The sequence below is a fragment of the Flagellimonas sp. MMG031 genome, assembly GCF_040112705.1.
Taxonomy (GTDB): Bacteria; Bacteroidota; Bacteroidia; order Flavobacteriales; family Flavobacteriaceae; genus Flagellimonas.
Genome location: NZ_CP157804.1, coordinates 2,306,716 through 2,364,386, shown reverse-complemented (window position 1 = coordinate 2,364,386; position 57,671 = coordinate 2,306,716). Strand labels below are relative to the sequence as shown.

Sequence of the window (57,671 nt, the reverse complement as noted above, 5' to 3'; positions counted from 1 at the left end):
CGCTGGGATACTTTAAAAGAAAACCCCCAGGAAATGGATTTTTCGACAACAGATATTTGACCGACTTAAGTGATTTTGACCGAATCATTGAAGACAGGGACATCAACCGCGATGATAATGGTTTGAGCCTGAACATTGGAATGGAGTATTTTTTAACCGAGAAGTCTTCCGTAACCGGTAGTTTTTTCTACCGATGGTCCGATGAGAACGATTTGACCGAAAACGACAACCAACGTTTTATGGACGGCGAATTGAGCAGCAGAACCTTTAGGACCGAAAATCAGCTTGAAAACGACAATAGTTATCAAGTATCCTTCAACTACACCAACCGTTTTAATGATGATGGGCACGAATTGACGGCAGACTTTCAATATTCGTATGATGATGAAGATGTACTGACAGAAATCCAAGAAAGCAATATCGTACCCAACACGGATTTGTTGGCACGGGAAAATATTTACGAAATCCAGACCCAAGATGATATTTTGGCCCAAATCGATTATGTGTTGCCTATGGGCGATGCACAATTTGAGGCAGGTTACCGCGGTACGTTTGAAAAAGAGGTGAGCGATTTTCAGTTGGACACCTTGAACATTGGAACAGGTGAATTTGCAACCAACAGGGATTTGACCAACATCTTTACCTATCGCGAAAACGTAAACGCCATTTACACCCAATACGGAAACAAGTATGGTAAAATTTCGATGTTGCTTGGTCTTCGTTTGGAAAACACAGAGCTTATTGGTAGCGTGGATTCCACTATTGATGGCGAGGCCCTGCAGGAAATTGTGGGCCAAGATGTTGATTTGAATTTTGATAAGAATTACTTAGGACTTTTTCCAACAGTGAACCTTATCTATGAAATTTCAAAAACTGAAAATATCTCGCTGGGTTACAACCGTAGGATCAATAGGCCAAGAGGTTGGTTTATCAATCCATTCCCTTCCCGTTCGAGTAGGACCAATGTTTTTCAGGGTAACCCAGACTTGGACCCAGCCTTTGCCAATGCATTTGATTTGGGATATTTGAAGCGTTGGAAAAAATTGACCCTTACCACATCGGTGTATTATCAGAGAGAAACCAATTCCTTTGAGCGTATACAGGAGGAGACCGGGGAAATCACTTCGGACGGTATCCAAATAATTCGTTCGGTTCCCATTAACCTTTCCACCAACGAACGTATTGGTGCCGAAGCGGGAGCTATTTACAACCCTGCTAAATGGTGGCGCATAAACGGAAGCTTTAACTTTTTCACGTTTAGTTCCGAAGGAACTTTTAATGGAGTGGATTTTGGGGCAGAGAACACCAGCTGGTTTGCAAGAATGAGCTCCAAATTTACTTTGCCCAAGAAAATAGACCTTCAGTTGAACTCTTTTTACATGGGTCCCACACAAAATGCCCAAACGGAGAACAAGGGTATGTTCTCCCTTAACTTGGCCATTAGTAAAGATTTGTTCAAGGATAACGCAACCGTTTCCTTAAATGTCAGCGATGTTTTTAACACCAGAAAGCGAATGTCGTTTACGCAGACCCCTACTTTTACCTCCGATAGTGAATTTCAATGGAGACAAAGGCAGGTGAACCTATCCTTTATTTACAGATTTAACCAACCAAAGGAACAACGTCGTCGCGGAGAGGACAGACAAGGTGGAGGTGATGATGATGAGGGACAATATTAAGAAACGGTAGAGTTCCCCCGAAACTTGAACAGGAAAAGCAGCCGAATGGCTGCTTTTTTATTTTGTCACTCCGTACATGAACCCAAACTATAGGGCAAAAAAATAGCCTTCGATCATACGAAAGCTAAATAGTGGATAAAAAAAAGGAGCCAATTGGCTCCTTAGATATATTTTATTCTTCGAGTTGGGCACGTTTGGCCTCTCGTCTTTCTTTGAACATTTCCCTAAGGTTTCCAATCAACCAGTAAGGAACCACAAAGGTCAATAGGAATATCATCAACCAAAAACCGATTGTCAAAATTGTTAGAAACGCTAAAAAACCTAAATACTGGTCAAATTCGAACATCTTTACTCCTTTTGTTTTAACAAAGATACTTTCTTCTTATCAAAAAAAGCAAATGCTAGGGCAAAAAAAGTGTATTTATTGCCATCAATTACCATATAAATACCCGATATCCTACCTTTGTGAAACAAAATTTTAAACTATGGGTTTTAGGATTGAAAAAGATACGATGGGCGAGGTAAAAGTACCCGCCGACAAATACTGGGGAGCCCAAACGGAGCGTTCCCGCAACAACTTTAAAATTGGCCCCCCTGCATCCATGCCCTTGGATGTGGTTTATGGTTTTGCCTATCTGAAGAAAGCGGCCGCTTTTACCAACCACGAATTGGGCGTGTTGAGCCAAGAAAAAAGGGATTTGATTGCGCAAGTATGCGACGAAATACTCGAAGGCAAACATGATGACCAGTTCCCATTGGTTATTTGGCAAACTGGTTCGGGTACCCAAAGCAACATGAACGTAAACGAAGTGATTGCCAATCGCGCTCATGAAATTGCGGGTAAGAAAATCGGGGAAGGCGAAAAAACCATCCAGCCCAATGATGATGTGAATAAAAGTCAGTCCTCCAATGATACCTTCCCTACGGGAATGCATATCGCAGCCTACAAAAAAATAGTGGACGTCACCATTCCCGGGGTAGAACAATTAAGAGATACGTTGCAGAAAAAATCCGAGGAATTCAAGGATGTGGTAAAGATTGGAAGGACCCATTTGATGGATGCCACTCCCCTAACCTTGGGACAAGAGTTTTCGGGCTATGTTTCCCAATTGAACCATGGCTTGAAAGCTTTGAAAAATACACTTCCCCATTTGAGCGAATTGGCTTTGGGCGGTACTGCGGTAGGTACGGGCCTAAACACCCCTAAAGGTTATGATGTTCTCGTTGCCAAATATATTGCCGAGTTTACTGGAAAACCATTCGTTACTGCTGGAAACAAATTTGAGGCGTTGGCCGCGCACGATGCCATCGTGGAAAGTCATGGTGCCTTAAAACAACTAGCGGTTTCTTTGAACAAAATTGCGAATGATATCCGTATGATGGCCTCTGGGCCTCGTTCCGGTATCGGGGAAATCATTATTCCTGCCAACGAACCCGGAAGTTCCATTATGCCCGGAAAGGTGAACCCTACCCAATGTGAGGCATTGACAATGGTCTGTGCACAGGTGATGGGGAACGATGTGGCCATTTCCGTTGGTGGTACGCAAGGACATTACGAACTGAATGTTTTTAAACCGATGATGGCTGCCAATATTTTGCAATCTGCCCAATTATTGGGCGATGCCTGCGTAAGTTTTGATGAAAACTGTGCCGCCGGTATTGAACCCAACCACGAGACCATTAAAACCTTATTGAACAACTCTTTGATGTTGGTAACTGCCCTTAACACCAAAATCGGGTACTATAAAGCGGCCGAAATTGCCAACACCGCCCATAAAAATGGCACTACCTTAAGGGAAGAGGCCGTTAACCTTGGATATGTGACCCCAGAGGAATATGATGAATGGGTGAAGCCCGAAGATATGGTAGGCAGTCTTAAATAGAGAAATGCCAATCTTAAAAATAGAAAAAAGGCCCGTCCAAAATTGGACGGGCCTTTTTATTTATGGTGATAGTGTGTTTACTATTTCAATTCGAAGCTAGATGTACCCAATAGTTTCAATTGGTTGTCATACACATTTACCATGTAGTTTCCTTCTTGGAAATCACCACTTGGCTTGTTAATGTAGTCACATACATCCAACGCATCGTTCTCGTAGTAGAAGTTGGTTCCTTTGCTGTAGGTTAAGGAGTTACCTTCTTCTGTAGTCTTGGTCAAACCTTCACCCAGTACATTACCTTGTGGCCCAAGAACTTCAATGTAGAATTCTCTGTCACCAGCCTCAGCGATTACGTTATCGGCAATGGTAAAGCAAACTTTAAATTTATCGGTAGCTCTGGCTCTTCTGGTAGAAACCAATTTACCGCTGTTTCTTTCTTTAATGGCATCAACGCTGATGGTGCTCAGGTTAAGCGCAGAACCTCTTTCCACGGCATCGGCCAATTGAGTGTTCTGGATGATCAAAGAATCGTTGAAAACGGTTTGTTGCTCCAATTCGGCAAAAGTACTGTCTCTTTGCATGGCCAACAAGCTGTTGGACTGTGTCAAGGAATCAACTTGCTTTAACAGCTTCTCTCTTTCAGCTTTAAGCACGCTCACTTGTCTTCTATATCTTGAAAGTGTAGCGATGTCTGCCTTCATGCTGCTTACAGAATCAATATACTTTGCGATGTTGTCCCTAGCGGCAACCAACTCTTCGTTGGTAGCGTTGCTCTCCAAAATTGCTTTGTCGTACTCAGACTTCAAATTGTTCAAATCCTCTACAACCAATTCCTTCTCTTGGGTAAGGGCTTGTGTAGTTTTCTTTTTATCTTGGTACAGACTTACCGTGTAAATAATAGTTCCCAAAAGAACTACACCCAACAGACCAGCAATTACTTTCAATCCGTTATTGTTATTTTTTGTTTCAGTCATAACTTTTTGTTTTAATTGATTTTGCGTTTAAGGTTTTTTAATCAATCATGTTCAGTTTATATACGCATAGTATTTTGGTTTGGACTATTTGGATGAAATATTCTTTGAAAAAAATTACAATTCTCTCCGTAATCCCTTATTTTTAAGGGTATCTAAAAAAATAAAGATGAAAAGAAAATTCTTGATTACAGCCACAGCATTGCTCCTTGTTCTGAATTCCTGTAAGGAGAAAACCGAAAAAAAGGACTCCTCCACCGAAATGGAAGAAACGGTCACTGAAATGACGACCACTACGGACCCTGCCAAAATCACGCCTATTGAACATGCCACTGCTGTAATCGAGTGGGACGGACATACCATATATATAGACCCTGTTGGTGGCGAAGCTGCTTTTGAAGGGCAACCATCACCAAATATGATATTTATTACGGATATACACGGTGACCACTTTAATCCCGAAACCCTTAACGCACTAAATCTGGAAGGGGTGCAAATTATTGCTCCCGAAGCTGTGAAAATGCAAATGGAGGAAAACCTCTCATCCAAAACCACTGTTATCAATAATGGTGAAACCAAGCAAATGGCAGGGTTCACAGTAAAGGCCATTCCCATGTACAACCTTCGTGAAGAAGCCAAAGACTTTCACGTGAAAGGCAGAGGAAATGGCTATGTCTTTACGTTCGGTGATGAACGCATCTACTTTTCGGGCGATACGGAAGATATTCCAGAAATGCGCGCATTGGAAAATATCGACAAAGCCTTTGTATGCATGAACCTTCCCTACACCATGACCGTGGAAAGCGCTGCGGATGCCGTGTTGGAGTTCAAGCCGGACCAAGTGTATCCGTATCACTTTAGGGGAAGACCGGAGGTGAGCGATGTGGAAAAATTTAAAACGCTGGTAAACCAGGGTGACTCCTCCATTGAAGTGGTGCAATTGGACTGGTACCCGAACGAAGATTACTAATCAAATGAAATAATGTCCTAACTTCACCGTTAGCATTACGAACTTAACAACCAAATCAAATACACTTTAATATGGTTCCCAAATCCCATGTTCTAGTAGTTTTTGTGCTGATTTTTGCGGCACAGGCTACCTACGCCCAATGTGATAATTTCTATTCAAAAGTTACCTATGCGCTGAGCCATGGCAAAAAAGCGATGGAAGCCACCAACTTTGAACATCAAATGTATTATGCCGAAAGAGCTTTGACAGCTTTGGAAAAATCAGAAGATTTTATGGCGGAATGCAATTGTAACAAAGCCAAGAACAAAACCTTGGATGCTATGGAAACTTTGGACAAGGCCGTTGAACCGATTGATTGGGAAGCTGGTCGATTCTTTACCAAAAAGGCCGTTGGCGAAATCAATGAATTGATTACCATCATCGATGAATGCACTCTCGGTACTTCCAGCACTGTTGAAGAAACCGTAAGTTTTTCGGATGAAACCGAAGATGGAGAGCCAACCACCGAAACAGCTTCCGTGGCCGCGATGGAAATGGAAATGATCAAAGTCTTTGAAAAACACGCCGATGACAAGCTCAAATCTGCGGAACAAGCCATTGACCAATTGATAGAACTTTCCAATTCCATTGGTCCGACTGCTGCTGGGGAAGACCCGAACAGTTTATCGGCGCATCAAAGAGCTTATCTTGAAAAAGCCAAAAGATTATTGGAGGAAGGCATCAAAAATCTCGGTAGAGCAGAATAATTCCTCCATTTTCATTTAACGAATCAATTTTTTGTACTTGATACGCTTGGGCATAATATCTGTTCCCAAGCGTTTCTTTTTGTTCTCCTCATAATCTGAGAACGAACCTTCAAAGAAATACACTTGCGAGTCGCCTTCAAAAGCAAGAATGTGGGTACAAATCCTATCCAAGAACCATCTGTCGTGGGAAATGATCACGGCACAACCCGCAAAATTTTCCAAACCTTCTTCCAAGGCACGTAATGTGTTTACATCCAAATCATTGGTGGGCTCATCCAACAGCAATACGTTCCCCTCCTCTTTTAGGGTCATCGCCAAATGCAAACGGTTACGTTCCCCTCCCGAAAGCATGTTTACTTTCTTGTTCTGTTCGCTTCCGGAAAAGTTAAAACGGCTTAGGTAGGCTCTTGAATTCACTTGCTTCCCTCCCATCATAATCAGTTCCTGACCATCGCTGAAGTTTTCCCAGATGGTTTTTTCAGGATCTATATTGGAATGGGACTGGTCTACGTAGGCCAACTTAGCGGTATCCCCAACAATAAATTCTCCTTTATCAGGAGTTTCTTCACCCATGATCATTCTAAAAATGGTAGTCTTTCCCGCTCCATTGGGCCCAATAATACCCACAATGCCCGCCTGTGGTAGTTTAAAATTGAGATTTTCGTACAGCAATTTATCGCCAAATGCCTTGCTGACATCCTTTGCCTCGATAACATTGGTACCTAAACGGGGGCCATTAGGAATGTAAATCTCCAACTTCTCCTCCATCTGTTTTTGGTCTTGGCTAAGGAGTTTGTCGTAATTGTTCAAACGGGCCTTTTGTTTGGCCTGTCTTCCCTTCGCTCCTTGGCGCACCCACTCTAGCTCTCGTTCCAAAGTTTTTTGACGCTTGCTTGCCTGTTTGCTCTCTTGCTCCAAGCGTTTGGCCTTTTGGTCCAACCAACTCGAGTAGTTTCCTTTCCATGGGATTCCTTCACCTCGGTCGAGTTCCAAAATCCATCCCGCTACGTTATCCAGGAAATAACGGTCGTGGGTCACGGCGATTACCGTTCCTTTATATTGTGCCAAGTGATGTTCCAACCAATGTACCGATTCGGCATCCAAGTGGTTGGTAGGCTCATCCAATAGCAAAACATCGGGTTCTTTCAACAGCAAACGGCAAAGGGCCACCCTTCTACGCTCACCACCAGAGAGTACACTGATTTTTTTATCTGATTCTGGGGTACGGAGCGCATCCATGGCGATCTCCAACTTCGTATCCAACTCCCATGCATTGGAGGCATCAATTTGGTCTTGCAGGGCCGCCTGCTTGTCCATCAACTTTTGCATCTTGTCCGGGTCCTCGTACACCTCTGGCAGACCGAACATATCGTTGATTTTGTTGTATTCGTCCAAAATGGCAACGGTTTCGGCAACGCCTTCCTTCACCACCTCGAGTACGGTCTTGTTTTCATCCAATTGTGGTTCCTGTTCCAAGTATCCGACGGAATACCCAGGAGAGAAGACCACATCGCCCTGATAGTTCTTATCTACCCCGGCAATGATTTTCAACAAGGTGGATTTACCCGAACCATTGAGACCCAAAATCCCGATCTTGGCCCCGTAGAAAAAACTTAGGTAAATATTTTTGAGTACAGGGGTGTTGGCCGATTTATAGGTCTTGGTTACCCCAGACATGGAAAAAATGACTTTCTTATCGTCTGACATCTACTTTAAATTAAATTGTTTGTGAAAAGAGGCTAAACTCGGCCTTTAAGGGCATTGAATACCCATGCTACGGCAAAAAAACCTATTCCTACGGCAGCGAAACCATATCCTGCCACTTCATCATACTTAAACGCTCCAAGTGCAATCATTCCCAAGCCGACCAAAATCATGATCCAAGTTGCGTAGGCCAGCACTGTATTCTTATTCATTCCCATTGTGTATATTTCTGAAGAGGTTCAAATATCGGAAAAATCGGGATAATGTAAAGTTATTATTAAGGATTATGTTTCAAAAGGAAAGCTTACTCCGCATTTATTCCGTACACTGTCCAACAACTCAGCCAAATCCAAGCTGTTTTGATGTGACCAAAGGTCACTTTCTATGGTATTCTTCCGCAAACATTGGTGCACTTCCAAGATCTCGTAGTAATACCCGATGCCTTTTAAAGGAAGGTCAACCTTGGAACTTTCATCATTTTGAATGAAGGTATATCCATCCGCCTCATGCCATCTGGGATTTAAGTGTACTTGTCCCTTTGTGCCCGAAATTTCTGCCTCCATTTTGGAATTGCTGGTAAAACCGCTGTAGAGGATGGATTGTGCATTTGGATAATCAAAAATCATACTGGTCTGGAGTTCGGTACCATTCTTATGAAACTTGGCCTTTGCCATAATTTCAGTGGGCATCCCCAACAACAGATAGGATAGGAAAATGGGATAAATTCCAATATCCAACAAAGTCCCTGAAGCAAGATTGGGATTGAGCAATCGTGAATCTTCATCCCTATCCAAAGCATAGAAAGCAAAATCGGCATGAATGTACTTAAGGTCTCCTATTTCGCCTGCATCCACCATTTGTTTCAATTTCTGAATGGATGGATTAAAACGTGACCACATGGCTTCCATCAAAAAAGCCCTATGTTTTTTTGAAGCTTCGACTTGCGCTTCCACCTCTGCCCTATTCACACCGAGCGGTTTTTCACATAGTACCCCAATACCGTGTTGCAATGCTTTTATAGATAATTCTTTATGGAAATTATGTGGGGTGGCCACGTACACCACATCAACCGTACCGGATTCAAACAGTTCGTCATAACTGCCAAAGCTATGCTTGGCGCCATATTCGTTAGCGAATTCTTGAGCCCGTTCCAGAGATCGGGAAGCCACGGCCGTAAGTTCGGCATCATCGACCAACAAAAGGTCCGAAACAAATTTTCTTGCAATTTTTCCTGGGCCTACAATGCCCCATCGTATTTTGGTATCCATATAGTTCAAAAGTAATGATTATAACTCCTTATCTTTAACCTGCTAAAAGAATTTGACAGAGAATGGATTTAAACTTCAATAAAAACGAAGACCAGAATAAGCTAAAATTGTCCGAGTTGAAACGTAGACTCGCCCAAATAAAACTCGGTGGCGGTAAAAGCCGTATCGAAAAACACCATGCCAAAGGCAAAATGACCGCTAGGGAGCGTATCGAATATCTGTTGGATGACGATGCCGAAGCCATAGAAATCGGTGCATTTGCTGGTGAAGATATGTACAAAGAGCACGGAGGATGCCCTTCTGGAGGCGTTGTGGTAAAAGTAGGTCATGTTCAAGGAAAGCAGTGTGTGGTAGTGGCCAATGATGCGACCGTTAAGGCCGGAGCATGGTTTCCCATTACCGGAAAAAAGAACCTGCGAGCCCAAGAAATTGCCATTGAGAACAAACTGCCCATTATTTATTTGGTGGACAGCGCTGGGGTTTATCTACCCATGCAAGACGAAATTTTTCCCGACAAGGAACATTTTGGACGCATTTTTAGGAACAATGCCGTTATGAGCAGCATGGGCATTACCCAAATTGCCGCGGTCATGGGAAGCTGTGTGGCCGGTGGAGCATACTTGCCCATTATGAGCGACGAAGCGTTGATTGTGGATAAAACGGGAAGCATCTTTTTGGCTGGCAGTTATCTGGTAAAGGCGGCCATTGGGGAGAGTATCGACAATGAAACCTTGGGTGGAGCCACTACGCATTCCGAAATTAGCGGTGTTACGGATTACAAGGCGAAAGATGACAAGGATGCCTTGGATAAAATCAAAAATATTGTGGATAAAATTGGCGATTTTGATAAGGCGGGATTCAACCGTTCCGAAGCCAAGCCTCCAGCAGAAAATCCTGATGATATTTTCGGAATCTTGCCCGCTTCACGAAGCGACCAGTACGATATGTTGGAAATCATTAAACGATTGGTGGACGATTCCGAATTTGAACAGTACAAAGAAGGCTACGGACAGACCATATTGACAGGTTACGCCCGAATCGACGGCTGGGCCGTGGGCATTGTGGCCAATCAGCGTAAAGTGGTGAAGACCAAAAAGGGTGAGATGCAATTTGGCGGGGTGATTTATTCCGATTCTGCCGACAAGGCCACTCGATTTATCGCCAATTGTAACCAAAAGAAAATCCCTTTGGTGTTTTTACAGGATGTGACCGGATTTATGGTGGGTAGCAAAAGCGAGCATGGCGGCATTATTAAAGATGGTGCCAAAATGGTGAATGCGGTGAGCAATTCGGTAGTGCCCAAATTTACCGTTGTGATTGGAAACAGCTACGGAGCTGGGAATTATGCCATGTGCGGAAAGGCCTACGACCCTCGTTTGATTGTAGCCTGGCCGAGCGCTGAATTGGCCGTAATGAGCGGAAACTCTGCCGCTAAAGTATTGCTCCAGATTGAAAAAGCGAGTTTGGAAAAAAGTGGCAAAGCAGTGGACGCCGAAAAAGAAAAGGAACTTTTTGACCAAATCAAACAGCGGTACGACGACCAAATATCGCCGTACTACGCTGCTGCTAGACTTTGGACGGATGCCATAATCGACCCCTTGGATACCCGTAAATGGATTTCGATGGGCATTGAGGCAGCAAACCATGCGTCAATCGAAAAAGCTTTTAATATGGGAGTGTTACAAGTATAATCTAATTTGAAACCACACTTGGTGCGTTGATCTTAAAGAGCTCCTGATACACATTCTTTAGGCCCAAACGGAAAACTTTGATGTCCATTTTTTGGTTTGGGGTGCCGTAATCGGTATAAATGGTCGCTTTTAAGTAAGATGGTGTCAAACTCTTGTTGCCTTTATAGTTGATGTTGACTTTCCAAAGTCCGGGGAGCGAACCATCTATGAGGTACTCCTTTATATTGTAGCCCAGATTTTTCTCGTTCATGATTTCCTCAGCATTATCGGCCAAGCTATGCTTCCAAGTGTAATATTGGTTCTCGGGATTAACGAACATCAAATCAAACTCTGCTTCCCCATCACTCCATTCAAATACCAAACGGGTCCCATTAAAATCTTCTTCGGCAACATACAAGGACTTTTCTCCTCCATCATTTAAAATGGCTTTTCTTTCCAAGGTCAATAGGTTATTGTACTCCCTTTGGAAGATGGTGGCAAAATCATTTTCTCCATCTGGTAAAAACTCTTCATCGACCAAATATTCGTAACGGGCGAAGATGGAAGCGGCTTGTTTTATTTGCCCAGCGGTCCTATAACTCTTGGCCATATCCAGATAGCTTTGCACATAATTTGGTCGTAAAATAAATACCTCCTTATAAATGTCATTGGCCTTGTCGAAACGCCCTTGCTCTTCATAGAAATACGCCAAGGTTTTTAGCAATACCGGGTTGGTTTCCATTCGTTTCCAATGTTCGTCCACAATGGCGTCTGCCATATCGTAGGCTTTCCATCTTTTTGAAAAGTGTTGAACGGCATCCAAAATAAAGTAAGATGAATTCGAATAGCTACCGGCATATCGTTCAAAGATTTCTCTTGATTCTGCCATAGATGAGCTATTGGCAAACTCCTTTAAATACTCTGGTGCATTTTGTCGGACCTGATTTTCGGTAAGCACGTCCCGTTGCAAATAATTATTGCGCAAACGTGCCTGGTCCACAACCTGAGTTGCGGCCGGAGTTCCTGTTTTGGTGTTGATGACCATCACCCCGCCAGCACCAACAAAACCATAAGGGACTGTTAAGGAAAGGCTTTGAATTAAAGCAATACGCTCAGCATTGTTGATATCGAACCAAAGCGGTGTATCCGTAAAAATCAATCCATCAATATCATAAATTACAGGTGCGGAGTTGTTTATTGACCCAAAACCTCTTGCGTAAATGTCACCTCCATAAGTACAGTCGCCAGTTACCACGATTCCAGGTATTCTGACTCTGGCGAAATCGAGCAAGCATACAAAAATGGCATTGATATCCTCTTTACGAACCACATTAACTCTTCCCGCTGCGGTTTCGGTGTCCAAATACCCATAGGCCGTTTTTACAATTCTTGGATTCGTCTTATATTCTGCGGCTAAGTCCTTTTGCGACTTTCTTCTACTGGCAGTTACCTCTACCTCGTCCAAGTCATTGATATCAGGGAACATTTCCAAATTCAAAATTTGGGTCACATCCTCCACTTTAATTTGAAGAGTTTTAAGACCTGTATAGGAATAGGTGAGAATGTCACCTGTTCTAGCCTCGATACTGTAGTTTCCCAGTTCATTTGAAAAGATGGTCTCGTGGCTTCCTTCAATGGAAATGGCCACATCTTCAATGGGACGGGTTCCATCGGTAATGGTACCTCGAATTGTTTTAAGTTCTGCGGTTTGTGAAAAAGCGCAAGTAGTAATCACCAAAAATAACACCCATAAATTTTTCATAGCAGTCGGATTTTGCTACTTAAATTATGAAAATAAATGGCTCAATGATACTTTACTTACAAAATTTTAACAACCCAACTAATTGCCTAAATGGGACTTAGGTCGCGGAATCAACAAGAATTCGGTTTGTCTTCCATTAACATATCGAAACCCATCTTCTCCAAAAAAACCGGCTTCTTCCAACATAATACGGATATCCCTGTTCCATTCTGGAATATTCACTGTTATATTTAGTTCGATGGCGTATGCCGTATTAGGATTCAAGGGGTAATTCGCTCCGTCATCCTTCATTACTCCGCCTTGTGCATCCCACATTCCTATGGTGGTTCCGGCAGAGTGTCCATAAGATCCCAAGGGATGCGTATAAATGGCAGGTCTGAGTCCTACATCCTTGGCATCTTGCAAGGCTTTGGCCAAAATATCGTTGCCCACGCGCCCTTTCACCATATTTTGAGTCAAAAAGTCCTGCACACGGTTACCATCATACAGGGCGTTCACCAAAAATGCTGGTGCTTCGGTTTCCTCTGGCTTTAAAACATAAGCCAATTCTTGGCAATCGGTATTGAGGCGCAAATAAGTGATTCCAAAATCGCAATGTAGCAAATCACCTCGCTGAATGACTTCATCGTCGGGCCTACCAGAAAATGAATACAGATGCCCCACCAGTTCCTCGCTGGTACGTTGCACATCTACCGTAGGGTGAAACCATGTTTCCAAGCCCAAATCGGTCACTTTTTGACGCATCCACCATTCCACCTCGGTAGTCGTGGTGACGCCAGGGGTGATGACCTTTTCGGAAAAAGCCTCTGCAATAATATCGTGGGTGATATCTACCAATTGATTAAAAATGGCCATTTCCCGTGGGGTACGGGTTTCTATCCAACGTACGGCCAATTGTTCTGCCGATACTACTTTTGAATGGTGTTTTTTAGGCAAATTGGCCATGAATTCATCGTGATCGGTCTTATCCAAACCGTCAGCAATATTGTGGTCTTTTGAAAAATTCAGTCCGATTTTATCGGGATTCCGTTCGGTAATCAACTGCATCAGTCGCTTCCACTGGTCCGGTTCCTTTTCCTTGTCCCAAGCCGACTTGATGCTCTTGCCAATATCATAACGGGCCACGGCCAACTTTTCTATGGTATTCTTTTGCTTGTCCCTGTAAAACAGAATAATGGTTCTACGTCTTGCGTTCAGCCAAGTGGCGGGCAGCATTGTTTTTAGTACGGGGTCTTCGTTGTATTCCCTAGAAATCAACACCCACATGTCCAATCCAGCCTGGTCCATCAACTGGGGCAACAAATTATTGAAACGTTCTTCCAGGATTTCATCCACGACCCTTGCGCGCTCCACTTCGGGAAGGATTTGTTGGGAAATGGCCATAAATGGCAAAAGCAGTACTACTAAAATGGTTTTTCGCATGGTTGATTTTTTGAATTTTTGAATGTACGAAACTTAGCTAAGTTGTTCCAATATTTTTTTACGGTCGATTTTTTGGGTCTTGGTTTCAGGGAACCGTTGTAGACCATAAATCTGTTTGGGAATTTCATATTTGGAGAGTCCTGACAATCGTTTCATTTGCTGAAACAGCTTGTCTTTGTCCAATGAATCTGCCTCTATGATCAATATGAGCTTTTGGCCAAGCGCTGCATCAGGCTGTCCAGCCACAAAGAATCGGGCGGCTATCAATGACGATAGCTTTTTCTCAATTTGCTCGGGAATCAATTTGATTCCTCCGGAATTGACAACGGAATCATACCTGCCCACCCATTTGAATCGATGTGCATCCAATATGTCCACCAAATCGTTGGTGACCACTTTTTCATCAGAAATTTTTGGTGCTTGAATCACCAAGCATTCTCGCTCGTCTTGGGTGACGGAAACATGGGGAAGGGTTTCAAAATAATCCATCGGTTCACCACTGATACGCTTTACGGCAATATGGGTAATGGTCTCCGTCATCCCATAGGTTTCATAGGCGTCCACGGATAAATCCAGAAGTTTTTCCCTCAAATTTGAATCGACCGCCGCTCCTCCGATAATGAGTTTTTTGACCTTGTGCAGTTGGTCCAATGAATTTTGCACCTGAAGCGGTACCATCGCCACAAAATCGTAGTCCTGTTCTTGTGCGGACAAGGGGGTTGATGAGGGTTCTACATAATCCAAGGAGAGTCCGAGCACCATGGCACGGACCAACATCATTTTTCCAGCAATTCCGGTGCAAGGTAAGCAGAGTAAAGCGCTGTGCTTAGAACGCAATTCAAAGTAGTGTCCCGTAGCCTGTGCGGAATTGACCATATGCTCCTTTTTGAGCTGAATGGTTTTTGATGCTCCTGTGGAACCCGACGTCTGAACGTTCAAGACAGATTCATCCGAAGTCCAGTCCTTTAAAAAATCGCCTATGGTTTGCTCGTAATGGGAAGTAGACATGGTAAGCTCGTTGGCTAACTTCCGTACACCATCTCGACTGTATGCGGTACCGTTCAGCTTAAAATCAGGATGAATGTTATGCCAAATCGGATTCCCCATCGGTCAACGCCATAAATTCTTCCTTGTACAATACGCGCCCAAATAATCTATCCTTCCAGTTTTTCCAGCCATATTTTTTGGAGAAGTACATCAATAATAATGGATATACCACAAATACAGGAATCAAGACATCCCAGCCCAAAGCAGGCTCGGATACATCCTTAAAAATGGAATTGGTCTGGAAAGCGGTCCAATCTGCCGTCACCAATAATGCCGTTATCAAATTATTGGCTGCGTGAAAACCGAGTGCCAGTTCCAACCCTTCGTCCATCAATGTCAAAATACCCAAAAAGAATCCTGTACCGATATAGTAGACCATTATACCCAAACCTAGCTTTTCAACTTCTGGATTGGCGATGTGCATTAAACCAAAAAGACTAGATGTTATGAATAAGGGCAACCATCTGTTTTTGGCCATCAACCCTATGCCCTGCATCATGTGGCCCCGAAACAGATATTCTTCAAAACTGGTCTGTAACGGAATCAGTAATATGGCAATTATGGCCAATGGAATGAATTTGACTAGATTAAAGTTTAACTCATATTTCTCAGGAGAAAAAAAGATGTCTACTCCAGTCAAAATAATGGTGACTCCTGCCCAAAGTCCAAAAGCGAACAAAATTCGTTTCCAATCAATTTTCTTACGTGATGTTGTCAACGAAGTAATGGATTGTTGATGCACTAAAAGTGTCCACCCAAGTACCACAAAAAAACCGACCACCAAAGGTGCCAACAATAAGATCAGAACTAGATTTCTCCCAAATTGGTCGATTATTTGTTGCATCGCGTCCTCAACACTTATTGGAGAATTTATAGTGGTGATATAGTTGAGCACCATAAATCCAATAAAACCAACAGGAAGCACCAAGTACTTCCACATACCGATATTTCCCTTATACCCTTGCTCTATATACATATTTGTTCTATTACATCCATATCCCAGGCATTATCCTGTCTATAAAAAAGTTGCCCTCCGGAAACCTCCAAAGGGCTATTGATATTATTGGTAAATAAACTGCCCGTTCCCAAACCTTGGGGCATGGTCGTTTTCAAGGTGTGGGTAAACTGTGCAATCGCATTTAGGCCAATATTGCTTTCCAACGCGCTGGTAATCCACCAGCCTATGTGTTGTTTGCCGGCCAAATCTATCCATTCCCTGCTACCCTTTATTCCGCCCACCAGACTTGGCTTGAGTATGACATACTGTGGTTGTATAGTTTGTAGCATTTTCTGCTTTTCCGTTACATCAAAAACGCCAATAAGCTCCTCATCCAAAGCGATGGGCAAGGGGGTTTTTTCGCAAAGTAGGGCCATATTATCCCATTGTCCCGCTTTTATGGGCTGTTCAATGGAATGTAGCTGAAATGAGGCTAATTGTTCCAATTTTCCCATGGCTTCGTTGGGAGAAAAGGCTCCGTTCGCATCAACACGCAACTCAATTTCATTCGGGGAAAAATTATCCCGGATTGACTTGAGGATAGCCAATTCCTTGTCAAAATCAATGGCTCCAATCTTCATCTTGATGCAGCCGAAACCATCTTTCAACTTTTGCTCCAATTGGTTCAGCATATATCCCTCATCCCCCATCCAGATCAGTCCGTTAATAGGTATGGGCGCTTCCTTTTTGGTAAAGTCCGAAGGAAACAACTCAAAAGGGTTTTGGGAAGCCAATGACAAAAAGGCCTGCTCCAATCCAAACTGAATCGAGGGAAATGCTTCTAATTCTGCCAATAGCTTATCCTTTCCCAGTTGTATGTTTTCACAGGTCCAAACTAATTTTTCTTCGTAATCAGGCCGATCGTCCGCGCTCAGCCCGCGGAGAATACCACACTCCCCAATTCCAAAAGAACCATTGTTTTTTAAGATCAGGAACCACGTCTCTTTTTGGGTCATCACACCACGTGAGGTTCCACTGGGGACTTTAAAATTGAGGGTATACTTTTTATAATTTGCTTTCATGAAGTAGCCCAAATTTAAGTATATTTTGTTTCTAAAACAGTAGGTATGGGAAGTATCCATGGAAAAACGATTTGGATAACCGGGGCTTCGTCCGGCATTGGGAAAAGTTTGGCTTTGGCCCTTAGTAAATATGATTGCAATTTGATTCTTTCATCCCGTAGGGAAGAAGAATTGCTCGAAGTAAAAGACCTCTGTGATACTTCAAGTACTATTTCCGTTCTTCCATTGGATCTGAAAGACCACAAAGGCATGCAGGCCATTGCAAACAAGGCAGTTGGTTTGTTCGGAAAGGTGGACATTTTGGTAAACAACGCTGGAATAAGTCAGCGGTCGCTGATCAAGGACACAACGCTCGACGTATATCAACAATTGATGGACATTAATTATTTGGGAACAGTAGCGCTTTCCAAAGCCATTCTGCCCCACTTTATGGCCAATCAAAGCGGACATTTTGTAACCGTTACCAGTTTGATGGGCAAGTTTGGTTCCCCTTATCGTTCTGGATACTGCGGGGCCAAGCATGCCTTGCACGGTTTTTTTGATGTGATGCGGATGGAACACGAAAAAGATGGAATCCACGTGACCATGGTTTGCCCGGGATTTGTACAGACCAATGTGGCCAAAAATGCCTTGACCGCCGATGGCTCTCCGCAAAAAGAAGATGATGTAGCCACGCAAAATGGCATATCCCCTGAGCTTGCAGCACAAAAAATAATTGCTGCCATCCAACGCAAAAAGTTCGAAGTCTATATCGGTGGCAAGGAAGTAAAGGGCATCTACCTCAAGCGATTTTTCCCAAAACTATTGCACAAAGTGGTACTGAAGAGTCAGGTGCGCTAGGGCTTAACTAAAGTTGAACCAGAAACGAACACCTTCTACCTGTCTGTCGATATTCAATTTGGACTGCAATTGGTTCACCAATCTATTGATCAAGCGAATACCCATGGAGGAATGCGCCCGCTCATCGGAATCCTCGGGAAGGCCTACGCCATTGTCGGTATATTCAAAATAGCCCTGATCTCCATTTTTGCGCAAATGAATGTAGATTTTGCCGTTCTCATCATTCTCTGGAAAGGCATATTTGAATGAATTGGACACCAATTCGTTTAAAATCAATCCAAAAGGAATGGCACGGTCAATATCCAGCTCGGTGCCCTCGGCATCAATGGTGATGCTAATATTGTGCCCTCCTTTTTTGTACACGGATTGCACGCTATTGATCAAACTTTCAATGTACCCCTGCATTTCTATCACCGAGAGGTCATCGTTCTGATACAGTTTTTGATGGATCAACGCCATGGCCTTCACCCTACTCTTTCCTTCTTCCAAGGCTTCGATGGCCGCCTTGCTTCGGGTGTTTTTGGTTTGAAGGCTCAAAAGGCTGCTCACCATCTGCAGGTTGTTCTTTACCCGGTGATGGATCTCTTTTAACAGGGAATCCTTCTCCACCAACGAATTCTCGATAATGTGCTTTTGTTCAGCGATCAATCGTTGGTTTTTGATACTCTTCAGATAGGCATACACCAGACCTGCGAACCCTAAGAGGGTGAATATTAAAGAAATGAACACCAGATTGATTCGCTCATCCTTGGCCTTCATTTCACTTCGGGCCAGTTCGTTGATGCGCTTTTGTTCATCGATCAACCGTTGGGAATTCTCCAAATCCTCATTGGCCACGATGGTGACCAGTTGTTGTTTGATCAAGGCCGACTGCTTTTTGGCCAAGGAGTCCTTTATGCGCTCGTTACGTTTGTAGTAGATGGACGCATTTTTGTAGTTTTCTACCTTATCATAGAACGCGGCCAATAAACTGTTCCTTTTAATGGTCTGCAAAACGGTAATATTGTCAAACTCCGTATCCAAATGCTTTTTGGCCTCCCTAAAACGCTCCAACTGAAGGTTGGCCTCCGCCAAGAATAGGGTGTTTTCAACCACTTCACTATGATCGTTGTTGTTGGGTGATTTTTTTAAAGTTTCGATGCTGGTCTCCAATAGCGGGATGGCTTCTTCAAACTCACCGAGCATCACATGGCACTTGGCAATATTCCCCTCGATTTCGGCCTGTAGCAACTGACTCTCAAAAATATCTGACTCACTTTTTTGGGTCGAAATATCGTTCATGTAGACTCCCAAGTACGAATTTGCCTTTTTCAGTTCGCTCAATGCCGTGGGTGCAGAATCGTCCAAGCGCAGGTAATTGCCCACTTTGCTATGGTATTTGGCCAGTCCGTACGAATCGTTGTCCGCAATGGTAGGCTTTACCTCCATAATGTATTGGTTCCTCGCCTTTCGGTACAGACCAAGGTTGCTATAAATGTCGTAAAAGGCTACATTGCTGGTAATGCCCAGCTCACGCTTTTGCTTTCGGATCTCAATCTGCTTGTCGAACAATTGCAAGTTGGCGTAATTGTCGTCCAGCACATCCAAAACCACTTTTTGGGAAGCATCGTCCAAAGAATCATTGATATCATAAAGTTCCTTGGCCAGGACGGTACTCTTGTCGTATTCCCCAAGATCGTTGTAGACTTGGGCTTGCATCACTTTGTATAAGCGGATAGCGGTGGTGTCCTCTGTTTTTTCTGCGTTGGTCAAGTATATTTTGATGGTATCCAACCAGTCGTAAGCGGAATTGACGTTGTATCGGTCCAACGAATTGAAAAAGACCTCGAACCGTTCTGAAGCTAGGCCGGTATCCTGGAATTCTTCAAGTACACTATCCTCGTTTTCCGCATTTGTTTGTGCGAAAGAAGTGAAAAGAAAAGCAAAGTATACTGAGGTAAATAAAAATCTTACGTAACGTCCCATTAATTAATTTGATACAGTGGCCCGGAACAGTACCGAAGCCCCTATATTATTATCGTGCCCTTTTTTCCTTTATTGCCCCGATAACCAAATCAACTGTAAAAATGGAATGCTATACCGATTTGCAAGCTATGGGGTATATAAAGAACGCTAGTTTGGTCGTAAAATTAAATGTCAGTGGAAAGAGATGACCATTTATGTTGTGAAAGTGTCCATTTCTGTTGTGAAAAGTTATCAACTGTATGTCAAATGGCATTTTGTCGATGTTTTCTGCTTTTCATGGAGAAAACACAGTATTACGAACCCCCTGAAATTGAAAAAGGCCCTGCTTTTTACAACAAGACCCTTTTACGAGAACACTATATGAAAATGAAAAAATTACTTTCTGATTTAATAACACTGCTAAAGTAGGCGCGAGATTCCATGTGGAGAAAATATTGTTGTGAACCTACCCAAAAGTGTGGTCTTGCCCCCAACAAGCTGTTGTTGGTCAAAAAAAACGCTCCCGTGGGGGAGCGCTAGGTATTTTAATAAAGGGAATCCTTTAGCTGTTCATGGAGGACAGGATAAATTCCTTAAAGTCTTTGGAAATCGGTATCAAGTTATTATTGATCATGATATCCTTGGAGTTGATGGCATCAATGTGGTCCACATTGACGATGTAGGATTTATGTGCCCTGTAAAATTTATTTTTGGGCAATTTTTCCAAATAGTCCTTCAGCGGAGAACGCACCAAGAATTTTTTATCTGCCGTATTGACTTCCAAATAAACGTTGTCTGCCTTAATGAACTGGATATCACTAAACTGTATACGATAATACAAATGTTGTTTTTTGACGAAAATGGAATCCTTCAAAATGGAATTGGAGGTGATTTCATCCGCTGCATCATCATCCGATACTTTCTCAACCCCTTTTTTGTTGTAGTTGAAATTGGATAATGCTATCTCAATGGATGTATACAGGTCCTGTTGTTCAAAAGGCTTTACCAAATACCCATCCGGCTTTACGGTTTTGGCATTCTCTACCGTGGCGCGGTCGGAGTTGGAGGTTACAAAGATGAATGGAATATTATACGTTTCACGGATGTGCTTGCCCAAATCGATTCCTGTCTTGTCCGAAGCCAAGATGATATCAATCAAAACAAGGTCTACATGATTATTTTTAAGGACATCTACGGCTTGTTCGTATACAATCACATTGTCCACGATCTCATAACCGATTTCCTCTAACATGGATTGCATATCATCAGCAATGATGACATTATCCTCTACGATCAAAATTTTTATCGGATGTTCCAAGTTCCTTTAAGTTTATTTGGTTGTATATCAAATTCACAAAAAAATATTAACTGAAATTAAGAATAATACCGCTAGCAAAAAGGTGCTCAAAGCGACTTTCTTCAGTTCGGGATCTAAATGACCTGGATTTTGGGTCTGCATCACTTTGAGCAGATGAATCAGCAATGGCACAAAGGCCAGCATGAAAAAGCTGGATTTCCAACTCCAACCTTCCAACCAAATAAAGACGGAAAAGCATATCAGGGCCGTAATAATCAAAAAACCATGATAAATTTTACCCCTATCAAAGCCCATTTTTACCACCAGCGTAATCTTGCCATGCTTTTTATCGGAAACCATATCCCGCAAGTTGTTCAAATTGAGAACGGCAACACAGAGCAGCCCAATGGCGATGGCAGGTAAAATGGCAACCGCATCCAACGATTTGGTGAACAGAAACATACTGCCCAAAACACCTAGCAGACCAAAGAACAGGAAGACAAAAAGGTCACCCATACCTCGATAGCCATAGGCTTTGGAGCCAATGGTATAGTTTATGGCGGCCCAGATACTCAGTAGCCCCAACACAAAAAATAAAACGATGTAGGGCAGGTTTTCCAAACCGAATGCCAAATAAATAAGCGCTAAAGCGATGAGCAGGGTCAGTATCGTGGAAACAATAATCCCATTTTTGAGCGACGCCCGAGTTATGGTACCGCTTTGCAGGGCGCGTGCCGGACCAATGCGGTCCTCGTTGTCGGTTCCCTTTACACCATCCCCATAATCATTGGCGAAGTTGGAGATTACCTGAAAACCAATGGTGGTCAACAGTGCCAAAACAAATATGGTCCCATCAAAATATCCTTTATAGGCAGCCAGTGCAGTGCCTACAATAATCCCTGATAAAGAAAGTGGGAGTGTACGAAGTCTAGCCGCTTGTATCCAAGCTTTTGTGTTTCCCAAGTTTAGTACGGATCTTCAATTTTGACACGTTGGCCATCAATATAAGAGGCTACAAACGCATCTTCAAAACCAATTTGAACCAAAAATTTTCTAAACTTTTGGGCCTCCTCTAACGTTTCGTAGTTGCCCAAGGAGTAGGCATAAAACGGATTGGTCTTTACAAAAAGTGTATTGGTCAGAGCTTCCGAGGCCAAGGTCACATTATTGTCCACAAAAGACTTCACTTGTACGGAGTAGATTTTTTCCTTGTTCAAAAATTCCTTGGCCAAGTAAAATTCCTTTACCAAGCTCAATTCTTGGTTTTGTTTCTTCAGATTGTCAATACGGGCCCTGATCACATCCAAGCTGTCCAACGAGAACAGGACATTGCTCTGATTCTCAAATTGTTGTTTGCTGCTCAATCCAGCAGTGAATGAGGTTATGGCAAGTGTACCGATAACGAACAGGCCAACAAATCCCAAAAGGATATTTCGCTGTAATTTGATTTTGCGCAAATCCTTATTCTTGAACTTGATCTGATCAAGAAGTCTTTCGTTTATAATCTGGGCCTTATCTATATCCTTATGAAGGTCCAACAAATCGCTTTCTTCAATAAAAGGCATAAGTGGAGGAAATTATTAAATTAAGCCATGCTAACCGCAAGGCAACCAATACGTTAATCTGAATCCCTACAAAAATAAAATTTTTGGGTTAAGAAAAAAACTTTACGGCGCTAAAGCTACCATAAATAGGGTCTTGGAGTTGTTTTTGGTCTAAAGTAAGCGGATACCGTCTTCCTGTATACTGATTTTACGTTGACGGTACAGAATACCCACCCCTTTTTTAAAGGCTTTTTTGCTCAAATGAAGGGTCTTTTGGATTGTTTCGGGCGACGATTTATCGTGCAAGGGCAAAAAGCCTCCACTTTGCACAAGTTTGTCCAAAATCATTTTGGCCGTGGGTTCCAACATTTTGGCTCCAATGGGCTGTAGTGAAATATCCAGTTTTTTGTCATCCCGAACATTTTTTACAAAACCATTCAGACGATCGCCCACAGAAACCGGTTTGAAGATATCACTGTCAAAAATGAGTCCTTTATGACGATTATCCACGATGACCTCCCACCCCAGCGGAGTTTTTCGATACACCAAAAGGTCCACTGGATCATTTTGTTCGTAATCCACACTGTCGTTGGACAAAAACTTATCTATCCTGCTCGAGCCCGTAAGACGCATACTTTCCTCGTCCATGTAGCAATGGACAATGTATTTTTGTCCATCCTCCATGCGTTGCGATTGCTCCCTAAATGGCACCAACAAATGCTTTTCCAATCCCCAATCCATAAAGGCGCCGTAGGCTCCCACTTCGACCACTTGCAAGTAGGCAAACCCATTACGGACAATTTTAGGCTTCAATGTTGTGGAGATGGGGCGTTCCGCATTATCCAAATAACAGAACACTTCCATTTCTTGGTCTATTTCAAAATCCTCGGGCACGTATTTATTGGGCAACAAAATTTCCGTTCCTTCCTCATCTCCCAAAAAAAGCCCAATGCTAGTGCTCCTGAGCACCTTAAGGGTATTGTAGTTTCCCAGTTCTATCATGCGGTAAAGGTAGTTGTAAAAAACGGGTATAAAAAAAGCTGTCCACAATCGAACAGCTCTTTTTTAATAGTGAACATCCTAGTTATATACCGATTCCTTACCAAAGTGCTTGGCCAAAATATAGTAGATAACGGCACGATGCTTGTTTTTTTCCGATCGTCCGTACGTATCAATAACGCTGTTGATGGACTCCATTAGTACTGGGGTATCAGCCAGCCCCAATTTTTTGATCAAGAAATTGTTCTTTACAGTTTCTAGCTCCTTTTCGTCGGAGCCGGATACTTTGGATGCATCCAAATTGTAAATGGCAGGGCCCAATCCAACCGCTACTTTGGTCAACAAATCCATATCGGGATTTTGTCCAAATTTGTTTTTGATGTCCGCAGCGTACTTTTCGATCAATTCGTCTCTTTTACTCATAATCTGTTAGTGTTCTAGTTTGATTTACAGTTAAGCTTCTAAGATATAAAATCGAAGTACCCAAGCAAAATTTTATTGTTCAAAACCCGTGGTGTTGCGACTTCCAAGATTTTTGGCCGTTCCGATTTCCCGTAAAAAACATGGAGCGAATCTTTCAGTTCAGCTTCATTGTTCGCTTTCAAATAATCGTAACCGTACATCTTCGCCAAATGTTCCGCTGATAAATTGTGGCTGGTCTCAAAAAAGGTCTCAAACTCCTCGGTCTCCTCCATTCCGGGTAAGATCCTAAAAATACCTCCTCCGGAATTATTGATGAGTACAATCCTAAAATCAGGACGGGTATAACTGTTCCAAAGGGCATTGCTATCGTAAAAAAAGCTCAAATCGCCTGTAAGCAGCACTGTTGGGGAATCGCTATAAATGGAACTGCCCAGGGCCGTGGATGTGCTTCCATCAATACCGCTTGTACCGCGATTGCAGTATACTTTTAAAGATTTATCCAACGCAAAGAGTTGGGCGTAGCGTACCGTGGAACTATTGGCCAAATGCACCTGATACCCTTTGGGTATTTTTTTGATGATTTGATGAAAAGCGGTAAAATCCGAGAACGGAATCTCATGGAGATAGTCTTCGCGCTTCTTTTCGTAAATGTCCTTTTTGGTTTCCCAAAACCGTTTGTAATGGCTTTCTCCGAAACTTTCTGTCGCAACCTCCCTAAAAAAACGGTTGGGGTCTGCTTTGATGTGTTTGGTCAGGCAATAGAAGGTATTGTTCGCCTTTTTTACATCTATATGCCAGTGTTGTTTGGGCTTGTATTTTCGTAGAAAGGCCTTTATTTTTTTGGATACGATCAATCCACCAAAGGTGACCAATAGGTCGGGTTGCAAAGCATTGAAAAGCTCTGTTGCATTTTTGGATTTTTCGATAGGCGCGATAATGCTATCTATACTTTCGAAGAATTCCGGATGATGCAAATTGGAAGTGGTTTCGGTAAACAAAACGGTATCCGGGTCCTTGGCCAAAAGCTGCAACACTTCCTCTTCCAAGGCGTTGGGATGGTTAACCCCTGCCAGGACCATTTTTCGTGGAAGACTCTTCCAAATAGCGGCCAGGGTCTCCCAATCTTTATGTTCCGTATCGGCCACATTTTCAGAAAGCTGGTAATTTTGAAGCTGCACCGAAGGTTCCTCTACCCTACCGTACAAGGGTTCCTCAAAAGGAATATTGATGTGCACTGGATATTTTTCATCAAAAGCAACCGAAAGTGCTTTGGCAATCTCCCTTTCGTTATAGTCCTTAACCTGTTCCTGATTATCATCCAATAAGTGCGGGCCATACTTTGAAATGGTTTCTGTGGCATGAGAAACATCCTGCTTCAAATTGGCCGAATAACCGATGTGCTTTTCCATCACATTTTCTTGCCGAATGGTCTGTCCGTCCCCGATATCGATACGGTAGCTTGGTCTGTCCGCAGAAATCACGATTAAGGGAATGTCGCTATAATAAGCCTCTGCAACTGCGGGATAAAAATTGAGCAATGCACTTCCCGAAGAGCAAATTACAGCCACCGGTTCCCGCAAATGCTGGGCCATGCCCATGGCAAAGAACGCGGCACAGCGTTCGTCCACAATACTAAAACACTTAAAAAACGGATTTTTTGTAAAACTGATGGTCAACGGGGCATTTCTGGACCCCGGTGAGATAACTATGTTCTTTACGCCCCTTGCTTTAAAGTACAGTATCAAGGTCTGCGCTGCCGGAATATCTGAATACGTCATGGACTACAAAAATACGCTTTCTTCAGATTAATTCCTTGCTACAAATGGCTCCATTTTACAAAATACCGAGCATGGTTTTGCTTTTGTTTTGGGTTTCAATCCATTCGCTTTCCGGGTCGGAGGCCTCCGTGATTCCGCCTCCCACAAAAATAAAAGCTTTGTTGCTTTTCAATTCCATGCAACGAAGATTTACAAAAAGTGATGTTTCCCCTTCTTGTGCGAGGTTGAGTTCCCCCAAAAAACCTGTGTAGTAGGTTCTTTGGTAGTTTTCGTTCGCCGCGATAAACAATTGGGCCTCGTTCGTTGGAATGCCACAAACTGCAGGGGTTGGGTGCAACGCCCTAATCACTTCCCTCACTTTTACATTGGGCAACATGGTACCTCGAACTTCGGAGCGAAGATGCCATAAATTGCCCGCCCTAACGGATTCCGCCTCATCAATCTCTAGAACTTCCATGGCATGGGCCAATTTGTCCCCAATATATTCGGACACCATTTGTTGTTCTTGAATTTCTTTTTCGCCCCATTGGGGTTCCTCATTTTCGATATGGGGAAGGGTTGCCGCCAAGGACATGGTCTGCAATTGTTTATTTTTTACCCGGACCAAGGTTTCTGGGGTGGCACCGCACCAAGTACCCACTTTAGGGTGATGGAACAAATATCCAAATGCATTGGTATAGGTGTTCAGAAGGGTCTTGAAAATTTGTATAGGGGATTTGGCAATGTCCAATGCAATCTGCCTTGACAAGACTACCTTTTGCAGTCTTCCTTTTTTTATTTCAGCAATTCCCCGTTCCACCAATTTTAAGTGATTCTCACGCCCCAATTCGTCCAAATCAACATTGGCAGGACCTTGTGTCTTTTCAGGGACATATTCGGCCGTCCAAAATGCATCGGGTTGAATGAGTATGGCCTTATCCGCCTTATCGAACGGTGCAAAAACAAAGCCGCTTTCCGTAAAATCCTTGGTCAGTTTTAAATCTGTGGAAGACTGAAAAACACCGTACATTTGGGTAGCATCAGGCTTTCTGTAAATGACAAAGGGCAAGCCTTTTTCCAGACTCTCCCCTGCCTTATCGAAGATGGTATCGAGGTCTTTATTTTCTAGGTAATGCAATGGTGGTCAATTTACAATTGGAGATAAGCTGGCCTTCTTCGTCGGTGATTTTTATTTCCCAAAGCTGCGTGGTCCTTCCCTTGTGCAAAATGGATGCCCGGGCATAGACAAAACCTTCCTTTATGGACTTTACGTGATTGGCCGCAATCTCGATTCCACGTACAAAGAACTTTTGACCGTCCAAAAAAATGTAGGAGGCAGCACTACCAACACTCTCGGCAAGGGCGACGGAAGCTCCTCCATGGAGCACACCATCGGGCTGATGCACCCTTGGCGTGACCGGCATTTTGGCCAAGAGAAAATTCTCCCCCACATCCACGTAGGTGATATCCAAGGTTTCCATCAAGGTGTTTTTGCAAATTTCGTTGCAAACGGACAAAATCTTCTCTTTGTGTTCGTTCATCGTTCTACTTTTTTGTAAAATTACACAAAGCTCAGGCAATAGCGAACAAAGTCATTCCAATCATGTCCAACCCAGAAAAAACGGTAACCTATTCCACCGAAAACACCTATCTGACCAAAAACGAACTCACCCCAAAAACCAAGAATGTTTGGCTGATTTTTCACGGTATTGGTTATCTAAGCCGCTATTTTGTCAAATATTTTGAGGGATTGGACATGGAGGAAAACTACCTCATTGTGCCGCAAGCACCCTCCAAATACTATTTGAAAAACGAGTACAAATACGTTGGTGCTAGTTGGTTGACCAAGGAAAACACGGCTATGGAGGTGAAAAACGTCCTAAACTATATTGATGCCGTGCTAGAAGCAGAGCATATTCCGGAAAAAGTCAATTTTATGGTCTTCGGATTCTCCCAAGGGGTTTCCATTGCGACCCGTTGGCTTGCGGGCAAAAAAGTACGTTGTAAACTCTTGGTCCTCTACGCTGGTGGTATTCCCAATGAGCTCACTGCTTCCGATTTTGATTTTCTGGATTACGATTCAACCGAAGTCAAAATCATCTATGGCGATCAAGATGAATTTCTTACCCCTGAACGATTGAAAGGTGAGAAAGTAAAAATTGATGAATTGTTTCAAGGCCAGGCCGAAATCATCACCTTTAAAGGAGGTCATGAAGTCAAGCCGGAAATCATAGCGAAATTATTGGAATAGTTAATTGGAGGTCTGTTCCTTGGGTTCTGCTTCCTTAAAGTATTCAATGGTACGGGTGGTGTAACTATTTCCTGGCGTCACGATTTTTTTTACCCAATTACGGGGGGTATGGTTATCAAACTGAAAAATATACTTATCCGTGGACTCGGTGTTTACCGTTTTGTGGACCACTTTGCTCAAGACTCCATCCGTATACTGATAAAAACGCTTTTCTTGGGAAACAAATTCCTTTTCGGCCATATCATATAAAAAGTCTTCGCTAGTGACCAATTTACCGGCTTCGTTAAAGACCTCCTCGTTAGCTGTATTGGGCTCTCCATCAATATATTCCTTGGTGAGTACTACTTTTTGAGTTTTGTTTCCCACCTTTTTGGTAGAGGTACGTACGGATTTTTGCAAAATTCCATTGGTAAAAGTACTGATCGTTTCCTCGTTTTTCACTGTGGAATAGTCGAAAGTGGTTTCGTCCACACCTTCCCCGTTGGAAGTGGTGATGCGCACCAACTTACCTTCCTCATCATAATAGTATTGCTGTTGCTCCAGGAATTGCTTATCGTACGAAATAATTTTTTCAATAATGGTCTTGGTTGGAACGGTATCTACTTCATAAAAATTGGCCATGGAAGTGGATTCGTCGAGAACATTGTTCTTGTAACTTTCCATCCGTTTCTCCAATAATTCCCCATGCTGATATTTGTAGTACGTAATATCTTGGTCCGTGTCGTTATATTGGGTCACGGTTTTGGTCAATACCCCCTCTTTATTGAATTCGAACAATTCTTTGCCATAATTGGTGGATACCAAACACGATTTCACCCTGCCATTAAGGTCAAAGTCCTTCAGGGTAAAAATCTGTACTTCTTGGGACCAAATCCCAAAAACGAAGAACAACGAGAGAAAAGATGCAATGGCGTAGTGTTTTTTCATGTTGTAAAATTAATCGTAAAAACAACAACCGAAAAATCTTAGGGCACATATCATGCCGCAATAGGAAAGAAATATCTTAAAATTTACGTTGGGGGTCAAAAGGGGCTATACCCATGGATAATTCTTGCCCGGAAATGATCTCGGTGACCAATTTACCTGTAGCAGGGCCCAAGCTCCATCCCATCATGGCATGACCGGTAGCAATGGTGAGGTTATCCATGTGCTTAACCCTCCCAATATAAGGAAGCCCATCCGGTGAAACTGGACGAAGTCCACATTTGGCCTCGGCCTTGGCCTTTTCGGGGATGCTCAAACCTTCATAGTAGCTTTCCACCCCTTTTGCTATGGCCTCTACCCGCTCCTTACGAATGGTATGGTTGATTCCCGAAAACTCCATAGTGCCGGCAAATCGGGTAAAACCTTCCATAGGGGTGACAGCAATCTTTTTTTCCATCAAAATGGCGGGGAACGTAATTCCCGTAGGCTCTTCCATGTTGATTCGATACCCCTTTCCTGCTTGTAGGGGCAGTTGTAATCGGATTTTCTTTGATAGGTCGGATGTCCACGAACCTGCAGCCAAAACTACTTCATCGGCCGAGTAGGTTGCTTTTTCCGTTCTAACATCGGTAACCCGGTTTCCTGAAACCGACAAGTCGGTTACACTTTCATTTTTATGGATCTCAACACCATTTGTTTCAAGGAACTCCAACATATTCCTCATGATCAACGGTGGTGTGGTATGCCTATCGCATTCCCAAAGTATGCCACCACTCGCATTGATGGTTAGGTTGGGCTCCAAATCCTGTAATTCCTGTTTGGTCAACAATCTACTGTTCAACCCCAAATCCTTCGCCTTTTCCACTACTTCCATTTCGTGGTCGCGGGCCTTATCGGTCTGGAACATCATCAACAACCCTTGGTTGCCAATTTCAAAGTGGCCCAAATCTCCAGAGGCTTGGATTCCTTCAAACAGTTCCCGGCTCAACAGGTTAATATCGCGAATTACCGGCATTGCCTTCTCTACCTTGGCTTTGGTGGAGGACTTTTTAAAGTACCATGCCCATTTGATGAAATCGATATCCCATCTGGGTTTCATATAAAAGGGGCTCGAGGAGTTGAACATATACTTGATTCCTTGGGTAATCATGCCAGGTGAGGCCAAGGATACGATATGGCTTGGCGTTAAATAGCCTGCATTTACAAAAGAAGCTCCGGCCGAAATATCCGATTTGTCCAATACGGTCACCTGATGTCCTTCCTTGTGCAAATAATATGCTGTGGAAAGACCAACGATTCCTCCTCCGATCACAATCACAGTTTTGCTCTTGCCCATAGTGCGCCATTTAAGGGTTTCCACAAATTCGAAGTGCCAAGATACATAAAGGACTTGATTCCGTTAAAATGGTCGATGTGATTTCTTTAACTAACTTTTGACTACTTTTGGGGGATTTTGAAAACCAACTCTAATGAAAAAATTACTTCTCTTGGTGCTGGGGTTATCCTTGGCATGCAATTCTTCCCAAAAAACCGTTTCCGAGGCAGCCAAACCTATGGCGGACCCTGTGCCGTATGCCGAAACAATTACCGAGGCAGACCTCAAGGAACATTTATACACCTACGCTTCGGATGAGTTTGAAGGAAGGGAAACCGGCACTCCGGGACAGAAGAAAGCCGTGGAATATATCAAGGCGCACTACCAATCCTTGGATGTTCCCCCTGCCAAATCCAATGGGGATTACTTTCAAAAAGTGCCTTTGGAAGTTTCAAAAGTTCCTGTGGGAAGCCTAAGTTTTAATGGTCAAGCCTTTGAACTGGGCAAAGAAGTGGTGACCTTTACCTCTGCCCAGGGCACTTATAACGAAATTGTGTACGCAGGATATGGTATCGAAGATGGGGACTATTCCGATTACAGCGGCATCGATGTATCAGGCAAATTGGTACTGATGAAGGCAGGCGAGCCTGTGGACAGTGATGGAAATTATGTGTTGTCCGGTACCTCAAAAAAATCGGAATGGAGCAATCTGTCCGAATCCATCAGCAAAAAAGCATCCATTGCCAACGACAAGGGAGCCAAAGGCGTTTTGTACCTCGATGTTCAAAACTTCCCAAGATTCCGAGGGTATTTTGATTTTATCAGAACCAATGACAGCGGAAGAATGCAACTTGCCGGGGATACCGACAACCCGATGCTGCTTATCTTGGACATGCCCGCTGCACAAGCCATTAAGTCTGACATTGAGGAAGACGACGTTCCTAAAGTTGTACAGGCCGATATTGATTTGAATTTGACCAGTGGCAATGACCAGATCGATTCCGAAAATGTGGTGGCCTTTATTAAAGGAAGTGAAAAACCAGAGGAATATGTGATCATTTCCTCCCACTTAGATCATATAGGGGTCACTGCCGATGGGCAAATCAACAATGGTGCGGACGACGATGGTTCGGGTACCGTGGCTTTGTTGGAAATCGCTCAAGCCTTTAAAAAAGCGGCCGATGAAGGTAACGGCCCCAAACGTTCGGTAGTTTTTCTACACGTGACTGGAGAAGAAAAAGGACTTTTGGGATCAAGGTATTATACTGACGTTGACCCAGTCTTTCCTTTGGAAAATACCGTGGTGGACCTCAACATTGATATGATCGGGCGTATTGACCCCAACTACGCTGGGGCGAGAAATTACCTCTACATAATCGGTTCGGACAAGTTGAGTACGGAACTGCACAACCTATCCGAAGCGGTGAATAAAAAATACACCAACATCGAGTTTGATTATACCTATAATGATGAGAACGACCCCAATCGTTTTTACTACCGTAGCGATCATTACAATTTTGCCAAGAACAATATTCCAATCATCTTTTATTTTAATGGTACCCATGCAGACTATCACCGCCCTGGTGACACTCCCGATAAAATCAACTACGATTTGTTGGAAAACCGAACCCGTCTTATTTTTTACACGGCTTGGGAAATTGCCAACAGACCTGGAAGATTGGTGGTTGACAAGGCTGCGGATTAAGAGATTGACCTTTTGTAGATAGAAAAGCCCTCCGATGTGGGGGCTTTTTCTATGCATAAAAAAGAATATGAGATTTTAAACTTGAACAAAAGTATATCCAAAATTCAAGCTAAAAACAAAAATCCCGAACCAATTCAGGTACGGGATTTTTTTATACTCAAGGGTGGAAGACCGGGTTCGAACCGGCGACCTCTGGAACCACAATCCAGCGCTCTAACCAACTGAGCTACAACCACCATTTAAAGCGGATGCAAAAATACTTTTTTGTAATGATTCGACCAAAATATTTTTCAAATTCCAACAATTTATTATTCCCGCCCCATTCAAGGGCTTCACCAACCAATTGATTTTCTGTTACCCTGCATTCAAACGCCAAACCGTATAATTTATCGATAAAATGCACGTTTTTAAGACCAAACACACATTTTTGGGCATTTCACAACATTTAATTCCCATCGTGTCGTTTTAAAATTAGTTTTACAGCAAATATTTTCAACTTGGTGTTGTCAGAAAAAAACTTCATACCAAAGCATGCCACGACCATGTTGCGCATTTTACTTTGCGCCTTCATGGTCGCCGTATCGCTACCGGTTCTGGCACAATCCTCCAACGAAAGGGATAGCTTGGCCTACCGTCTTCAGCGCTTGGAGTCCACCAACCGTTTTAACCCTAAGGACACCACACATATCAAACTATTGGTGGAACTTGCCTTTTCGTACCGCTATTTGGAAATGGATAGCCTTTATTCCATAGGAAAGAGAGCTTTGGAGTATAGCGAACAAATAGATTACACCTACGGTAAAGTAAAGGGGTTGGATGCACTGGGCAATTACTATTACAACAAAGGGGAGCGAGAAAAATCCATGCCCTTGTTCCAAGAAGCCCTTAGATTGGCAACAGAAGCCAAGGACATTCCCTCCGAACTTTCCATTATAAATGCCATGGCCCAAAACTATAGTTTTGAGGGCAATTATGCCGAGGCATTAAACCTCAACCTGAAGGGCATAGATTTGGCCAGAGAGATTGACAACCAACCGATGCTGTCCGTATTGAACGAGAATATTGCAGGATTGTATGCGGACCAAAAAGATTTTAAAAATGCCCTGATGTTCTATGACACTGTTCAAAAAATAAACAGGAGATTAGGCGATGAGGTAATTGACGCGGAAACACAAAGCAACATGGCATCGCTCTACAAGGACGCGAAGGATTACAAAAATGCCATGTTCAATATCAACAGGAGCATCAGTACTTTTGAAAAGCATAAAGTATATGATTGGCTGGCCTATGCCTACGAAGTAAAAGGCGATATTTATCTTGATCAAGAAAAATACAAGTGGGCGTTATACTGGTACGATCAGAGCAATATATTGTTCAAACATCAGATTGAAGATGACCGGATCAAGATTCAATTGATGAACGGGATGGCCAAAGTATATTTTGGTTTGGAGCAGGACAGTCTTGCTTTAGTATATGCCAAAAAAGGCCTTGCATTGTCCGATAAAATCAAATCCTTGCAAGGAAAAATAGATTGCTCCGAAACTTTGTACAAATTGCACAAGAAAAATGGCAATACTCCTGAGGCATTGGCCTATCTGGAAAGTTTTAAAATATTGTCCGACTCCCTCTTCAAGGATAAGAACAAACAAAGTCTTTCCCTTTTGGAGACCAAATTGCAATACGAACAGGAAAAACAGGAACTTATCGAGGCCAATGAGACAGCCTTGGCCAAACAAAGGAACTACATCTATTTTTCGGTTATTATCCTTATGATTCTCAGCATCATCACCTTTGTGATCCGCAGAAGTGAGAACATCCAAAGAAAACTGAACAGGGAGCTCAAGGAAAAGTCCACTGCCGTAACACAACGGGAAGCGCAATTGCACGAAATCAATAAGACCAATACCAAGCTGTTCTCCATCATCGGCCATGACCTTCGGGGCCCAATCGGTGGGCTACAAAGCATGCTAAAGCTATTTACGGATGGTGAAATAAGCACCAAGGAATTCGTATCCTTCATCCCAAAGCTAAAAACCGATGTGGATAATATCTCTTTTACGCTGAACAACTTGTTGTCTTGGGGTATGAACCAACTCAACGGAGTGGTGACCAAACCTAAACGGGTCTCCCTTTCAAATTTGGTGAACAACAATATTCAATTACTATCGGAGGTTGCCAACAGCAAGTCCATTAAGATTATCAACCAACTACCTGAAAATCCAAGGATATGGGCCGATAGCCATCAAATGGATATTGTTGTCCGAAATATTTTGAGCAACGCCATCAAATTCACGCCCGAAAATGGATTGATTACCATAAACGCCGTGGAAAAAGCTGGCATGTGGCAGGTATCCATTCGTGACACAGGTATTGGAATGACAGCGGAAATGCAACGTTCCATTTTCAAGGACTCTTCCAACATCACCACTTACGGTACCAATAATGAGAAAGGCACTGGTCTCGGACTTTCGTTGTGCAAAGAAATGGTGCTTAAAAACAATGGCGAAATTTGGGTGGACAGTGTTCCACGCAAAGGGACTACCTTTTACTTTACCGTGCCCAAAGCGGTCAACCGCTACCAAAAAGCTTCCTAGATCAAGTCGTAAAGGCTGTCAACACCCACAAAGCGCTCTACGGTAAAGCCTTCGGCATATTCCACCCCGATCATACGACCTAAATCCCGTGCGCGGTAATTCACGCTATCCGTAAAGTTTTTACTGCTGATGGGAGTTTCAGGCTCTTTACTGTTGGGATCATAAAACTGCGAAGCATACGCCATGATGGCTTCCGTTTTCTTATCGATAAAACCAGTGACATCGACCACAAAATCGGGTTCAAGGTTTTTCCACTGTATAAAGTGATACACCACTTTGGGTCTCCAGGCGTCCTGCCATTGGTCGTCCCCGTCCATTTTGGTATCAATTTTTCTGAGTCCGCTCAAAAAACAGGAGTCGCTCACGAGCTTGCTTCCTTTGGCATGATCAATATGACGGTCCTCCACCGCATTGCATATCACAATATCCGGCCTATATTTTCTGATGATTTTGATGAGTTCTAATTGGTGTTCCTTATCGTTCACAAAGAAACCATCGGCAAATTCCATGTTTTCCCGAACGGCAACGCCCAAGATTTCGGCTGCCTTGGCCGCTTCTTGGTCCCTGATTTCGGCTGAGCCCCGTGTGCCCAATTCCCCGCGGGTCAAATCAACGATGCCTACTCTTTTTCCTTTGGAAACTTCCTTTGCAATGGTGGCACCGGCCCCCAATTCGGCATCATCGGGATGCGCTCCAAATACTAAAATATCTAACTTCATAGGTGTTAAGCCGTAACGGTCATGGATTTTACTTTGGCAATGGCCTGTTCTATATCAGCAATCAAATCTTCTATTTCCTCTATTCCCAAAGAAAAGCGAATCAATGAATCCTTTATTCCTTGTTTGGCCCTATCTTCTGGACTCATAAGGGAATGTGAGGTTTGCGTTGGTGAAAGCATAGTGCTCTCTATCCCCGCCAAACTCATGGATGGTTTGATTAGCTTCAATTCCTTGAAAAAGAGCGATGCATCAATTTCTGGATTTAACTCAAACGAAAGCATTCCACCAAATCCTGTCATTTGCGATTTCGCCACTTCATGGCCTGGATGACCCTTCAAACCGGGATAATAGACGTTGTCCACATTCGTATTTTGACTGAGGTATGTGGCCATTTGCATCGCATTTTCATTTTGTGCCTTCAGCCGAATGGCCATGGTTTTTAAACTGCGCTCCAACAACCAAACCGTGTATTCGCTCAAGCTACCTCCAAAACAGATGCCTGTTTGCCATACCATATCCATATGCTCTTTTGATGCCGCTACCACACCTGCCGTAATATCCGAATGTCCGCCCATATATTTGGTTGCACTGTGCACCACCACATCAATACCAAAATCAGCTGGGGTTTGATTTATGGGACTGGCAAATGTATTGTCGATCATGGACAGGATTCCTTTCTTCTTGGCCAAATCGGCTACGCCCTTGATATCTGTAATGGTCAATAAGGGATTGGAGGGCGTTTCTAGGTACAACACCTTGGTATTGGGTTTGATTTCTCGTTCAAAATCGGATACCTCCCAACCTTCGGTGAAAGAATACTCGATTCCAAAGCGCTCCAACTGACTTACCGCAAAATGATAAGTACCCCCATAAATTGTCTGTTGCAATACCACATGGTCACCCTGCTGTAAAAAGGTCATTAAAGCTGTGCTGATGGCCGCCATGCCACTGCCAAATATCAAAGCAGCTTCGGTATGCTCCAATGCTGCCAATTTTTTGCACAACGCTTCCTGGTTGGGCGTGTTGTAATATCTGGGATACCGCTTCACATCCACATCCTCAAATTGGTAAGAGGTGCTCATATACAAGGGAGATACTGCCCCTTTGAATTCTTTATCCTCCAATTCCCCGACGTGGGTGCAGATGGTGTTCACTCCTTTTTTATTGTTATTCATATTGAGCCAGTCTTTTTAGTTATAGTTTGAGTTTGCTTGGGTTTTGCCTGTTGGAAAATAATGAAAGAATCTCTACGGTGTTTGAGCCCATTCGATAGTACAAGTTCGTATATATGCCAATTACGGCTCTTCTTACATCCTTTTTTGCGCTGGATGCTTGGAACAATTCGGGATTCTTAGAAATCAACTCCATAACATGGTCCAATTCACGAGAAAAGTTTTTTAACTCTCTCTCCGTCCAATGTTCATCCAAATAGGCAATGATACCTTCCAGTTCCAAAATGGCGTTTTGTGTCCATAAAATTTTATAACCACTTGCCATATATTTTCTTCACACTTGAATGTGGTTGGGTATTCCCAGAATCTGCATCTTTTATCCCCTTTGAAATGGAATCCTTTTCTTTTTGAGAAAGCCCTTCCCACCAATCGGCCCTTTCACTGTCCCTAAGCTTGATTATTTTTTCAATTGTGGATTCATCATCCAAAGTGGAAAGCCATTGGATCAATTCAATCTTTTTATTTTGAAAATTTATGTCCATGTCCTCTAAATTAAGGTTTTCAAATGGATTATATCAAAGATACGAAACCCATCATACTTGGACTTGCTTCCATTTTCCTTTTTTGAACCATACCATGGCCAATACCGCCAACAGTACTTCGGCCAAGGTAATGGCCAAGAAAACACCAATGGCACCCCACCCCAAAACCAAAGCGGAAACATAGGCCAATGGCAATTGGAAGAACCAAAATGAGATCAAATTGATCTTGGTAGGGGTTCTGGTATCCCCTGCCCCATTGAAGGCTTGAGTAACCACCATGCCGTAAGCGTAAAAAATGTAACCGAGGGCAATTATCTGCAAGCAAAGCGCTCCACTCTTTACCACCTCTGGGGTAGCGTTGAACCAAGAAATGATGGTTTTGGCAAAAATGAGGTAGCCCAAAGATACCGTTCCCATAAAAATAGCATTGTATTTCCCTGTTTTCCAAACGGAACGCTCGGCACGTTCGGGCTGTTTGGCACCCAAGTTTTGGCCTACCAAGGTCGCCGCGGCATTGCTCATACCCCAAGAAGGCATCAAGGTGAACATCATTACCCGAATGGCAATGGTGTATCCTGCCAATACTTCGCTACCGAACTCCGACATAATGCGCATCAAAAAAATCCAGCTGGAAGTACCTATCAAAAACTGGGCAATGCCCCCTAAGGATACCTTGATAAGATTCAACATAACCTTAAAGTTCAGAACCAAATCCTTGGCCAGTAACTTTATCTTGCCCCAACCAAAGAACAAAATGCCCAATTGAAAAAGCACCGCGGTTCCCCTGCCAATGTTGGTGGCCACTGCTGCACCTTTTACGCCCATTTCGGGAATAGGTCCAAAACCAAAGATGAACATGGGGTCCAAGATAATGTTGAGTCCGTTGGAAAGTACCAAGGCCCACATGGCAATGGAAGCATTCCCCGCACCACGGAAAATGGCATTGATCAAAAACAAAAGTGTAATAGTAATATTGCCACCAATCAACCATTGGGTATAACCGTAGCCCTCGGCGATCAATTCAGGTTCCCCGCCCATCAAGGCCAAAATATCCTTGGCATATATGATACCGATAATGCCTATCAATATAGAAATCAAAACGCCCAAACTGATGGCTTGTACCGCCGCAATCCGTGCGCCTTGCACATCTTTTTCTCCGATTCTACGGGCCACAACAGCGGTTGCAGCCATACTGAGCCCAATGGCCAAGGCATACACCAAAGTGATGACCGACTCTGTAAGCCCTATGGTAGCCACCGCATTGACGCTTACTTTGGAAACATAGGCAATATCCACCAATGCAAAAATGGATTCCATGAGCATTTCCAAGATCATGGGAATAGAAAGCATAAAGATGGCCTTACGGATGCTTCCAGAGGTAAATTCGGTTTCCTTGCCTGAAATCGCTATCCAGAAATAATGGATGAATTTTTTAAATGAATGTGTATGAAGATGTGTCATTATCTAAGAATTATGTGTGAAAAAAGAAAGTAAATGTCAGATTCACCTAAGGAGTTTCGGTTACTGGTTTGGCCTAAGGCCAATGGTGACATCTATCGCGTACATAATTCTTATAACTTCATGATGGGGCAAAGATGCAAAAAAAACGGTTACATTTTCTATAATTTTTTCGTTTTGCTGAATTTCAAGTCATTATTTTCGTAGCAGAACCAACCAAAACTATTGAAGACCATGCACATTAAACGTTCAATCCTTATCGGAATACTAGCTTCCACAACATTGATATGCTCCTGTAAAAAAAATACCTCAACTGCTGAAACCGAAGAAAAAACAGGTTACCAAGGACAAGGCAAAAGTCCCGTGGTGCCCACGGTGGACAAACCAGTTCAAAAACAATGGAGAGGTGTTTGGGCTTTTAATGACAGTACCGTGTATTTTTCCAACCAATTTGATGGTGCCCGATTAAATGGCGTAGCCTACGATGGCAATGATCACTACACCATTTGGGTGACGGCAGAAAATACACCCATCAACGTAAGTCCGTGGTATGCTTTTCAGGTTTGGTCCAAGGAGCCGCGTGAAATAACCGTTCAGTTAAACTATCAGGACTCCAGAAGCCGATATTACCCAAAAATAAGTACGGATGGAAGGAATTTTGCCCCACTGGATAGCACACGGTTCAAGGCTATCAACCCGGGTGAAGGTGAATTTGGGATACAGGCAGCACCCGAGTCTACCGAAATAACGCTCAATATTAACGAATCCCCAACCTGGGTTAGCGCCCAGGAACTGTATACCTCTGCTGTGGTACAGGAATGGGTAGATTCATTAAGTCAAAAAGCGTTTGTTGAGAATTACCCTATCGGTCTTTCCAAAGAGAAACGAACGATGCACCTCATGGAAATCAACGAAAATTCGGAAACGCAAAAGGCATTAATGATCATTTCCCGACAGCATCCACCTGAAGTGACCGGGTTTTTGGCGATGAAATCGTTTATCGAAACCATTGCTGGCGATTCTGAACTTGCCCAAACATTCCGGAAGGAGCACACGGTTTTCGTGGTTCCGCTCATGAATCCAGATGGAGCCGATAACGGACACTGGAGACATAATATGGGTGGTATTGACCTAAACAGGGATTGGCAAAACTTCAACCAGCCTGAAACGAGAAATGTTCGGGACTTTCTGGTGGAGAAAGACAAAACCTATGATTTCGTTTTCGGAGCTGATTTTCATTCTACCTGGGATGATATCTACTACCCAATCGATACAACGGTGACGGGTGCAGAAGGAAAAATCATCTTTGATTGGATAGCAAACATCAGTGAGCGTTTACCTCAAAAGAAAACCAATATCAGTGCTTCGGATGAGTTGGACCCCACTATGGTATCCAGTAAGTATTTCTACGTAAACCATGGCATGCCCGCCATCGTATTTGAGCTTGGGGACAATACATCCAGACCTTTCCTAAAGGAAAAAGGCAAGGTTGCCGCAGAGGAAATTATGAAGCTTTTGATGGAACAATAGGCTATTTTTTGGCGTAATGTACTTTGTAACGCCAGAAACTGATACCGCCTAGAATGAATACCCCGAGCACGGTGTACCACACAAAGCTTGGGGTTATTACTTGGTCACCGCTTGCGTAACTATGCAACCCTACCAAGTAGAAATTCACCCCAAAATAGGTCATCATAATACTGGCAAAGGCCACGATACTGGCAAAATTATAGGCCCAAGTACCTCGTAGTCCGGGTACCAAGCGCATGTGCAACACAAAAGCATAGACCATAATTGAAATCAAGGCCCAAGTTTCTTTGGGATCCCATCCCCAATAGCGTCCCCAGCTCTCGTTGGCCCATTGTCCGCCCAAGAAATTACCGATGGTGAGCATGACCAGTCCGGCAGTGAGTGCCAATTCATTGATGACAGTAAGCTCCTTGATGTTGATATCCATGCGCTTTTTATTCTTCTCGGTGGTCAGGACAATCAACAATAGTGCAACCACTCCCAAAATCATACCTACCGTCAATGGCCCATAGCTACCTACAATGACGGCTACGTGAATCATCAGCCAATAGCTATCCAATACCGGTTGTAAATTGGCAATGGCCGGATCTACCCAGCTTTGGTGGGCTATCCACAACAACATAGATGTTACGAACGCACTCGATGCGATGGTAAGTTCGCTTTTTCTACCGAATGCCAATCCCATACCCATGGTGGCCCAAGATACATATAAGATACTCTCGTAGGCATCACTCCAAGGAGCATGCCCAGAGATGTACCAACGTAAAATCAATCCGATGGTATGCCAAACAAAGAACAGTATTATGGTTCCTTTCAACAAATAGGCCGTGGCGTCCAAAAATTTGCGCTCCTTAAAAATTTTGGCGATCAATACAAAGAACAACAACACCCCAACCAAGGCGTAGTACTTGTACAAACGGTTGAAAAGGTCCAGCTTGTTGTAGATGATTTCCGTCTTAATCTTGTTATCCGAGGGCAAAACCTCTTCGCCGTGGTTTTTCTGGTTTTGCTTGAACGCTTCCAGCAAACGGTCGGGTTGGGAATAATCGCCACTGGCAATCGACTGTTGCAACGAGTTGAGATAGTACGGCATCGCATTCCTAACAAAATTGGAATAGAGCGAATCCTGAAGTTGGTATTGTCCAGAACGATATTCCACTGCCGAAATCCATTTGTTGTTCTCGTCGTTCAACAAAGGGAATATTTTCACAATTTGCCCGCTCAGGGCCATATCGAGCAGGCTCAAACGCTCCCCTACTTTCTTAAAATCCTTTTCAAAGTTGGATGGATTATTGGTAGAGGTGGCCTTTTCTAGATAAGGGCGAAGCTTGTACGATCCTTTGGCATCGAAAAAATCGGTTGCTTTTACAAACTCGGTTCCTTCGGGCACCCCAATTACTTTTCGGATACTATCATTTTCCTTTTTGCCCAATGCAATAATATCAGCGGTATACCAAACCCCTGGGTTCAGCATCATGGAAAGGAAAACCTGATTGGCAGAAAGGTCTTTGTACGAATCATCACCGCTCAATTTTCGCAATAGTTCCGATGCGTAGGTATTGATGGGCTTCATCCGTCCGCCCTCATCCTGAACCACCAAAGCTCCAAACTTTTCGGCATGCTCCTTGGCCACCGTGGTCGCTTGAATCACCGAATCAATCTGGGCCTGAGTGGGCATGGAGCTATGCTCATGACCATCGTCTTCTTGTGCCTGTGCAAAACCAAAGGCAAGCAACAAGGTCAAGGTAGTCAATGCCGCCTTTTTGGCTTTTAGCTTTTCCAATCGCTCCTGTAAATCCTTAAAGCGGGTCTTTCCAAAGAACATAATGCCCATCAAGCCGATATAGAGCAAGAAATAGCCTATATAGGTTATCCAAGTTCCCCACCAGTCATGGTTTACAGAGAGTACCGTACCCCGCTCATCGGGATCAAAACTCGACTGAAAAAACCGATAGCCTTCGTGGTCGAGTACGTGGTTCATATAAATGTCATAATCAAAAGGTCGTTCGTCGTGAACAGTGACCTTGCTCATAAAGGAAGCGTAACCTGCTTCCGTACCGGGATATTTTTCTGCAATAAAGTCGTTCAACTCAACAGAAAATGGCAATTGATAGACTTTGGAACCGTAGCTCAGCGTAAAGTCCAAACCACCTACATTGAACTTATCCGAAAAATTGGAAGTTCCCTTGCTTCCCAAGAGTTTAACCTCCTTGGTCTCCCCATTGGCTGAAATGGAAACCACGAGTGCATCTTGGGTGACCTTTGTGATCTCTTCATCCGGTACTTTTACAATACCATATTTCCCCTTCACGATGGGTTCAGGAACCACAAACTGCATTCCACCCATGTTGTATAGCGAACGTAACTGTAGCGGTTGAATGCTATCGGTAACCACATCGCCCTGAAACTGGTCAGCCATCCGCATAAAGTTTCCTTCAAATGGAGTTTTGATACGGTACCCATTTTCCTCATCATAAAAAATATTGATGGCGCCTTCCGTTTCATTGTTCAGCGCAAAAAGAATATTATGTACACTGGCAATTTTACCATTCTCCAAATAATGTTCATGCCGCTGACCATTGCCCGCTTCTACGATTTGTAATAACTCGGTCCCATTTTCATCGGGAATCAACCCTTTTTTGGCTCCTCTGATAAAATCTACATAGCTTATGGTGAAAGGTTGACCGTTGAAGTCGGACTTCCAAGGCAAGCTGGAACGTTTGCCTTCGGGAGTAACCAAAATATCGTCCTCCAAGACTCTTCTCTTTGTTTCTCCGTTGATATCCCCATCCACGTAAGCGGTCAGATACGTTTTGTCGGAATAAAAAACATTCTCGGTGGCCCCTTCCCTAATGGGCATCATCCCTTCATAACTGATATATCGGGTGACAAACGCACCAACGATGATCAATATCCAAGAAAGGTGGAGTACTAAGACGGGCCATTTTTTCCAATCCAACAATCGATATCTGTAAATATTTCCCAAAAAGTTGATCACAAAAAAGACCATGATAACCTCGAACCAAGTGGCATTGTAAATGTAAATTCTTGCGGTTTCTGTGCTGTACCAGCTTTCCACAAATGTTCCTATGGCCATTGCCGCGGCAAAAACCAGAAAAAGAACAGCCATAAGTCTAGTGGAAAAAAGCGTTTTCTTAAGAATATCGATCATGGAAATTCAATCTACTTTTGGCTTGCAAAAATACGGCCTTTTGATAACTTTTTTGTTTACGATGGGCATAAAAATCTAATAGAATTGTTAATTCTTTGGATTCTTCATCAGTCTTTAATTTGTAGTTTTGCGCATGCTTTCTATCGTGATTTTAGGAACGGGAAACCTAGCAAAACATTTGTTTTATGCTTTTTTGAAGGCTGAAGATATCCATGTGGCCCAAGTGGCGGGAAGAAACAAGGAGGCCTTGTCCCAATTTTCGGAACAGTGCAGCGTTTCCAATGATTTTGGAACCATCGCTGATGCCGACGTCTATTTGATAGCCGTAAAAGATGATGCGATTGCCGAGGTCGCCAGTCACTTATTGACTAAAAAGGGAGTGGTAGCCCACACGTCGGGAGCTATCGGACTTGAAGTCATTCAAACGGACAACAAAGGTGTTTTCTATCCTTTACAGACCTTTACCAAAGGTATACCCGTCTCGTTCCAATCCATTCCTATCTGCTTAGAAGCCGAATCCAAGCAATCCTTGGAACTATTAAGGAACTTGGCCAATTCCATTTCGGAAAACGTGCACCATATCGACTCGGAACAGCGAAAAAAATTGCATCTTGCAGCCGTTTTTGTAAACAATTTTACCAATTACCTGTACGGTATTGGTGAATCGATTTGTTTGGATGAGGGGCTGACTTTTGACCTGTTAAAGCCCTTGATTTTGGAAACGGCAGAAAAAGTTCAGCATCTAACCCCAAAGAAGGCACAAACCGGTCCTGCACGCAGAAATGATTCAGAAAGTATGGAAGCGCATTTGGAACTGTTGAAGGATGAGGAACATATAACACTGTATAAATTATTGAGTCAAGCCATAAAAAAGAGGCATGAAGAAGAATTATAAAGAGCTGTTGAGCAGCATTACCACTTTTGTTTTTGATGTGGACGGGGTGTTTACCGATGGAACCGTTTTGATTACCACCGAAGGTGAATTGCTCAGAAAAATGAGCGTAAAGGACGGTTTTGCCTTAAAGACCGCTATATCCAAAGGCTATAACGTCTGCATCATCACAGGCGGAACCAACCAAGGAGTAAAAGAGCGCTTGAAAGGATTGGGCGTGACCGATTTTTATATGGGTGCACATTTTAAACAGGAAGCGCTGGAAGAATATCTGGACATTCACGGAATCGACCCCGCTTTGGTAGTGTACATGGGTGATGACCTTCCGGATATTCCTCCAATGAAAATGGTGGCCTTGGCCACTTCACCACAAAATGCCGTTCCGGAAGTCAAAGCCATTTCCGACTATGTTTCCCACAAGAATGGTGGCGAAGGCTGTGTTCGCGACATCATTGAACAGGTACTGAAAGTACGTGGGGACTGGAACGATAATTTCAGTGCGAAGAATGACTAATAATCCACTCAAAGAAAAACTCAAGGACAAAAAGATCATACTCGGTTCCGGTTCTCCAAGACGGAAAATGTTTCTGGAAGAATTGGGACTTGATTTTGAGGTCAGGCCCAAATCGGTGGAAGAAGTCTATCCCACCGAATTGCAAGGTCAGGAGATTTCGGAATATTTGGCCCAACTCAAGGCCTCCCCTTTTTTGGAGGAATTGGAACCCGATGAAATCGTCATCACCTCGGATACCGTGGTGTGGCACAATAACACATCCCTGGCCAAAGCCGCCGACCATGCAGAGGCTTTTGAAATGTTGCGAACCTTATCTGGAGACTGGCATGAGGTGATTACCTCGGTTTGTTTTACTACAAAAAAGGAACAGCAAACGGTGAGCGGCATCACCAAGGTGAAGTTGAAGGAGTTCTCCGATGATGAAATCAACTATTACATTGAGACCTGCCAACCTTTTGATAAAGCGGGCGCCTACGGCATCCAAGAATGGATAGGGATGATTGGCATTACGGAAATCCAAGGCTCGTACACCAATGTGGTAGGCTTGCCCACCGATTTGGTCTATGCAACCCTCATGCAACTGTAGCCCATTATTGATTAGAAAGGGCAAGTTCAAGGAACCTGCTACTTTCTAGCTAATTGTACCATCACCGCGCATTTAAAGGGAAGCTGCCATAAATTAGAAAAAGTTAAGTATCTTGAAAGAAACTGACTTTACTAGTAACTTCGAAAAAAATGCGTTTATGAAATCTGTCCTCCCGACCTTCACCACTACGTTTCTATCCTTACTATTGGTATTTGTTTTTGGATGTAAACAAGAAAACAACACGGAAACATCGGCCGAATTGCCTTCAAAAAAAGAGATGGAGCCAGAAGCTCCCAAACGCCCTATTTCCGACAACTTTAAAGAGTATTGGTATACAGGCGAGGCAGAAATCACTTCGTACCAATTGAAACAGGCCAGATATGGTGAGCTACGCGATGGCAATGCAGTCATGATCTATGTTACCGAACCTTTTTTGGCCAAAGAACAAGTAAAGGCAAATAACAGTAATCCAGATAATGTATCGGTCCTCAAATTGAACGCGACCAAAAACTTTATAACTGGAATCTACCCCTACTCCATCATGAGCAGTACCTTTTATCCGGTGTACGACAATCAACATGCCCTAAAAACAAGTTTGTCCGTGCAGGAATGGTGCGGTCATGTGTATTCCCAACTGAACAATCGGGAAATGTTTGAATTTATGTCCCATTCTTATTTTGAAGGGGAGGCAGACCAAAATTTTACCATGGACAAAGCAGCTCTCGAGAATGAAATTTGGACCAAAATCCGGATTGCCCCTGAAAACTTGCCCGTTGGGGATATCACTATGATTCCCTCCTTGGAGTTTCTTCGGTTAAGACATCAGGAAATCAAAGCGTACCAAGCCACGGCTGAAATAGCCTCAAAAGATGGCATCACCACCTATTCTATTTCCTATCCCGAATTGGAACGAAATTTGATGATACACTTTACGTCCGAATTCCCGTTTTCCATTGAAGGTTGGACGGAAGAATTTAAGAGTGGTTTCGGGGCCAACGCAAAAACATTGACCAGTACGGCATCGAAAATAAAGACCCTCAAAACGGCCTATTGGCAGCAAAATGGGAACAACGATTTGGTCTTGCGGGACAGTTTAGGTTTGTAACACCGTGTCACAGCTATGTTAAAACTCCTCTAAATTGACCCCTAACTAATGGTTTACTGTCTATATTTGAAGCAACCACTAAACAACCAACTATGAAGCATTTTTGGATTATCCTTTCCATGGGCGTGATGTGTTTTACGAACATTTTTGCCCAAAAACCGGATAAGCTAACTTCGGCAGAACTTTTCCACGAAATCCAAAAACTGAATTTTTTGGGGACCGCGCTCTACGTTGCGGCCCACCCAGATGACGAAAACACAAGCCTAATCTCTTATTTGGCCAACCATGATAAAGCCCGGACGGTGTATATATCCCTGACCCGAGGGGATGGTGGGCAAAACCTTATTGGACCCGAACTCAGTGAACTTTTGGGCGTTTTGCGTACACAAGAGCTTCTGGCGGCGAGACATATTGATGGTGGGGAGCAGCGTTTTTCCCGCGCCAATGATTTTGGTTTTTCCAAACATCCGAACGAAACCCTTAAAATTTGGGACAAGGATATGGTTTTGGCCGATGTGGTTTGGGCCATTCGGAATATCAAGCCCGATGTGATCATCAACCGTTTTGACCATAGAACCCCTGGCTCCACTCACGGTCATCATACCTCCTCCGCGATATTGAGTATGGAAGCATTTGATTTGGCCAATGACCCTAACGCATATACCGAGCAGTTGGATTTGACCTCCCCTTGGCAGCCAAGACGTATTTTCTACAACACCTCGTGGTGGCAATACGGCAGTCAAGAAGCCTTTGAAAAAGTGGACAAATCAGGTATGGTCAAACTGGATGTGGGCACCTACTACGCCGAACTAGGGCTCTCCAATAACGAAATCGCCGCAATGTCCCGTAGCCAGCACCTGTGCCAAGGATTTGGCCGGCTGACCGATAGAGGTTCGGACAATGAGTATATTGAACTTCTTAAGGGAGATATGCCCAAGAACAACAATGTGTTCGAGGGTATCAACACTACGTGGTCCCGTGTTGAAGGCGGTGAAGCCGTAGGCAACATTTTGTATGAGGTAGAGGCCAATTTTGATTTTCAAAATCCATCAAAGCATATTCCACAATTGGTAGAGGCCTATCAGCTATTGCAACAAGTAAAAGATGAGCATTGGAGAACCTTAAAGTCTCAAGAGCTCAAAAATATCATATTGGCCGCTTCAGGATTATATCTGGAAGCCAGTTCGGCAAGCGCTTCTGCCACACCTGGCAGCAAAGTCACGGTCAACATCGAAACCATTAACCGGTCATCCCCAAGCGTTGTGCTCAAAGAAATCCAAATGATTGGGGTTGATGCCCAATTGTCTCCCAACAAGACGTTGAACGACAATCAACGGGAGAATTTTGAAATCAATTTTACCGTACCCGAAAACACCTCATACACCAGTCCCTACTGGCTCAAGGAGCCTGGCACTCTGGGCACTTACACGGTGAACGACCAAAATTTGATCGGCCAGCCCGAAACCCCAAGTGCATTTAAAGCTGTTTTTAAAGTGCTGGTCGCGGGGGTTGAAATTCCATTTGAAAAAGAAGTAGTACACCGCTACTCTCGTCCAGACAAAGGGGAATTGTACGAGCCTTTTGCCATTTTACCGGAGGTGACTTCAAAAATTGATGAAAAAGTATTGATTTTCGCAGAGGCCGATTCCAAAGAAGTACAGGTAAAGATTAGAGCTGGAAAAAATGATGTTTCAGGTAGCGTTAGCTTGAGTCATCCTTCGGGCTGGGTGGTTACACCAAGTAGCATCCCTTTTTCCATTGCTCAAAAAGGAGAGGAAATTTCCGTTGCTTTTCAGGTTACTCCACCAAATACCGAAAGTGAGGGTAAAATTGCCCCAAAAGTTACGGTCGCCAACAAGGTTTATGATAGGGAGTTAATAGAGATCAATTACGATCATATTCCAAAACAGTCCGTTCTGCTTCCTTCTGAGGCCAAAGTGGTCCGCATGGATATAAAAAAATCCGGAGAACATATCGCCTACATCATGGGCGCTGGGGACAAGGTACCCGAGAGCTTGGAACAGATTGGTTACCAAGTCCATTTGGTCGACCCGAACGACATCCAGAACGGGGACTTGGATAAATATGATGCCGTAGTAGTGGGCATACGCGCCTACAATGTGGTGGAAGCCCTAAAGTTCAAACAGCCCGTTTTGTTCGACTATGTACAAAATGGAGGCACCATGATCGTTCAGTACAACACCGCTGGACGATGGGCCAGTCAATTTGAAAACATCGCACCTTACGATGTTACGCTTTCTAGGGATAGGGTAACCGACGAAAATGCCAAAGTGGATATTTTAGCGCCAGAACACCCCTTGGTCAATTTCCCAAATACCATTGCAGAAAAGGATTTTGATGGCTGGGTACAGGAACGCGGACTTTATTTTCCAAGTCAGTGGAGTTCCGAATTCACCCCTATACTTTCCATGAAAGATGAAGGCGAATCGGAAAAACAAGGAAGCCTTATTGTAGCACCTTATGGAGAAGGTCACTATATTTACACGGGACTAAGCTTTTTCAGGGAACTGCCTGTTGGGGTTTCTGGAGCATATAAACTCTTTGCGAATATGCTTTCCATAGGAAAGAGTGAGGTAAAAAAACAAAGCAATGTCAAAGGATAATATGCACACCAAATTTGAATGGAAAAAGGAATACAGCATTGTGATCCTTTTAAATGCCATTTACATATTGGCCTTTTACCTCATTATGATTTTAAACAATTAACTCCCTGAATGGCATTACTCGACTGGATTATTCTTGGTAGTACCCTACTCTTCATCGTTGCCTACGGTGTTTGGAAAACGCGCGGCAACAAAAATGTGGACGACTATGTTCGTGGTGGCGACGATGTGAAATGGTGGACCATTGGATTGTCCGTTATGGCAACCCAGGCGAGTGCTATCACCTTTTTGTCCACGCCAGGTCAAGCATTCCACGATGGTATGGGCTTTGTGCAGTTCTATTTTGGACTCCCCTTGGCCATGATTGTTATCTGCTTGGTATTCATCCCCATCTACAAAAAACTTAAAGTATTTACCGCGTACGAAATGTTGGAAGGTCGCTTTGACCTAAAAACACGGACACTCACGGCCCTATTGTTTTTGGTACAACGTGGACTTGCAGCGGGAATCACCATATTTGCCCCTTCCATTATTCTTTCTGCGGTATTGGGATGGGACTTGCGTACGCTTAACGTGATCATCGGGATATTGGTAATCATTTATACCGTTTCTGGGGGTACCAAAGCGGTGAGCGTTACCCAAAAACAACAGATGTTCATTATTATGTTGGGGATGTTCTTTGCATTTTTCTTTATCATGGGAGCATTACCAACGGATATTTCCTTCGGAAAAGCGTTAAAGATCGCTGGTGCCAACAACAAACTCAATATTCTTGATTTTTCTTTTGATACCAATAACCGTTACACCTTTTGGAGCGGCATTACCGGTGGCTTTTTCTTGGCCTTGGCCTACTTTGGCACCGACCAAAGTCAGGTGCAACGCTATCTATCCGGTAGGTCGGTTCGGGAAAGCCAGTTGGCCCTGATTTTCAACGGTATTTTTAAAATCCCGATGCAGTTTTTTATCCTTTTGGTGGGTGCCATGGTCTTTGTGTTCTATCAATACAATTCCTCCCCCCTAAATTTTAATCCGGCTGCCACCGAAGCTGTCATGCAATCGGAATATGCCAACAATTATAAGGCACTTGAGGAGGATCATAAAGTACTGGAAAAGGAAAAAAGAATGGCGCAACATTCCTTTTCGTCAGCCTTGGAACTGAAAGAGTACAACGCTATTGAACAGGCCAAGCAAGACATCATAAAAATCAACGAAAAAGAGAATGCAAGCCGGGAAACCGCCAAAGATTTGATTGCCAAAGCAGATGGCAAGGTAGAGACGAATGACAAGGATTATGTGTTCATTCACTTTATCCTGAACAATTTGCCCATGGGACTAATCGGCCTACTCTTGGCCGTCATCCTGTCCGCAGCCATGTCCTCTACCGCATCGGAGTTGAACGCTTTGGGGACCATTACAGCTTTAGATCTTTACAAAAGAAGCATCGGAAAAAATCACTCTCAAGAACATTATCTCAAAGCGACGAAAGCCTTTACATTGCTTTGGGGTATCATTGCTATTATCATCGCAAACGTAGCCAATCTTTTTGACAACCTGATACAACTGGTAAATATTATCGGTTCTATTTTTTACGGGAATGTTTTGGGAATATTCCTATTGGCCTTCTTCTTTAAGTTTGTGAAAGGCAACGCAGTGTTTGTAGCTGCCATTGTCACCCAAATTATTGTAATCATTGGGTGGTATCTGGATTGGATGTCCTATTTGTGGTTGAATGCATTTGGCTGCTTGCTCGTAATCATTTTGGCCACCATTACACAGGTGTTCGATAATTTCCTGGGCAATTCATCGGCTATTGAGGAATAAAAAAACCCACTTAAAAAAGTGGGTCTTTATATCAACTTGAATGAGCTTGATTACATTTTAGCCCACTCTTGCAATGAATCCTTGTTCATTTTTACATAATCTTGGTTTCCTGCGGCTTGGGCAGCGGCCAATGAACGTTTGGCAGCCTCGATGGCAGCTTCCTTATCCCCCATCTTTGCATAGATAAGCGATTGTGTTCTCATCATCCAATACGCACTTCCATCGCCCATTTCAACGGCCTTGTCCACCCACTCTTTGGCTTGCTGCATGTTCATACCCTCAGCAAAATAGTAGGAACCGGCTGCGAAATAATCGTTTGCGGTCAAATCCTCTTTGTTGGCCATGGTTTCCTCAATGTTCTTTGTGGCCTTGCTTACGGTAGGAACAGTGAAATCCACCCCAACATAGGTGTTCTCCCACATAATGCCCAAAGTAGCACCGTTGTTGTGCAAATCATCAATAGTGATGGTAAAGGACTCGATGGGCATTGGGATATCCATAGTCTCCACCTTTACGGTAGCAGCGACTTTGGAAGCATCCCACTCTTGGGGAGTACCCCAGTTATCGGTAGCAGTGTAAAAGAAAACTTCCCAAACAGCTTCGTTGGGTCTGGTAAAAATAGCGTAAGTCCCTGCTTTCAATTCTTTTCCTTCTACGGTGACATCATCGCTAAAGGAAACGGTCGTGTTCTGGTTGGCACCAGTTCTCCAAATGGCATCAAAAGGAACCAAATCACCAAATACTTTCCTTCCCTTCATCGCAGGGCGGGAATACTTAACGGTTACGTCGGTCAATCCCACTTTTTGTTCCAATGTGGAAAATGGGCTCGGAGCCGGGGTCTGTATCTGCGCTTTCATAAAAAAGCCGATAGACATCATACATAGTAAGAGTGTAAATTTTTTCATAGTTATTGTCTGTATTATTTGTTCAGCAAAGCAAAATTAATACAAAGCCTTGCTCCATTTGTTAATTAAACCTTAAAACAAAAGTAGGTAATAAATAGGTAGGTTTTAATTTTTGTTTAACTATTTATAGTTTTAATTAAACATTTTACTCCTATCTTTGTGTAAATTCTAACGAATGCAACTGTATCAACTACGATCTAAGCAAGTTTTTCCCATTAGTCAACAAGAAGCATGGGAATTCCTATCAGACCCTAAAAATTTAGCTGTCATTACACCTCCTCACATGGGGTTTCATATTTTGGCGGGAGCCGATAGGCCCATGTTCCAAGGGCAAGTCATCCAATATATAGTGAAACCCTTTCCCATGGTTTCTACCAAATGGGTAACGGAAATCACCCATGTAAAAGAAGGGGAATATTTTGTGGATGAGCAGCGTTTTGGGCCCTATGCCCTCTGGCACCACAAACACTTTTTGAAAGAAGTTCCCGAAGGTGTGGAAATGGAAGATATTATCGATTACAAATTACCTTTTGGTATTTTGGGGCAGTTGACCCATCCCCTACTGGTAAAAGGTCAGCTCCAAAAAATATTTGAGTTTAGGGAGAAGAAACTTGCCGACCTATTTGGTACGGTTGAAGGAAAAGAAAATTATTTAAGCATCAGAAAAATATAATATGGAAAAGAATATACTATTGATTGGCGGATCGCACGGAATTGGATTGGAAATGGCAAAAACACTATCCAAAGACCATAAGGTGTATGTTGCCAGCCGAAGCAATGATGAACTCAGCAATCTCGACGTCACCCATATTCCTTTTGATGCCTTGACGGATGACCTTTCGGAAAAGCAAATTCCAGAACAACTGGACGGCTTTGTATATTGTCCGGGAAGCATCAATCTAAAACCCTTTAAAACGATGGGAATGGACACCATCCAAAAGGATATGGAAATCAATTTTTTTGGACTGGTCCGAACCGTGAAAACGATTATGAACCGGATGAACGAAGGCTCCAGCATGGTGTTTTTCAGTACTGTGGCCGTGGGGACTGGAATGCCCTTCCACACCAGTGTATCTGCAGCCAAAGGAGCTATCGAAGGTTTTGCACGTGCTCTGGCAGCAGAATATGCCCCAAAGGTAAGGGTGAACGTCATTGCGCCATCTTTGGTAGATACCCCACTATCCGAACGTTTGTTGAGCAATGACAAGAAAAAAGAAATGATGTCCGAGAGACACCCATTAAAACGAGTGGGCACGGCACACGATATTGCCAACATGGCCACTTTTCTGCTGGATTCCAACAATTCATGGATAACGGGCCAGGTAATCGGGGTAGATGGCGGAATGTCTAGCTTAAATGTGAATTCATGAAAGACAGCATCATCGTATTTTGGTTTAGACGCGATTTACGGTTGGATGACAATGTAGGTCTGTACCAAGCCCTTCAAAATGATGCCCCTGTGCTTCCTATCTTTATTTTTGATAAGGAAATTTTGGAAAGTCTGCCCAAAAAAGATGCAAGGGTTACCTTTATACACGATCAAATCCAAAAAATAAGCAAGCAACTCCGCACCAATTACGACAGCGGCGTAGCGCAATATCACGACAAACCCATCAAAGTGTTTGAACAGCTTATCAAGGATTATGACGTCGAAGCTGTTTACACCAATCATGATTATGAACCTTATGCCAAAGAACGCGATAAAGAAATCGCCGATTTTTTAAAGGAAAACGATATACAGTTCAACACCTACAAAGATCAAGTCATTTTTGAAAAGGAGGAAGTGGTAAAGGACGATGGAGACCCCTATGTCGTTTATACACCTTATATGCGCAAGTGGAAGGAAAATTTTAATCCCTCCATTCATGTAGTGGAGTACGATACGCTGAAAGATTTGGGCAAAAATTTGTATCAGTCTAAATCCATGCCCAAACTCTCCTTGGAAGCTATGGGCTTTGAAGAGTCCGACATTAAAGTTCCCGATTTTACCATTACCTCCAATTTGATTCAAAATTATGAGGACACACGCGATTACCCGGCCAAGGAAAAAGGAACCTCCCGTTTAGGTCCCCACTTGCGTTTTGGTACCGTTTCCGTTCGGAAAATGGTGAAAAAGGCCATCGATGAAAAGAACGAAACCTTTTGGAACGAATTGATTTGGAGGGAATTTTTTATGCAGATCCTATGGCATTTTCCCCATACCGTGGATAATGCGTTTCGTTCCAAATACGATAGAATCGAATGGCGCAACAACGAAGAGGAGTTTGAAAAGTGGAAAAAGGGCAAAACTGGATACCCTTTAGTTGATGCAGGTATGCGCGAACTCAATGAAACGGGCTACATGCACAACAGGGTTCGTATGTTGGTGGCCAGTTTTTTGTGCAAGCATTTGCTGATCGATTGGAGATGGGGCGAAGCCTATTTTGCTGAAAAATTATTGGATTATGAAATGGCGAGCAATGTGGGCAACTGGCAATGGGCCGCAGGCAGTGGTGTGGATGCCGCACCTTATTTTAGAATCTTTAACCCGACCACGCAGATAAAAAAATTCGATAAGGACAAAAAATACATCAACAAATGGGTTCCCGAACTTCAAGAACTCAACTACCCAGACCCTATGGTCGACCACAAAATGGCTCGGGAACGCTGCTTAAAAACCTACAAGGAAGCGGTAAGTTGACGCATTTTCTTTAAATTTAGGAGCTGTTGTAATTTTGTGTGACGTCTTGTTGACAGCACATGAAACAGCGGTAAATAACTAACTCAAAACCTAAATGATGAAGAAATTTTCAACCTTACTCCTTTTGGGACTGGTCTCATTGAACCTATCCGCCCAAAAAATGTCAAAGGACAAAAAAGCGGTCGTCGCTTCCGTGGAAAAGCACAAGGAAAACCTTATTCAAATCAGTGATTCTATCTGGGCACTGGCCGAAACAGCATTCGAGGAATCGATTTCCTCAGAAATGTTGGCCGATTATGCCGAGAAGAACGGGATGACCGTGACACGTGGTGTAGCCGATATCCCAACCGCCTTTGTTGCTACCTACGGTTCAGGAAAACCCGTAATCAGTGTCTTGGGCGAGTTTGATGCCCTACCGGGCCTTTCACAGAACACGGTTCCCACCAAAGATCCACGAATTGATGGTGCTCCCGGCCACGGATGTGGGCACAATATGTTCGGGGCAGCCAGTTTAGGTGCTGCCATAGCTATCAAAGAACAAATTGAGGCAGGAAACATTAAAGGAACCGTCAAATTCTTTGGGACACCTGCCGAAGAGAAATTTTTTGGAAAAGTTTGGATGGTAGAAGCCGGACTTTGGGACGATGTTGATGTAAACGTAAGCTGGCACCCATCTGCCGAAATTGAAGCCGACGTACAAAGTGGATTGGCCCTGGTCGATTTCATGATTGAATTTTACGGTCAAGCTGCCCACGCATCTTCCGACCCATGGAACGGACGCAGTGCCTCTGACGCCTTGGAACTGTATACCACGGGGATTAACTATTATCGCGAGCATATAAAACCCACTTCGCGTATTCACTACCATATTCAAGATGGAGGCCAAGTAGTAAATGTTGTTCCTGACTATGCCCGCCTGTGGGTGCGTGTGCGTGACCCCAAAAGAGATGTGATGCTTCCCACCTTTGAACGGGTTAAGGCCATGGCCGAAGGCGCCGCAATCATGGCCAATGTGGACTATAAATACTCCTTGATTTCAGGAATTTATGAAACCCTGGTCAACCGTGAGGGAGGCCAAATCATGCAAAACAATCTGGAGCTTTTGGGACCCATTACCTATACCGATGAGGAAATTACCTATGGTAAAGCCATTCAAGAGGCCACCGGAAAACCCCAAGTGGGCATGGATGGTGAAGTACATCCTTTGAAAGAAACCGAGGAACTGCCAGGAGGAGGCTCTACCGATGTTGGTGATGTAAGTTGGAACGTACCCAACATCAACCTAGGCGTAACGGTTGCTCCAAAAGGAACACCTTGGCACTCTTGGGCCGTTGTGGCCTGTGGGGGTATGAGCATTGGCCATAAGGGAATGATTTACGCATCCAAAGCTATGGGCATGACAATGTTCGATCTTTTTGATGACCCAAAATTGGTAGAAAAAGTAAAAGAAGAATTTAAAACGAGAAAAGGTGATGTTAAATACGAGGCCATGATCGATGGTCCGCCACCAATTCCCGGTAAATAGATGGATTATAATAAAGAGGCTGACTAAAAGGTGGTTAATTGTCAGTTCGAGCGGAGTCGAGAACTTAAAATAGGTTGACATTCAACGATTAGGTCTCGACTGTGCCTAACCTGACATAGACAAAAAGTCACCATTTTTTGGTCGGTCTCTTATCTTTTAAAAAATTGCATGATGAAAACTCCTGTTCTACAAACTTTTCCATTAAGCACCCCTTGGCAAACCTTGGACCCTTTTCTTTTTAGTGTATATCATTTAGATCATTTCCCAAAGGGAAATGGGGAAATGGGACCCGACCCATCCCTTTTGAAAGGACGGAACTTAGGAAGTGATTTTGACCCGACCCAAAAGTGGCGCATGTATCACGGGCAGTCCATTCCAGGATTTCCGTACCATCCACACCGTGGTTTCGAAACCATTACCATTGTAAACAAAGGATTTTGTGACCACTCGGATTCTTTGGGTGCCGCAGGCCGATTTGGTGAAGGTGATGTACAGTGGATGACCGCTGGAAGGGGGGTTCAACATTCCGAGATGTTCCCCCTGCTCAAAGATGATGAAGAAAATCCCTTGGAACTCTTTCAAATATGGTTAAACCTGCCCAAATCGGGAAAATTTGTCGACCCGCACTTTAAGATGCTTTGGCACGAGGATATTCCCATTGTGGAGGAAGAAAATGCAAAAATCAAGGTGATAGCCGGTCCCTACAAAAATGTTGCCCCACCGACCCCTGCCCCGGATTCTTGGGCGGCCGACCCGGAAAATGAAGTGGCCGTTTGGAATATTCATGTAGAGCCTGAAGCCGAATATGTGCTGCCGAGTACAAGTGAATCGGTAAACCGCGTACTTTACTTTTATGATGGTGATGAAATACATATTGGGGATAAAAAAATAAATCCCAGTTTTGGGATTGTTTTGGACCCCACCACCGATGTGAATATCAAAGTTGGTTCCGAAACCGCCCATTTTATGTTACTGCAAGGAAAGCCTATCGGCGAGCCCGTCGCCAAATATGGTCCCTTTGTGATGAACACCCAAGAGGAAATCCAAAAAGCGATGGAAGAATACCGCCTTACCCAGTTTGGGGGGTGGCCATGGCCCCACCCGGACCATGTTCATGATAAAGACAAGGGGCGCTTTGCATTGTACCCCGATGGGAAAATGGTCGATAAAAATTAAAATTTTTCTGACAAACCCTTATTTTTTAGGGGTTACAGCGATTTTTTTGTTTTCGATAATAAGAATTATTTCTATTTTAATTCCTGACAATCAAAGTTTTGGAACAAGCTTGCTTATCTCGTCAGACAAATGGAAATCAATTCATTGCGGTTTTTTCATATTAAGTTCTTTCTACTATTTCTTTTGATGGGAAATATGGGTTTTTCCCAAACCAAGGAAATGGATAGCCTTCAAAACCTGCTTAAAACTGCTGACGATACCACACAGGTGAATCTGTTAAGGACATTGGGCATCAAATCCAGATTCATCGACAAGGAACAGGCGGTTGCCTACGGGTTACAGAGCTTGGAAAAATCAAAAGAAATCGGTTTTAAGGTAGGTGAGGCCAAAGCACTCTACTCCTTGGGGCTAACGCATGGTATGACCGATAGCTATGCTAATTCTTTGGAATATTTAAACAAGTGTCTCGTGGTGGCTAATCAAAACAAGGACTACAGTATGGTCTGTGATGTTTATAAT

At 43.4% G+C, this 57,671-nt stretch carries 50 protein-coding genes and 1 tRNA gene (2 of these 51 only partly in view); 22 read left to right on the top strand and 29 right to left on the bottom strand.

Annotated elements, in window-relative coordinates; all coding sequences use genetic code 11:
- Window positions 1-1,679 carry the 3' portion of a TonB-dependent receptor gene (locus ABNE31_RS10620; protein WP_293284994.1) on the top strand. Its footprint begins 805 nt before the window's first position, so only the last 1,679 of its 2,484 coding nucleotides appear in the window; the start codon falls outside the window, past its left edge; it ends in the stop codon at window positions 1,677-1,679.
- Window positions 1,680-1,851: 172 nt separating this feature from the next.
- Here ABNE31_RS10620 and ABNE31_RS10615 read toward each other — a convergent pair whose 3' ends face one another.
- Window positions 1,852-2,025, bottom strand: a complete 174-nt coding sequence (locus ABNE31_RS10615; protein WP_293284996.1) for a hypothetical protein — start codon at window positions 2,023-2,025, stop codon at window positions 1,852-1,854.
- 139 nt (window positions 2,026-2,164) lie between these two features.
- Here ABNE31_RS10615 and fumC point away from each other — a divergent pair, with 139 nt between their 5' ends.
- Window positions 2,165-3,562, top strand: coding sequence for a class II fumarate hydratase (gene fumC / locus ABNE31_RS10610; RefSeq protein ID WP_349351107.1), 1,398 nt, complete (start codon window positions 2,165-2,167; stop codon window positions 3,560-3,562).
- Between the two features lie 80 nt (window positions 3,563-3,642).
- Here the strand turns inward: fumC and ABNE31_RS10605 are convergent, their stop codons facing one another.
- Window positions 3,643-4,533 carry a hypothetical protein gene (locus ABNE31_RS10605; RefSeq protein WP_179385602.1) on the bottom strand — a complete coding sequence of 297 codons (891 nt, stop codon included), beginning with the start codon at window positions 4,531-4,533 and terminating at the stop codon, window positions 3,643-3,645.
- A gap of 166 nt (window positions 4,534-4,699) precedes the next feature.
- On the opposite strand from ABNE31_RS10605, the gene ABNE31_RS10600 reads away from it, so the two are divergent.
- Window positions 4,700-5,500: an MBL fold metallo-hydrolase gene (locus ABNE31_RS10600; protein ID WP_349351106.1), complete on the top strand. Its 801-nt coding sequence runs from the start codon at window positions 4,700-4,702 to the stop codon at window positions 5,498-5,500.
- A 71-nt stretch (window positions 5,501-5,571) separates the two neighbouring features.
- Window positions 5,572-6,246, top strand: coding sequence for a hypothetical protein (locus ABNE31_RS10595; RefSeq protein ID WP_349351105.1), 675 nt, complete (start codon window positions 5,572-5,574; stop codon window positions 6,244-6,246).
- A gap of 15 nt (window positions 6,247-6,261) precedes the next feature.
- On the opposite strand, the gene ettA is transcribed toward ABNE31_RS10595, so the two are convergent.
- The 3 genes from ettA to ABNE31_RS10580 all read right to left on the bottom strand — a co-directional run bounded on the left by ettA (window position 6,262) and on the right by ABNE31_RS10580 (window position 9,218).
- Window positions 6,262-7,953, bottom strand: a complete 1,692-nt coding sequence (gene ettA / locus ABNE31_RS10590; RefSeq protein ID WP_179385605.1) for an energy-dependent translational throttle protein EttA — start codon at window positions 7,951-7,953, stop codon at window positions 6,262-6,264.
- 32 nt (window positions 7,954-7,985) lie between these two features.
- Entirely contained in the window at window positions 7,986-8,168 is a 183-nt protein-coding gene (locus ABNE31_RS10585; RefSeq protein ID WP_090297015.1) for a CAL67264 family membrane protein, read from the bottom strand.
- A 66-nt stretch (window positions 8,169-8,234) separates the two neighbouring features.
- On the bottom strand, window positions 8,235-9,218 hold the full coding sequence (locus ABNE31_RS10580) for a Gfo/Idh/MocA family oxidoreductase (RefSeq protein WP_349353044.1): 984 nt from the start codon (window positions 9,216-9,218) through the stop codon (window positions 8,235-8,237).
- Window positions 9,219-9,280: 62 nt separating this feature from the next.
- On the opposite strand from ABNE31_RS10580, the gene ABNE31_RS10575 reads away from it, so the two are divergent.
- Window positions 9,281-10,909 carry an acyl-CoA carboxylase subunit beta gene (locus tag ABNE31_RS10575; RefSeq protein WP_349351104.1) on the top strand — a complete coding sequence of 543 codons (1,629 nt, stop codon included), beginning with the start codon at window positions 9,281-9,283 and terminating at the stop codon, window positions 10,907-10,909.
- Between the two features lies 1 nt (window position 10,910).
- Here ABNE31_RS10575 and ABNE31_RS10570 read toward each other — a convergent pair whose 3' ends face one another.
- The 5 genes from ABNE31_RS10570 to ABNE31_RS10550 form a co-directional block, all read right to left on the bottom strand.
- Window positions 10,911-12,650: a carboxypeptidase-like regulatory domain-containing protein gene (locus ABNE31_RS10570; protein WP_349351103.1), complete on the bottom strand. Its 1,740-nt coding sequence runs from the start codon at window positions 12,648-12,650 to the stop codon at window positions 10,911-10,913.
- A gap of 78 nt (window positions 12,651-12,728) precedes the next feature.
- Window positions 12,729-14,072, bottom strand: coding sequence for a M24 family metallopeptidase (locus tag ABNE31_RS10565; RefSeq protein ID WP_349351102.1), 1,344 nt, complete (start codon window positions 14,070-14,072; stop codon window positions 12,729-12,731).
- Window positions 14,073-14,105: 33 nt separating this feature from the next.
- Window positions 14,106-15,179: an AMP-binding protein gene (locus tag ABNE31_RS10560; protein ID WP_349351101.1), complete on the bottom strand. Its 1,074-nt coding sequence runs from the start codon at window positions 15,177-15,179 to the stop codon at window positions 14,106-14,108.
- Window positions 15,157-16,095, bottom strand: a complete 939-nt coding sequence (locus ABNE31_RS10555) for a CPBP family intramembrane glutamic endopeptidase (protein ID WP_349351100.1) — start codon at window positions 16,093-16,095, stop codon at window positions 15,157-15,159. The genes ABNE31_RS10560 and ABNE31_RS10555 overlap by 23 nt, the downstream gene beginning before the upstream one ends.
- Window positions 16,086-17,138, bottom strand: coding sequence for an o-succinylbenzoate synthase (locus ABNE31_RS10550; RefSeq protein WP_349351099.1), 1,053 nt, complete (start codon window positions 17,136-17,138; stop codon window positions 16,086-16,088). Before ABNE31_RS10550 ends, ABNE31_RS10555 begins: the two co-directional genes overlap by 10 nt.
- A gap of 45 nt (window positions 17,139-17,183) precedes the next feature.
- Between ABNE31_RS10550 and ABNE31_RS10545 the strand changes: the two genes are divergently transcribed.
- Window positions 17,184-17,978, top strand: coding sequence for an SDR family oxidoreductase (locus ABNE31_RS10545; RefSeq protein WP_349351098.1), 795 nt, complete (start codon window positions 17,184-17,186; stop codon window positions 17,976-17,978).
- A gap of 3 nt (window positions 17,979-17,981) precedes the next feature.
- On the opposite strand, the gene ABNE31_RS10540 is transcribed toward ABNE31_RS10545, so the two are convergent.
- The 9 genes from ABNE31_RS10540 to ABNE31_RS10500 all read right to left on the bottom strand — a co-directional run bounded on the left by ABNE31_RS10540 (window position 17,982) and on the right by ABNE31_RS10500 (window position 27,483).
- Window positions 17,982-19,943 carry a histidine kinase dimerization/phosphoacceptor domain -containing protein gene (locus ABNE31_RS10540; RefSeq protein ID WP_349351097.1) on the bottom strand — a complete coding sequence of 654 codons (1,962 nt, stop codon included), beginning with the start codon at window positions 19,941-19,943 and terminating at the stop codon, window positions 17,982-17,984.
- A 541-nt stretch (window positions 19,944-20,484) separates the two neighbouring features.
- The gene (locus ABNE31_RS10535) at window positions 20,485-21,240 is read right to left on the bottom strand and encodes a response regulator (protein ID WP_179385615.1); all 756 of its coding nucleotides are present in this window, start codon (window positions 21,238-21,240) and stop codon (window positions 20,485-20,487) included.
- Window positions 21,241-21,273: 33 nt separating this feature from the next.
- Window positions 21,274-22,182 carry a 1,4-dihydroxy-2-naphthoate polyprenyltransferase gene (locus ABNE31_RS10530; protein ID WP_349351096.1) on the bottom strand — a complete coding sequence of 303 codons (909 nt, stop codon included), beginning with the start codon at window positions 22,180-22,182 and terminating at the stop codon, window positions 21,274-21,276.
- 2 nt (window positions 22,183-22,184) lie between these two features.
- A complete protein-coding gene (locus ABNE31_RS10525; RefSeq protein WP_293285024.1) occupies window positions 22,185-22,784 on the bottom strand; it encodes an SPOR domain-containing protein in 600 nt (199 codons plus the stop codon).
- A 150-nt stretch (window positions 22,785-22,934) separates the two neighbouring features.
- Complete coding sequence (locus ABNE31_RS10520) at window positions 22,935-23,765, bottom strand: S1-like domain-containing RNA-binding protein (protein ID WP_179385618.1); 831 nt, start codon at window positions 23,763-23,765, stop codon at window positions 22,935-22,937.
- Window positions 23,766-23,843: 78 nt separating this feature from the next.
- Entirely contained in the window at window positions 23,844-24,185 is a 342-nt protein-coding gene (locus ABNE31_RS10515) for a DUF2853 family protein (RefSeq protein WP_349351095.1), read from the bottom strand.
- Window positions 24,186-24,223: 38 nt separating this feature from the next.
- A complete protein-coding gene (gene menD / locus ABNE31_RS10510) occupies window positions 24,224-25,963 on the bottom strand; it encodes a 2-succinyl-5-enolpyruvyl-6-hydroxy-3-cyclohexene-1-carboxylic-acid synthase (RefSeq protein ID WP_349351094.1) in 1,740 nt (579 codons plus the stop codon).
- Window positions 25,964-26,018: 55 nt separating this feature from the next.
- On the bottom strand, window positions 26,019-27,080 hold the full coding sequence (locus ABNE31_RS10505) for a chorismate-binding protein (protein ID WP_349351093.1): 1,062 nt from the start codon (window positions 27,078-27,080) through the stop codon (window positions 26,019-26,021).
- The gene (locus ABNE31_RS10500; RefSeq protein WP_293283694.1) at window positions 27,061-27,483 is read right to left on the bottom strand and encodes a hotdog fold thioesterase; all 423 of its coding nucleotides are present in this window, start codon (window positions 27,481-27,483) and stop codon (window positions 27,061-27,063) included. Before ABNE31_RS10500 ends, ABNE31_RS10505 begins: the two co-directional genes overlap by 20 nt.
- Before the next feature lie 62 nt (window positions 27,484-27,545).
- On the opposite strand from ABNE31_RS10500, the gene ABNE31_RS10495 reads away from it, so the two are divergent.
- The gene (locus ABNE31_RS10495; protein ID WP_349351092.1) at window positions 27,546-28,193 is read left to right on the top strand and encodes an esterase; all 648 of its coding nucleotides are present in this window, start codon (window positions 27,546-27,548) and stop codon (window positions 28,191-28,193) included.
- On the opposite strand, the gene ABNE31_RS10490 is transcribed toward ABNE31_RS10495, so the two are convergent.
- Both ABNE31_RS10490 and ABNE31_RS10485 read right to left on the bottom strand, forming a co-directional pair.
- Window positions 28,194-29,120 carry a hypothetical protein gene (locus tag ABNE31_RS10490; RefSeq protein ID WP_349351091.1) on the bottom strand — a complete coding sequence of 309 codons (927 nt, stop codon included), beginning with the start codon at window positions 29,118-29,120 and terminating at the stop codon, window positions 28,194-28,196. It abuts the gene before it with no gap.
- 76 nt (window positions 29,121-29,196) lie between these two features.
- The gene (locus tag ABNE31_RS10485) at window positions 29,197-30,453 is read right to left on the bottom strand and encodes an FAD-dependent oxidoreductase (protein WP_349351090.1); all 1,257 of its coding nucleotides are present in this window, start codon (window positions 30,451-30,453) and stop codon (window positions 29,197-29,199) included.
- A 133-nt stretch (window positions 30,454-30,586) separates the two neighbouring features.
- On the opposite strand from ABNE31_RS10485, the gene ABNE31_RS10480 reads away from it, so the two are divergent.
- Window positions 30,587-32,137 carry a M28 family peptidase gene (locus ABNE31_RS10480; protein ID WP_349351089.1) on the top strand — a complete coding sequence of 517 codons (1,551 nt, stop codon included), beginning with the start codon at window positions 30,587-30,589 and terminating at the stop codon, window positions 32,135-32,137.
- Between the two features lie 161 nt (window positions 32,138-32,298).
- Here the strand turns inward: ABNE31_RS10480 and ABNE31_RS10475 are convergent.
- Window positions 32,299-32,374 (bottom strand) — tRNA-His (locus ABNE31_RS10475).
- Between the two features lie 263 nt (window positions 32,375-32,637).
- Here ABNE31_RS10475 and ABNE31_RS10470 point away from each other — a divergent pair.
- A complete protein-coding gene (locus tag ABNE31_RS10470) occupies window positions 32,638-34,731 on the top strand; it encodes a tetratricopeptide repeat-containing sensor histidine kinase (RefSeq protein ID WP_349351088.1) in 2,094 nt (697 codons plus the stop codon).
- Here ABNE31_RS10470 and bshB1 read toward each other — a convergent pair.
- From bshB1 to ABNE31_RS10445, 5 genes are read right to left on the bottom strand one after another with little or no spacing between them, the layout of a single operon-like run.
- Window positions 34,728-35,450: a bacillithiol biosynthesis deacetylase BshB1 gene (gene bshB1 / locus ABNE31_RS10465; RefSeq protein WP_179385627.1), complete on the bottom strand. Its 723-nt coding sequence runs from the start codon at window positions 35,448-35,450 to the stop codon at window positions 34,728-34,730. The genes ABNE31_RS10470 and bshB1 overlap by 4 nt on opposite strands.
- Before the next feature lie 5 nt (window positions 35,451-35,455).
- Window positions 35,456-36,625, bottom strand: coding sequence for a PLP-dependent aspartate aminotransferase family protein (locus tag ABNE31_RS10460; RefSeq protein WP_349351087.1), 1,170 nt, complete (start codon window positions 36,623-36,625; stop codon window positions 35,456-35,458).
- Window positions 36,626-36,644: 19 nt separating this feature from the next.
- Window positions 36,645-36,947 carry a type II toxin-antitoxin system RelE/ParE family toxin gene (locus ABNE31_RS10455; protein ID WP_349351086.1) on the bottom strand — a complete coding sequence of 101 codons (303 nt, stop codon included), beginning with the start codon at window positions 36,945-36,947 and terminating at the stop codon, window positions 36,645-36,647.
- Complete coding sequence (locus tag ABNE31_RS10450; protein ID WP_293283733.1) at window positions 36,931-37,164, bottom strand: hypothetical protein; 234 nt, start codon at window positions 37,162-37,164, stop codon at window positions 36,931-36,933. The genes ABNE31_RS10455 and ABNE31_RS10450 overlap by 17 nt, the downstream gene beginning before the upstream one ends.
- A gap of 51 nt (window positions 37,165-37,215) precedes the next feature.
- Window positions 37,216-38,625, bottom strand: a complete 1,410-nt coding sequence (locus ABNE31_RS10445) for an MATE family efflux transporter (RefSeq protein ID WP_349351085.1) — start codon at window positions 38,623-38,625, stop codon at window positions 37,216-37,218.
- 231 nt (window positions 38,626-38,856) lie between these two features.
- Here ABNE31_RS10445 and ABNE31_RS10440 point away from each other — a divergent pair, with 231 nt between their 5' ends.
- On the top strand, window positions 38,857-40,152 hold the full coding sequence (locus ABNE31_RS10440) for a M14 family metallopeptidase (RefSeq protein ID WP_349351084.1): 1,296 nt from the start codon (window positions 38,857-38,859) through the stop codon (window positions 40,150-40,152).
- A gap of 1 nt (window position 40,153) precedes the next feature.
- Here the strand turns inward: ABNE31_RS10440 and ccsA are convergent, their stop codons facing one another.
- Window positions 40,154-43,324 carry a cytochrome c biogenesis protein CcsA gene (gene ccsA, locus ABNE31_RS10435; protein WP_349351083.1) on the bottom strand — a complete coding sequence of 1,057 codons (3,171 nt, stop codon included), beginning with the start codon at window positions 43,322-43,324 and terminating at the stop codon, window positions 40,154-40,156.
- Window positions 43,325-43,457: 133 nt separating this feature from the next.
- Here ccsA and ABNE31_RS10430 point away from each other — a divergent pair, with 133 nt between their 5' ends.
- From ABNE31_RS10430 to ABNE31_RS10405, 6 genes are all read left to right on the top strand, one after another.
- Window positions 43,458-44,219, top strand: a complete 762-nt coding sequence (locus ABNE31_RS10430) for a Rossmann-like and DUF2520 domain-containing protein (protein ID WP_349351082.1) — start codon at window positions 43,458-43,460, stop codon at window positions 44,217-44,219.
- The gene (locus ABNE31_RS10425; protein WP_349351081.1) at window positions 44,203-44,730 is read left to right on the top strand and encodes an HAD hydrolase family protein; all 528 of its coding nucleotides are present in this window, start codon (window positions 44,203-44,205) and stop codon (window positions 44,728-44,730) included. Before ABNE31_RS10430 ends, ABNE31_RS10425 begins: the two co-directional genes overlap by 17 nt.
- Entirely contained in the window at window positions 44,723-45,316 is a 594-nt protein-coding gene (locus tag ABNE31_RS10420; protein ID WP_349351080.1) for a Maf family nucleotide pyrophosphatase, read from the top strand. Before ABNE31_RS10425 ends, ABNE31_RS10420 begins: the two co-directional genes overlap by 8 nt.
- Window positions 45,317-45,473: 157 nt before the next feature.
- Window positions 45,474-46,421: a septum formation inhibitor Maf gene (locus tag ABNE31_RS10415; protein WP_349351079.1), complete on the top strand. Its 948-nt coding sequence runs from the start codon at window positions 45,474-45,476 to the stop codon at window positions 46,419-46,421.
- Between the two features lie 92 nt (window positions 46,422-46,513).
- Complete coding sequence (locus ABNE31_RS10410; RefSeq protein ID WP_349351078.1) at window positions 46,514-49,045, top strand: PIG-L family deacetylase; 2,532 nt, start codon at window positions 46,514-46,516, stop codon at window positions 49,043-49,045.
- A 111-nt stretch (window positions 49,046-49,156) separates the two neighbouring features.
- On the top strand, window positions 49,157-50,866 hold the full coding sequence (locus tag ABNE31_RS10405; protein WP_349351077.1) for a sodium:solute symporter: 1,710 nt from the start codon (window positions 49,157-49,159) through the stop codon (window positions 50,864-50,866).
- A 50-nt stretch (window positions 50,867-50,916) separates the two neighbouring features.
- Here ABNE31_RS10405 and ABNE31_RS10400 read toward each other — a convergent pair whose 3' ends face one another.
- Complete coding sequence (locus tag ABNE31_RS10400) at window positions 50,917-51,771, bottom strand: DUF2911 domain-containing protein (protein WP_349351076.1); 855 nt, start codon at window positions 51,769-51,771, stop codon at window positions 50,917-50,919.
- A gap of 175 nt (window positions 51,772-51,946) precedes the next feature.
- Here ABNE31_RS10400 and ABNE31_RS10395 point away from each other — a divergent pair, with 175 nt between their 5' ends.
- From ABNE31_RS10395 to ABNE31_RS10370, 6 genes are all read left to right on the top strand, one after another.
- On the top strand, window positions 51,947-52,444 hold the full coding sequence (locus ABNE31_RS10395; protein WP_349351075.1) for an SRPBCC family protein: 498 nt from the start codon (window positions 51,947-51,949) through the stop codon (window positions 52,442-52,444).
- 1 nt (window position 52,445) lies between these two features.
- Window positions 52,446-53,141 (top strand): SDR family oxidoreductase, encoded by a 696-nt coding sequence (locus ABNE31_RS10390; RefSeq protein WP_349351074.1) that lies wholly within the window; start codon window positions 52,446-52,448, stop codon window positions 53,139-53,141.
- Window positions 53,138-54,451, top strand: coding sequence for a deoxyribodipyrimidine photo-lyase (locus ABNE31_RS10385; protein WP_349351073.1), 1,314 nt, complete (start codon window positions 53,138-53,140; stop codon window positions 54,449-54,451). The genes ABNE31_RS10390 and ABNE31_RS10385 overlap by 4 nt, the downstream gene beginning before the upstream one ends.
- 97 nt (window positions 54,452-54,548) lie before the next feature.
- The gene (locus ABNE31_RS10380; RefSeq protein ID WP_349351072.1) at window positions 54,549-55,976 is read left to right on the top strand and encodes an amidohydrolase; all 1,428 of its coding nucleotides are present in this window, start codon (window positions 54,549-54,551) and stop codon (window positions 55,974-55,976) included.
- 171 nt (window positions 55,977-56,147) lie between these two features.
- Window positions 56,148-57,152, top strand: a complete 1,005-nt coding sequence (locus tag ABNE31_RS10375) for a pirin-like C-terminal cupin domain-containing protein (RefSeq protein ID WP_349351071.1) — start codon at window positions 56,148-56,150, stop codon at window positions 57,150-57,152.
- Window positions 57,153-57,371: 219 nt separating this feature from the next.
- Window positions 57,372-57,671, top strand: partial view of a tetratricopeptide repeat protein gene (locus tag ABNE31_RS10370; RefSeq protein WP_349351070.1) — the 5' portion only. It continues 237 nt past the right edge of the window; the window shows 300 of its 537 coding nt (coding positions 1-300); it begins with the start codon at window positions 57,372-57,374; its stop codon lies off the right edge, out of view.

Bases quoted from the DNA above. Each gene is read 5' to 3' on its own strand.
- ABNE31_RS10540 (WP_349351097.1), bottom strand. From the start codon at position 19,943: ATGGGACGTTACGTAAGATTTTTATTTACCTCAGTATACTTTGCTTTT.
- ABNE31_RS10595 (WP_349351105.1), top strand. From the start codon at position 5,572: ATGGTTCCCAAATCCCATGTTCTAGTAGTTTTTGTGCTGATTTTTGCG.
- ABNE31_RS10405 (WP_349351077.1), top strand. From the start codon at position 49,157: ATGGCATTACTCGACTGGATTATTCTTGGTAGTACCCTACTCTTCATC.
- bshB1 (WP_179385627.1), bottom strand. From the start codon at position 35,450: ATGAAGTTAGATATTTTAGTATTTGGAGCGCATCCCGATGATGCCGAA.
- ABNE31_RS10495 (WP_349351092.1), top strand. From the start codon at position 27,546: ATGTCCAACCCAGAAAAAACGGTAACCTATTCCACCGAAAACACCTAT.
- ABNE31_RS10375 (WP_349351071.1), top strand. From the start codon at position 56,148: ATGAAAACTCCTGTTCTACAAACTTTTCCATTAAGCACCCCTTGGCAA.
- ABNE31_RS10440 (WP_349351084.1), top strand. From the start codon at position 38,857: ATGCACATTAAACGTTCAATCCTTATCGGAATACTAGCTTCCACAACA.
- ABNE31_RS10575 (WP_349351104.1), top strand. From the start codon at position 9,281: ATGGATTTAAACTTCAATAAAAACGAAGACCAGAATAAGCTAAAATTG.
- ABNE31_RS10485 (WP_349351090.1), bottom strand. From the start codon at position 30,453: ATGGGCAAGAGCAAAACTGTGATTGTGATCGGAGGAGGAATCGTTGGT.
- ABNE31_RS10615 (WP_293284996.1), bottom strand. From the start codon at position 2,025: ATGTTCGAATTTGACCAGTATTTAGGTTTTTTAGCGTTTCTAACAATT.
- ABNE31_RS10500 (WP_293283694.1), bottom strand. From the start codon at position 27,483: ATGAACGAACACAAAGAGAAGATTTTGTCCGTTTGCAACGAAATTTGC.
- ABNE31_RS10410 (WP_349351078.1), top strand. From the start codon at position 46,514: ATGAAGCATTTTTGGATTATCCTTTCCATGGGCGTGATGTGTTTTACG.
- ABNE31_RS10445 (WP_349351085.1), bottom strand. From the start codon at position 38,625: ATGACACATCTTCATACACATTCATTTAAAAAATTCATCCATTATTTC.
- ABNE31_RS10385 (WP_349351073.1), top strand. From the start codon at position 53,138: ATGAAAGACAGCATCATCGTATTTTGGTTTAGACGCGATTTACGGTTG.
- ABNE31_RS10460 (WP_349351087.1), bottom strand. From the start codon at position 36,625: ATGAATAACAATAAAAAAGGAGTGAACACCATCTGCACCCACGTCGGG.
- ABNE31_RS10490 (WP_349351091.1), bottom strand. From the start codon at position 29,120: ATGAAAAAACACTACGCCATTGCATCTTTTCTCTCGTTGTTCTTCGTT.
- ABNE31_RS10580 (WP_349353044.1), bottom strand. From the start codon at position 9,218: ATGGATACCAAAATACGATGGGGCATTGTAGGCCCAGGAAAAATTGCA.
- ABNE31_RS10430 (WP_349351082.1), top strand. From the start codon at position 43,458: ATGCTTTCTATCGTGATTTTAGGAACGGGAAACCTAGCAAAACATTTG.
- ABNE31_RS10480 (WP_349351089.1), top strand. From the start codon at position 30,587: ATGAAAAAATTACTTCTCTTGGTGCTGGGGTTATCCTTGGCATGCAAT.
- ettA (WP_179385605.1), bottom strand. From the start codon at position 7,953: ATGTCAGACGATAAGAAAGTCATTTTTTCCATGTCTGGGGTAACCAAG.
- ABNE31_RS10380 (WP_349351072.1), top strand. From the start codon at position 54,549: ATGAAGAAATTTTCAACCTTACTCCTTTTGGGACTGGTCTCATTGAAC.
- ABNE31_RS10605 (WP_179385602.1), bottom strand. From the start codon at position 4,533: ATGACTGAAACAAAAAATAACAATAACGGATTGAAAGTAATTGCTGGT.
- ABNE31_RS10555 (WP_349351100.1), bottom strand. From the start codon at position 16,095: ATGTATATAGAGCAAGGGTATAAGGGAAATATCGGTATGTGGAAGTAC.
- ABNE31_RS10395 (WP_349351075.1), top strand. From the start codon at position 51,947: ATGCAACTGTATCAACTACGATCTAAGCAAGTTTTTCCCATTAGTCAA.
- ABNE31_RS10400 (WP_349351076.1), bottom strand. From the start codon at position 51,771: ATGAAAAAATTTACACTCTTACTATGTATGATGTCTATCGGCTTTTTT.
- ABNE31_RS10425 (WP_349351081.1), top strand. From the start codon at position 44,203: ATGAAGAAGAATTATAAAGAGCTGTTGAGCAGCATTACCACTTTTGTT.
- ABNE31_RS10550 (WP_349351099.1), bottom strand. From the start codon at position 17,138: ATGAAAGCAAATTATAAAAAGTATACCCTCAATTTTAAAGTCCCCAGT.
- ABNE31_RS10420 (WP_349351080.1), top strand. From the start codon at position 44,723: ATGACTAATAATCCACTCAAAGAAAAACTCAAGGACAAAAAGATCATA.
- ABNE31_RS10450 (WP_293283733.1), bottom strand. From the start codon at position 37,164: ATGGACATAAATTTTCAAAATAAAAAGATTGAATTGATCCAATGGCTT.
- menD (WP_349351094.1), bottom strand. From the start codon at position 25,963: ATGACGTATTCAGATATTCCGGCAGCGCAGACCTTGATACTGTACTTT.
- ABNE31_RS10570 (WP_349351103.1), bottom strand. From the start codon at position 12,650: ATGAAAAATTTATGGGTGTTATTTTTGGTGATTACTACTTGCGCTTTT.
- ABNE31_RS10520 (WP_179385618.1), bottom strand. From the start codon at position 23,765: ATGATAGAACTGGGAAACTACAATACCCTTAAGGTGCTCAGGAGCACT.
- ABNE31_RS10455 (WP_349351086.1), bottom strand. From the start codon at position 36,947: ATGGCAAGTGGTTATAAAATTTTATGGACACAAAACGCCATTTTGGAA.
- ABNE31_RS10600 (WP_349351106.1), top strand. From the start codon at position 4,700: ATGAAAAGAAAATTCTTGATTACAGCCACAGCATTGCTCCTTGTTCTG.
- fumC (WP_349351107.1), top strand. From the start codon at position 2,165: ATGGGTTTTAGGATTGAAAAAGATACGATGGGCGAGGTAAAAGTACCC.
- ABNE31_RS10525 (WP_293285024.1), bottom strand. From the start codon at position 22,784: ATGCCTTTTATTGAAGAAAGCGATTTGTTGGACCTTCATAAGGATATA.
- ABNE31_RS10390 (WP_349351074.1), top strand. From the start codon at position 52,446: ATGGAAAAGAATATACTATTGATTGGCGGATCGCACGGAATTGGATTG.
- ABNE31_RS10515 (WP_349351095.1), bottom strand. From the start codon at position 24,185: ATGAGTAAAAGAGACGAATTGATCGAAAAGTACGCTGCGGACATCAAA.
- ABNE31_RS10565 (WP_349351102.1), bottom strand. From the start codon at position 14,072: ATGCGAAAAACCATTTTAGTAGTACTGCTTTTGCCATTTATGGCCATT.
- ABNE31_RS10545 (WP_349351098.1), top strand. From the start codon at position 17,184: ATGGGAAGTATCCATGGAAAAACGATTTGGATAACCGGGGCTTCGTCC.
- ccsA (WP_349351083.1), bottom strand. From the start codon at position 43,324: ATGATCGATATTCTTAAGAAAACGCTTTTTTCCACTAGACTTATGGCT.
- ABNE31_RS10415 (WP_349351079.1), top strand. From the start codon at position 45,474: ATGAAATCTGTCCTCCCGACCTTCACCACTACGTTTCTATCCTTACTA.
- ABNE31_RS10585 (WP_090297015.1), bottom strand. From the start codon at position 8,168: ATGGGAATGAATAAGAATACAGTGCTGGCCTACGCAACTTGGATCATG.
- ABNE31_RS10560 (WP_349351101.1), bottom strand. From the start codon at position 15,179: ATGGGGAATCCGATTTGGCATAACATTCATCCTGATTTTAAGCTGAAC.